Source organism: Candidatus Woesearchaeota archaeon (assembly GCA_016214075.1).
Classification (GTDB): Archaea; Nanobdellota; Nanobdellia; order Woesearchaeales; family DSVV01; genus JACRPI01.
The window spans coordinates 1-56020 of the sequence record JACRPI010000036.1 but is presented as its reverse complement, the minus strand read 5'-3'; the positions used below and the strand labels follow the sequence as shown (position 1 = coordinate 56020).

Genomic DNA, 56020 nt, shown 5'->3' with positions numbered 1-56020 from the left:
AGCAGGGTACTTTTTCCTGCGCCACTTTTTCCAATAATCCCAAAAATTTCGTTTTTGTGGATGGAAAGCGTGAGATCATTGATTACTTTTTTTTCTCCAAACTGCTTGCTGATTTTGTCAAAGATAATTAATGGCTGTTCCATTGCTCTTTCCTAGTGTTCTTGGTATAAAAAGCTTTATATAATCGAGTGACCTGCTTGCTTGTATGGTCATTCAGAAAAAAATTGATTTGGTCAAAGGTGTTGGTGAAGAAATTCTTACTGATGATGAACTGAAAACACTCTTTGAGAAAAAACCACATCCTGTTGCGTATGATGGATTTGAACCGAGCGGAACAAGCATTCATATCGCACAAGGATTATTACGCGCTATTAACATTAACAAAATGACTGCCGCTGGCTGCACATTCAAGATGCTCGTTGCTGATTGGCACGCGTGGGCAAACAACAAAATGGGGGGGGATCTTGAGAAAATTCAGAAAGTAGGTCAATTTTACATTGAAGTGTGGAAAGCATGCGATATGGATATGAAGCATGTGGAATTTGTCTGGGCTTCTGATCTTGCAAAAGACACGAATTATTGGAAAATGGTGATGAACGTCGCGCGCTCGAGCACATTACAACGCATGCTTCGCACTGTGGAAATTATGGGGCGTTCTGAGAAAGACGCGCTTTATGCTTCTCAGATATTTTATCCTTGTATGCAGACTGCTGATATTTTCTACTTAGGCGCTGATATTTGCCAGCTCGGCATGGATCAACGGAAAGTCAATGTTCTTGCTCGCGAGGTTGGTGAGAAGCTTGGATTCTGGAAACCTGTTATTGTTAGTCATCATATGCTCATGGGTCTTGGGGAGCCGCCAAAAGAAGGACTTGAAGGCGCTGAACGCGGCATTGCTCTTAAGATGTCTAAGTCAAAACCAGACACTGCGATTTTTATGCTTGATTCGAAGGAAGATGTGGAACGAAAGATTCGCAAGGCGTATTGTCCTGAAAAGAAAATTGTTGAAAATCCTATGCTCGAATACTGCAAATACATTATTTTTGAAAAAGTTGACTCCATTGCGATCAAACGACCAGAGAAGTTTGGGGGCAATTTGACGATTGGCAGCTATTCTGCATTGGAAGAGATTTATGCTTCTGGCGCGTTGCATCCTATGGATTTGAAGAACGCTGTCGCGGAGAATTTGAATTTGTTGTTAGAACCTGTACGTAAGAAATTGCATGATGACAAAAAAATTATGAAGATGTATGAAGAGATTAAAGGGTTTGAAGTGACGCGGTAGGCATTGTGATTACTCATGACTAATGAAATTAGAATTGCAGTATATATTAATCACAATAATAAGATCCAATCATATGGTCATTTATATGGAAGTCCTTCTTTTACATTTCCTGAGGTTACTGATGAAATCATTACCCTTGGAAGAGCAAAAGCAAATGATGTTTTTATCAACTATCCTTTTGTAAGTAACAACCATGGACATTTACAATTTGAGCATGAAAAAATATTAGGCATATTCTCCACTTCCAAGCGTTCTCTTTTTTATACTGATCATAGTACTAATGGAACATATTATCTGCCTCCAGGTATAGAAGATATTTTTCAGCTACACATAAAAATACAACATAAAAAAGTAAAAATTGATTCAGGTTGTCGTTTAGTAATTAAAGGTCCAGATAATATTGCTCTTATCCTTCTTATTTATTATAATTAATCTTATTTCATTCTTTATTTTTTGTCTATCTCAAATACTCTCACGAAGTTCAAGTAACATTTATATACAAACCTTCATTTTTCAAACTTCATGAAACGTATCGCAATCATTCGAAAAGACCGCTGCAACCCTGAAGGCTGCGGGAACTTTCTCTGCATTAGATACTGCCCTATCAACCGCAAAGGAGAGGATTGCATTCATAAAGCGGAAGATGGCAAAGCAGGGATTAGCGAAGAACTCTGCATTGGGTGCATGATCTGTGTGCACAAATGTCCTTTTGACGCGATTGATATCATTAATCTTCCTGAAGCGTTCAATCAACAACCTATTCATCGCTACGGCGAAAACAAATTTGTCCTTTTTTCTCTTCCTGTCCCTATTCCTGGGAAAATTGTAGGAATCCTTGGGAAGAACGGGATTGGAAAAAGTACCGCACTCAAAATTTTAGCAGGCGTTCATAAACCAAATTTGGGTTTGGATCATGACGCGACGCACGAAGATATTGTCAATTATTTCAAAGGCACAGAAGCGCAGCGCTTTTTTGAACAAGTGAAAGCAGGAGCGATTAAAGTTGCCTATAAACCGCAAGCTGTTGACCTTATTCCAAAATCATTTCAAGGAACTGTTCGGCAATTATTAGACAAAGTTAATGAAACAGGAAAATTGCAGGATGTTGTTACTTCTCTTTCTCTTGGTCACTTTCTTGACACGCCGATTGACAAAGTCTCTGGCGGCGAATTACAGCGCATCGCTATCGCAGCAACGCTTTTGAAAAAAGCGAATCTCTATATCTTTGATGAACCAACGTCGTATCTTGATATCAAACAGCGCCTCAAGGTTGCGGAAATTATTCGATCTCTTGTTGATCCTACTGATCCAGTGAAATCACAAAATTCTGTTCTTGTTATTGAACACGATCTTATTTCTCTGGATTATATGACCGACCTTCTCCACATCATGTATGGAAAAGAAGGAAGTTTTGGGGTGGTGAGTCAGCCGACCTCTTCCAAAGAAGGAATCAACATTTACCTCTCGGGTCATCTTCCTGGCGAAAACGTTCGGTTCCGTGATTCAAAAATTCAATTTGATGTGAAAGCGCCGCTTGATATTACCACTCGCTCTGTTTTAACGTCATGGCCAACACTTACGAAAAAGCAAGGCGGATTTTCTCTGGTTGCTCACGCAGGGGAGTTACATAGACACCTTGTTGTCGGAATTTTAGGAGAGAACGGTATTGGAAAAACCACTTTTGTTAAAATGCTTGCGGGTGTCCTTGCTCCAGACGCTGGACAGGTTGATACCGCAGTGACTGTTTCCTACAAACCACAATATCTTGATAGTACTTCTGATGATCTTGTCCAGCAGGTATTAGCTGAGGCGATCTCCAACTATACGCAGGAAATCATTAAGCCCCTTGATCTCATTCCGTTGTTTTCAAAGCAACTCAATGAACTCAGCGGAGGAGAATTACAGCGTGTTGCGATTGCAGCTGCGCTCAGTAAAAAAGCACATCTTGTCTTGTTGGATGAGCCTTCTGCGTATCTTGACGTTGAACAGCGCCTTGCTGTCTCTAAAGTGATTCGCTATTTTGTGGAGATGAAAGGGGTTTCTGTTCTTGTTGTTGACCACGATCTGCTGTTCCTTGATTATGTCTCTGACAAATTACTCGTGTTTTCTGGCCAGCCTGCTGTCGCAGGAGAAGCAGCTGGACCATTTTCGATGGAACAAGGGATGAATACCTTGCTTTCTCATTTAGGGATTTCTCTTCGACGAGATGAGTTTAGCCATCGACCGCGCATTAACAAAAAAGATTCTTACAAAGATCGAGAACAGAAAGCAGCAGGAAAGCTTTATTATAGTTGAGGTGTTTTTTACTTTACTATGGAGTATCTGAGTCGTTCGAATCGCGTTCTTTTGTCCCTTGCTGTTGTTGCGCTGACGTTGTTTTTGTTTTTGTCTAGTTTTTACCTATTTCTCTATAATCCTCGGTTTTATGATAATCAGTATGTTCACAATGGTGTTTATGATGAACTTGGTTATGAACAGACATGGGAAATGACGCGGCTTCTTTGGGCATACATGAAAGATGGCGCAGCGCTTTCCTCCCAGTATTATTCAGAACGGGATATTCTGCACATGGTGGATGTTCGAAACATTCTTTTGTTTGTCGAAGCGCTGTATTTTGCAGTGTCGCTTACTTTTATTTTGCTGGTGTTTTATTTTTTTACGTTTGTTAAGAAGGATTTCAAATTCTTTCTCTATGATCTCTTCTTTTCTACGTGCATGTTCTGTTTTTTGATTCTTGTGTTCTTTGTCTTCCTTTCTTTCTTCTTTACAGACTCTTTTACGATCTTTCATCGATTTGCTTTTACCAATGATTCTTGGCTCATGGATCCTGCAACTGATCAACTTATTCATTTATTTCCGGAACAATTCTTTTTGACATTCTTCTTGTCTATTTTGGGTGTTACTCTGTTGTTTCTTGTTGTGTTGTTTGGGCTGAGTCTGTATATTAAGAAACGGTATCTTTAGTTATTCTCCTTTTTCTCTTTGTCATGCTCGCTTCTGAATTTCTGTGTCTTTTTTATACTTCGATAAAGGATGAATTGTGTTGTAGGACTTTTCCTTGGTGATTCTTTATCTTATAAAAAAATATAAACACTAAAGAAAACCTTCTCTTATGTCTTATATTCTTTCTATCGATGCTGGTACGACGGGAGTAACAGTACTCCTCATCAATAAGCAAATAGAAGTAATTGCAAAAGCGTACGCGGAATTACAGCAATATTATCCACAGCCTGGTTGGGTAGAACATGATCCTGAAGAGCTTATTCTTAAAACGAAGCAATTGATAAGAAAAATAACTGAACCTATTTCTCCAAAAGAGATTGCTGCTATCGGCATTACGAATCAACGAGAGACTGTTGTTGTTTGGGATAAGAAGACTGGAAAGCCAGTTCATCCGGCAATTGTTTGGCAATGTCGGAGAACAACAGAGCGTTGCCATGCATTGAAGACAGAAGGATATGAAAAAATAATCAAAGAAAAAACAGGGCTTGTGTGTGATCCATACTTTAGCGCAACGAAGATAGAATGGATCTTGAACCATGTTGGCGGAAATATAGAAGATCTTCTCTGCGGGACAATAGATAGTTGGCTTGTCTGGAATTTGACTCGAGAAAAAGTACATGTTACCGATATGAGCAACGCGTCACGAACAATGCTCTTTAATATTCACACAAAACAATGGGATGAGGAATTATTGCGGCTTTTTTCTGTTGATAAAACACTGCTCCCTGTCGTGAAGGAATCATCTGAAATTTATGGACACATGGAAATAGATGGTTTACAAATTCCTTTTGCAGGGATTGCAGGTGACCAACAAGCAGCATTGTTTGGGCAATGTTGTTTTTCTTCTGGACAGCTCAAAAATACCTACGGCACTGGTTGTTTTCTTCTATTAAATACTGGAGAGAAAGCTGTTCTTTCTCAAAATCTTCTAACCACTATTGCATGGACTATTAATCAGAAAACATCTTATGCTCTTGAAGGAAGTGTCTTTATCGCAGGCGCCGCTGTGCAATGGCTGCGGGATGGATTAAAGATTATTACCTCTGCTGAAGAGACCGCAGTGCTTGCGGATTCTTTGAAAGAGAATGATGGAGTTTATTTTGTTCCTGCACTGAGCGGGCTTGGCTGTCCGTATTGGGATCCAGACGCGCGAGGAATGCTTATTGGTTTGACTCGCGGCACTACTCCTGCGCATATAGTACGGGCAACACTCGAAAGCATCGCGTATCAAACAAAAGATATTGTGGAAACAATGCAAAAAGAAGCAGGGATTTCTGTTGTTACTTTGAAAGCAGATGGCGGCGCTGCTGCGAACTCTTTTTTATTACAATTTCAAGCAGATATACTTGATGCACAGGTTGTTGTTCCTAAAAATAGAGAGACTACTGCGCTTGGCGCTGCGTTTTTAGCGGGACTTGCTGTTGGATTTTGGAAGGATCAGAATGAAATACAACAATATTGGCAACAAGAGAAAGAATTTGTTTCTACGATGCCTTTCGAGAAAAGAGAGAAGTTGTACAACAAATGGAAAGATGCAGTTGGAAGAAGTAAGAAATGGAATACTCATTCATGAATTTGAATCAACTGCGTTCTCTCTGGATGCTCGACATTTCGTCTCATGAGTTTGAGATATTGTTCTGCTTTTTTCTTAATGTTCTTTGTTAATTCTTCGTCAAATCCAAAATCATCGATTTCGTTGATGTTGATTTCTGGAAGTTTGGTGAGGGAACCAAGAAACTCTCTTCCTCCAATCTTCGCCTGCGCTTCAATGTCCTGCGCAGGTTTTGTCGCGAATAGTTTAATCGCTTGAAATTTGGAGATGCTATTTGCTCCTGCGCGAAGCAGTACTGAAATTCTCTCTGTACGATCACTCCAAATGCCGCACTGAATATCGAGTGTTGGATATGCAATGCGTATTTGTGCAATCCACCATGCTTGTTCATCAGCAGTTGGAGGTTGTGCATTCGCATACATTGTTCCTTCATGCGGAATAAGTCCATAGATATGAATCTTAGAAATATGATATCGTTCTATGACTTCTCTTATTGTTGCAAGATCTTTTTTTGTCTCTCCTAACCCAATGATAAACGTCATTGCTGTTTTTAGTTTGAGTTCCTGTGCTGCATCAAACATACGAAAATATGGAGCAAGAGGTTTAGAAGGACATGCTTTTTTATGTATCTCTTCATTCACTGTTTCCAGCGATCCAACTATTCCTTCAACATACGGCGCATATTTTTCTAATTGCGTTTTTGCCAACGGACCAACACTAAGCCATACTTTTCCGTAGATTTTGTTGATCTTTTTTAACATATCGAGAACTTTATCTCCTGAAAACGCGTTAATGCCTCCTGTAAAAAAGCCAATTTGCCATCCTACTTTTTTGCACAACCAGACTTCTGCGAGAATACTTGCTTCGTGTCTGATGGATTCCTCTTTGCTTACTTTATCTTTTGGCAACGCGGACATGTAGCAGAACCCACAATCATTGATTCCGCACCACCAACTGAAGAAGATCGCTCTTTCGAAGCAGGTTGTTAATGGGAAGTTTTGCTTGTAGATTATTTCTGCTTTTTGTATTACTTGCTCTGTTTCTTTACTGAGTTCCATATTGGAGAAAAATGCAGGTTGGTTTTTAATGGTTGTGGGGGAAAAGGGCACTATATTTTTAAACAAGACAAATATACTTCTCCTCATGAAACAGAAACTCTTTTGCTTGTTGCTTGTTCTTCTCTTATTTGTTCTTTCTTGTGGTTCTGAAATTACGGAAAGTATAGAAGAAAAGGAAGTTCCCGTTGTTCAAGAAACTGTTGAAGAACCTCTTTGGGTAAATGATGAACCAGAAAATGATATTGCGGAGCAAGCAGAACAATTTGCGGAGACTGTTGTCTATTATATGAACAAAGAAGATTGCAATGCATTATACAAATATATGTCTGATGATCATAAAAAACAAGTTGATGAACAGACTTTTCTCAATGTCTGTAGATACTGGGTTTATTACTCGTCTTTTATGGTAATAAAGTTCGAACAAATTGATGACGAGACTTTTATTGCCTATGTTGCGAATATGTATACCACTGATTTTGATACGATGATGGTTTATTATGATAGTGAAGGATTTTCTTATGAATATTTTAATAGAATTTTGGAATTTAGAGATGTAAAAACATTTTGCAGTGATTATCTAGTCTGGGATGATTCTGAGAAATGCATAGAACAGTTTGCTCTTTCTAACGAAGATGAGACGTTCTGTACTTATTTAGGTTCTGAAACAAAAGTAGAATATTGTAAAGAGAAAGTAAGAAGGTTGAAGGATTAAAAAAGCCCCCGATGGGAGTTGCACCCACGACCTTCGGTTTACGAAACCGACGCAATGGCTACTATGCTACGGGGGCAATACAATTATAATTTCTCTAACATCAACTTCTTCTCTTTCAACAATTTCTGACAATTCGAACAAACAGTATGCTTTTTTCCTTTCGCGTCTTTCACTACAGTACCAATAATCTTCTGCAAAAAGTGCTGTTGAATTGTTCCTTTACAGACTTCACATTTCATACAAGAAAAGAAACTCCATTTGTTTATATGTTTTACTTGATCTTACGCTTGGTCTAAAAATTATCAAAAGTTGCAAAAAATAACAACAACGATGGCGGCCTACGGACAAAATTCTACTAATTTTGTCCTACGCGACACCCCGAAGGGGTCAACCCCCGTCGCGTCGGCGCCATGTTGTTATTTTTCGCCTTAACAAACGCACAAAGTCGAACGTTCCTGTGAGACTTTGTGCGTTAGGACGCGAGCATTTGTCGAGCGTCTGTTTCTCTTAGAATTATTGTATTATACTTCTTTCAAATTAAATATTTCCTTTATGTAACATTATTCGTATCTCAACGCATCAATCGGTTTCATTCGCGCAGCACGATACGCAGGAATCGCGCCAGCTGCTGCGCCTAACACAAACGAAAGCACCAATGTTAAGACAATCATCGAAACATCAATCGTCACTTTAAACAAATTATAGCCTGCGACATACGCGCCAAGTTGCACCCCATACGACAGCAGGGTTCCGACCAGCGTTCCGATAGCGCCTCCCGCAAACCCCATCATCCCTGCTTCTATAATAAAAAAGATAACAATCGTTTTATTCGGCGCGCCAATCGCTTTCATCACGCCAATCTCCTGTGTTCTCTCGAGAACAGCGGTAAACATCGAGTTCATAATGCCAATCGCGCCAACAACAAGGGAAATTGACGCAATACTCGCAAGCACAAGTTGAATAACCCCAATCATCGCGCCAATCTGCTTCAATAATTGCTCAGGGGTAAACACATCAAACTGCTCATCTTCCAATGTTTTCAACAATTCCTGTTCAATTTTCGCTCCAACTTCTTCAGCGTTCATTCCTTTTGTGGTTTGGACGACAAATACATTGACAACATCTTTTTTGTTAAACAATACTTCTGCGTCTTCACGACCCATGTAGATTCTGTCATCCGCGTCTGTGCCTGATTCTTCTAAAATCCCAATCACTTTGAATTTCTGGTCATTAATTAACACAGAATTTTTCGCTCCAATATCTTTGTCAAACAGATCATACGCAATATCATAACCAATAATAATGCTGCCTCGCTCTCCTGGAACAAAAAATCTCCCTTCTTCTATTTGCAAATCTGTATCGACAAACGCGCGCTCACTGAGCGACGTATCGTAACTATTCACCATCACTGTTTCTTCTTCTCTGTTTGATTTTACAGTTCCATAATCAATGAGAACTGGATTTGCATAATCCACTCCTTTGACATTTTCAATTTTTTCTTGTAAACCTATAGAAAATCCCATTGATCCTGTTGGAGGACCATGTAATCCTCCAGGAACAACACGAATCGAAGAGATTCCCATTTTTTCAAACTGATCCTGCACTGCAGTATTCATTCCTTTACTTAACGTCACTAAACTGACAATCGCAGCAATCCCTATGATGATGCCAAGCACTGTCAGCCATGACCGTACTTTTCTTTCTGTAATATTATTCCAAACATATTGATAATATTCCCGCTGTGTGACCATCTTATTTCCTCAACACATCCACTACTTGTTTCTTCATCGCTTCTCGCGCAGGCAATGCTCCTGCGGCAATTCCAAAAAGGACTGCAAAAAGTAAACTAAAGAGCATGATTTTCCAATTAAATTCCACCGCAAGCATTTGGAATCCCGCAGCAGCAGCACCAAACTGTGTCATCTTCGCAATCATGAATCCCAACGCGATTCCAATTACTCCTCCGACAAATCCAAGAAACCCCGCTTCTGCGAGGAATAAAAAAAGAATGTACCTATTTTTCGCGCCAATCGCTTTCATGATGCCAATGTCTTTTTTCCTCTCTAAAACAGAAGTATAAGTGGAGTTCATAATGCCAATACCTCCGACAATTAATGAGATTCCTGCAATTGCCCCAAGAATCACATTGATGATTTTAAGGATGGTAGAAAATTGTTGGAGTAATTGGTCTGGTGTTACTATCTCAAACAAATCATTTCCTCGTTTTCGTTCTAATGCCCTTGTTGCTTTTGCCGCTGCTTCGTTCAGATCAACGCCTTCTTTTACGACGAGTTCAATAATCGAGACTTGATCTCCCTTCCCAAACATTTCCTGCGCAGTATCCAGCGGAAGCTCCACAACACTGTCATCTTCAGGGTTTCCAATCGGTGCAAATATGCCCACAACTTTGAATCGTTTGTCATTGATAATAATATTTTCGTTGACATGAATCTCTTTATCAAATATTTCGTGCGCTGTTTTATAGCCTAAAATGGCGCTATACTTTTCTCCGCTGACAAATACTCTTCCGGACTCTATTTCGAAATTAATATCATCCCAGCGTTCTTCTAACTGTTCTGTTGTTGTTGCCCATACTGTTAATACTTTTTTCTTGTTCGCGTATTCTACAGTGACTTTTTCCTGCAGATAGGGAGTTACCCAAAGAAACTCACTCATACTTTCCAATGTTTTGACATCTTCTTCTGTTAATCCTCCCTGCAAACTTGTAATGCTTGATCCAGAAGAGGTGACATAGATTCTGTTTGTTCCTATTTCTTCAAACTCTTTTCGTATTCCTTGATCTAATCCATTTCCTATCGAAACTAATGAGAATATTGTCGTTATCGCAATGACAATACCTAAAACAGTAAGTCCATTTCGCAATCTTCGTTTCCAGACATTTGTCCATGCAATGACAATTAAATCTTGATACAACGCAAGCGTTGTTTCTTCTGTCCTCATTTTGTTTTTGGACTGGTTTGCGCTTTTTTATGCCGCTTCCAGAGATACCATCCAAGCACTCCAGCTCCAAGAAGTATCAATACTGTTGTAAATCCTGTTCCATTTTCTGTTAGGCCGTACTTTCTCGCCTCCCAAGAGGTGAACATTTTTGTGGTCAGCGTTATCTGTTCGTCATAATTTTTATTGAACGCGTCTTTATAGACCAAGCGAAACTGTAATGGCAAATCTTCCACATAGTCCTTTGCATATATTTTGAATTGCGCAGTTTCATAATCGTCGCTTTCAAGATTTCCGAGGTATACAGTGTCACTGGAAAGAATCGTATAATATTCCCCTTCTTCCAGGGTGAGTGTCGCATAGTTGAGATTCGCGACGCCGATGTTTGAAAGACTTACCACAATATTTCCAGCAACATCTTCTTCGTAGACTTCACTTTCTTCAATATTCAATACATATTCTGGTTCTGCGTCGACAACGATTGAGATGTAGGTATTTTTTTCATACTTATTATTTCTTTGGTCTGTATATTTGAGCGTGACTGGAATTTTGTACACTTTCACTGCAGCATCTGGCGCGACAATCAAACTAAAATTTGCCTCTTTGCTTTCTTCTCCCTTAATATTTCGTATAATCACTTCGTTACTTGTTTTCAATGGTGCAATCTCTGTTGTATTTTGTAGGTTTAATGTGATTGTCATGTCTTCAATGTATGTGTTTCCATTGTTTGTGATTATAATAGAAATATCTGCACTCTCTCCTGGCGCGACGCGCTCAGGTGTTGTTCTTGTTTCTTCAATCACGACACCTGCCGCTTTTCCACCCACCTGAACGCTAAACGGATCTAGTGTTATCCAATTTCCTCTACTCACACCGCCTTCTGTTTTGTATCGTAACGTGACTTCATATTCTCCTTCTGCTGCATTTGGATCGACAATCAATTTGTATTTGAGGGTTGTTTCTCCTGTGTCAATTTTATCCGCATTATAGACTGAGATGTCTCCGAGTGATTTAATTTCATCTTCTCCATTCGCAAGGAGCAATGGATACTCTCCTTCTATCTCGAACTCTACTGTCTTTGCTGTGCTTGCGCCATCATTCTTTATGCTGAAGCGTAACTCTACAATCTCTCCTGGATCCACAGGATCAGGATCCTGATAACTCAATGTTGCGTTTATGTGCGGGCTGTCGAGAATGTCTGCAGTTGCAGTTTGCATGATGATTATACTCATGATCATCATTGTTATAATGAGTATTCCTTTTTTTATTGTGTTCATCGTGCTTACTCCTTTTTTGTTTCTTTAATAATTTTTCCGTCTTTTATCAATAAAATCCGTTTTGTCTGCTCTGCGACTTTTTCATCGTGCGTGACAATGATAATTGTTTTTCCTTTTTCATTTAATTCTTTCAAAAATTCAATAATCAAGGCACCTGTCTTTGAATCTAGATTTCCTGTCGGCTCATCCGCAATTAATACTTCAGGATCATTTGCAAGCGCTCTTGCAATCGCAACTCTCTGTTGTTGTCCGCCACTGAGTTCTCCAGGACGATGTTCTTTTCTATCACTGAGTTCTACAAGCTCCAATAACTCTGCTGCGCGCTCTTTCTGAATGTCTCTTTCTGTTCCCTGAAAAATCATCGGCAACATAATATTTTTTTCTGCTGTTAATGTGTGGATGAGATTAAACTGTTGGAAAATAAAGCCAATCTTTTTTCCTCTTAAGAGGCTGAGTTCAGATTCTTCAAACTCCCTAATGTCATGTCCATCTAAATACACTTCTCCTTTTGTTGGCATGTCTAGGCAGCCAATGATATTCATGCACGTTGATTTTCCTGATCCTGAAGGGCCTTGAATCGCGACAAACTCTCCTTTGTTGATCGTGAGCGATATTCCTCGCAGCGCATCGACTCGTGTTTTTCCGATGTAATATGTTTTCCAGACGTTTTTTACTTCAATGATCGGTTTTTCTTTCATTGTTGTTTTGTGTTGTCTTTATGTCTTATATGCTTTTTGTTCTTCTTTCTCATTTTGATTATCTCATAATTTCTATTCATAAAATAATTTCCAATACCCCCATTGCACTTTGGTGCAATGGGTCCCCCTGACATTTCTTACTTTTCTTGGTGCGTGTTTTTTTACTCCTTGCTTTACTGCTGCTTAAATCGCCTGACAGTCCTTGAGACTCCCCATGTCTTTCTTAATTATAGCAAATGGATTATTTTTAGAATTGATTCTAGAAAAACATTGATTATCAATATCACTTCCTATAACAAAACATATAAATCACTTTATACTTTGCAGTACGATGATCAAAAAGAAAGACGAAGGATTTTGGAACAAAAAGAATATCATGAGCCTTATCATTGTGTTCCTCATGATCTCGAGCGTTCTCGCAATCTGGCAGGGAACGCAAAGCTCTTCTGATACTATTGAAGCATACAACGATCACGATATCACCTTTACTGATGAAGGATTTTTCATAGAATCAGATTATGGAGATATTCATGGCTATAATTATCCTTCTTCTCTCGAAGCACTTTCTTTTGATCGTGCACTTGTTTCTTATCTTAGTTCTTCCTCTCAAGCTGTTATTCTCTTTGACCCCGAAGATAGTGCACTTGAGTACATTGAAATCCTTCGCAGCGATCTTGCTGTTGATGACTTTCCTGCTTTTGGACAAGAAACATCTTTCGCACTTACGACAAATTCTTCTCTTTATTCCTATCTTGTTTTAGACTGCGTTTCTACTCCCCTTCCAACACTCTTCATTCATACGGCAAATGTCACTTCTCCACGAATTTACCAAGAAGCGGGTTGTGTTGTTCTTGAAGCAGCACGATGGGAAGACTTGTTTAAACTTAAAGATCGCGTTGTGTATACGCTTGCGGGCATCATGGATGCTTCTTAGATTCATAAGCTTAAAAAAGGGCTAATTATTCCTGATTTTCCATGGACGATAAAAAAGAGAAAACAGAGCATTCTGATCTTGGAGAAGATCTCGCGATGTATCAAATTCGAGACGCAACAACATCTTCTGAAACTCCTGCTTCTCATGCGCATTCGCAGCATCAAAAGACCGCAGGCGCTCCTTCACACTCAGATGAGTCTTCAACATCGACCTCCGCATTCTTTATTGGTCTTGGCATCTTCATTCTTGTGCTTCTTACAATTTTTCTTATTCCACGATTTTTTGATCAAGATCCACAGACTTTAACAGAGCTTCATCAGGAAACTGTTGAAGAAGAACTTGATGAAGACGATCGCTATACATATAATGGTTATAGCTTTGTGTATTACGACGGATTATGGTATACACAAATTTACAATTCTTTCTCAGAAGATTTGTATGATGTTCCTTTGCATTATGGTCCAAAGAATTTGACTGACATTATTATTACAGGAGATGTCAACCCATTTTTTAACGCGGTTCTCATGAGCAATCTTTCGAACACAAGCCTTCGTTACTATCTTACTTTTAATCCTACTGATGAAAATCTTGGCTATGTCGCACTCGCGTCAGGAGAACTTTCTCAAAACTTAGTCACTACTTTTAACATTGCACCAGTTTCTGCGTGCACAGTTGAAGACGCACAATGCGCTTCTGTTCCTATTGTGACTTGTGATTCTACCACTGAACCGGTGATTTATATCAAATCAGGAACACCAACTCTTATTTACGCAAACGGTAATTGCATCACGATTCAAGGGGAACAGGCAGAACTTGTCCGCGCAGTCGATAGATTTTTGTATAAGCTCTACAATATTATGATTTAATCATGGTAGAACATTATTTTACTCCCCAACCACAATCTCGGCTGAAAAAAACACGCGTTACTTCTTCCTATCATGGACAGGCGCTTGCATTTATTTGTGTTTCTGGTGTTTTTTCCTCAGAGAAACTGGACAGCGCGACACTCCTTCTTTTAGAACATGTAAAAATACAAAGAAGCTGGGACGTTCTTGACTTAGGATGCGGGATTGGTGTTTTAGGTATTTCCATCAAAAAAGCATTTCCTTCTTGTACTGTTGTTTTAACCGATGTAAATCAACGCGCATTGAAAACTGCCGCGGAGAACGCGCGCGCGAATGATACTCTTGTTGAGATTATGGAAAGTGATTTATTTTCTGCTCTTGCTGATCGACAATTTGACACTATTATTACCAATCCTCCTCATCACGCAGGACGAGCGTTGGTGTATCAGCTCATTGAACAGGCAGTTGGGCACGTGCGTTCTGGTGGTTTTCTGCAGCTTGTCGCACTGCACAATAAAGGAGGCGCAATGCTGGAAAAGAAAATGAAAGAAGTCTTTGGCAATGTGGAGACACTTGTCAAGAAAGGTGGATTTCGCGTGTATTGCAGCAGGAAGGAATAATCTTTTTAATGTTGTCTTGTTTCTCTTCTTCTTATGAAACCAGGATTTGATTATATTGGCGTTGGCTGCGGCGCATTTATTGTTAATGAAAAGAATGAAGTGCTTCTTATGAAACGTGGTTCTCAATGCAAAAATAATTGCGGTGTTTGGTCTATTCCAGGCGGTGCTCTTGATTACAATGAGAAATTTCATGATGGTGTCAAGCGAGAGATTTTTGAAGAACTTGGTATCCATATTGAAATTATTGATTTGCTCTGCTTGACTGACGATATCATGCATGATGAAAAACAGCATTGGGTTACTCCACAATATCTGAGTAAAATTGTTGGAGGATCGTTAGCGATTAAAGAACCTACTAAATGTGAGGCTGTTCAGTGGTTTGCTTTAGACACCCTTCCTTCTCCCCTCACATTACCAACACAAGACGCTCTTGCAGCATTTCTCCACCTTTCAAAATAAGAAACTATATAAAATTCCAATTCTTAAATTTATGTATGGAATCATACTTTCTCATGTGGGTAGCAGTTCTCATCATTGGTACTATTGTCTGTTATTTTGTGGTCAAAAATGTCCTGAAAGTGGTGGTTACTTTTCTCTTCATTCTCGCGCTTTTTGTCGCGATCACGATCAGCTTAACCTATTCTGATATACAGGAACTCAAACAAGAACTTGGGGAGGAACAGATTTTGTATCTTATTCATGAGGATGATACATTGTTCTTTCCTATTGTTATGGTCAACATGACTGCAAAACATTCTTTAAAACAATCTGTTCTTGAAGAAAGTCAAATCGCTGCATTCGTGAAACAAAAAAATTATCGCGCAATTTTGGATAATGGCGCATACTACAAAGTTGTTGCTATCAATACCTCTGCATATGACGCTCAGGATGCTGCTCTTTTACAAACAATGCGCGATACCAATCAGCTTTTTTCTGTTCGTTCTGATGCATTTGAAGAACTTCACGAAGATAAAAATATGCTGCTCTTCCTTTTCCAAGGATACAAAGCAGGCGACGTTATGGTCTATCCGAAAACAATGGCATTCCGCATGATGAGTATTATTCCAGAAGATTGGGTTGCTTCTATCGCTGATGAAGAAGAATAATTTTTAAGATTAATGATGGCCTCCGTGGCCGCCGCCATGTCCATGGCTTTCTTCATACTCTTTTTTCTTCTTCAGAAGCAATGCTCCTGCAACAATACACGCGCCAATTATTAACGCAGCAGGAATGTAGGTCACTTGCGTAATTACAGGATATTTATGGCACTGAAAATCACTGCCACAATAACTGTCATTACTGCAATCTCCGTCTTTGCTGCATTCTCTTGTGGTAATGCTTACTATCTTTGAGAAAATGATGAATAGTGCAATGACGACCACGAACGCGACTACAAAGGGCATCGCTGCTTTTTTGTTCTTGATAAGTCTCTTCATTATTTGAGAAGGTAATGAAAATTCGTTTTTAAAGGTTTGTTCGTTATAGTCACTACGTTGCAAAAAATAACAACAACACTGGCACAGACGGTCTTGTGTCGCTTTGCTCCACAAGCCCTACTCCGCGAACGAGAACCACTCACTTCGTAAGTGAACCTCGTTCGCTCCGTCTGGCCATGTTGTTATTTTTTGCTCTGAGAAACGCACAAAGCCAAACTTTTCTCTTGGACCTTGTGCGTTAAGACGTGAGCATTTGTCGAGCGTCTTTTTCTCTCATGAACAATAATTATAACAATTAAAATATATTTTTAGAAATCATTTCTTCATATTTTTCTTACAAACGTCAAGAAACCGCTATGTCCAATACTCTGACTTTTTGGGCGGACTTTTCTGCCGAGAACATCCCATTCTGTTTCCGCAATTTCACAGGTCTTCAGATAAAGGAAGCCTGGCGTATTTCTCACTTTATCGACAAAATCCATCACTTGTGGTACGCAAGGGCTATATGAAACAAGATAGCCCCCATATTTTAGCGCAGCAAGCGCATGATCCACAGCAAGCCATGGTTCTGGAAGATCTAAGAGGACCATATCCACATTCTTTTCTTCAATGCCATCATAGATGCTCTTCTTTTTGAGCGCGGCATTTTTAAGTCCAAGAAACGCGAGATTTTCTTCTACAATCTTGATATAATCTTCTCGTATTTCGTAGGTATAGATTTGCCCATTGGTACAGAGATGCGCGAAAAACCCTGTCGCGCCGCCGCTTCCCCCGCCTGCTTCGACAATGGTCCAGTCATTTCCCACTCCCACTTCTGCCGCAATAAAGCCGAGGTCTTTCAGCGGGATAATCTGCGCATTTCTCTTAATTTTCCAGTATTTGTCCAAGAACGATGCTTCAAGCACTGTTAATGTCGTGTCTTTATTCGTCTTGAGCTGCGCTCCTGCTTTTGCTTTTATGATCGCATCTTTGCTGACAAAGCCATCTTTTGTATGGAGATCATTGCCTTTGAAGAGATATTTTATTCCTTCTGGGTCTACGAGTATTTTGTCTTTCATTCTCCTAAAATAATGGGTACTTGAATATATAGGTTTGGTTGTTTTGATTTTTCTACTTTATGTTTTATCCTTATTCTCGTTTTTCTATTTTTTTGTGTACGTCATAATCTAATAATAGATTGCGTTGTCATACAAGGACTTTACTGAGCGAACATTCAATAAATTAGTGCGCGTTTCGTTTTACAGAGCTAACTATATTCCTACTCTTTTTCATTATTTTTCTTCTGTATTCTTCATTTCTCTCTTTCACCAAAATCTCTTACAAAACTTATATAAATACCTACTATTTACTCCCTATTTATGGATATACGAAATGTACAGAAAACAGGGAATATGCATTATGTGTACCTCCCGACGTCCTGGTGCAGAAAACATAAACTGAGCTCGAAAAGCAAGGTTTCTACTGCTGTCAATGAAGATGGCACCCTCACGCTTTCTCCTGAACTTCAGGAAGGGAAGAAAAAAGAACTTACCTTTCGTGTCAAAGAAGACAATCTTGATGTTTTGCACAAGCTTATTATCGCAAGCTATCTCACTCCTGCGTCTGGCTTTACTATCTATCTTGATAAACAAATAGATTATACAAAGCTTTTACAGCAGAAAAAATTGATCAGTCTTGAACTTGTGGAACTCAATAAAGATTCTATCACTTGTGAAGGTTCTGTTGTGATTGAAGAATTAGGCTCGCTTCTCAAAACCATGCTTCGCAAGATCAAAAACATGCTTACTGTCATGATGAAAAATTATAACAAGGAGCTTGTTATGCGCTATGAGGAGGAAATCGACAGAAGCCAGCTTCTCCTCGATAAATCTATCGTTGAAGCATTTAGCTTTCATCATTCTTCTCAACTTCGGACGATTGAGTTGTATTATATTTCCCATATGTCCAAAGAGCTTGAACGGCTTGTTGATATTTTGAGTGTCATGGATCCTGTTGATGTTTCCTTCCTGAAATTAATCTTAGATGTTGTCGATGTTCTCAAAGACGTTCTTGGCAATGTCGGAGATGCTTCTTTTACTCTTAGTGTTCAGGCAGCAATCACCTTCATTAAAAAAGTCGATACCATCGAAACAGTCAAAGTCAAAGATATCAGCACTTATGAAAAAAAGCGCGCAAAAGAACTCCTTACGTCAGTCTCTGAAGTACTGGTGGATTGGGCGCTCTTTTATGAACTTGAAAAACAGGAGGCGAAGTCGTAATTGCATCTTTCGTAAAAACTATTTAGTTCCTATAGACTCTATAGTACATATTTAAGAGATGAGGGCATTTGCCTCTATAAAGGTGATTTTTTTGGAAAAAGTACTTCATGACATTCGGGAAGCAGAAACACACGCTGATCATATAATCGCAGAAGCAAAAGAAAAAGCAATGCATATGCTCGCAAAAGGGAAAGCAGACGCAGACGCGTTTGTAGTCCAGCGAAAGCATGAAGTCCTTGAACAAAAGGCAGAATCGCTTACTCATCGAAAAAAAGAACTTGAAAAAGAACAGCAGAAATTCCTCAAGAAAGCAGAGAAACATGCAAATGACGCTGCAGCAACTGCAGCTTCGCAGAAGAAAAAAGCACACTCTTTTCTTTCTCAAGAATTTAAGGTTTTGCTCAAAGCATAAGGTGTTTTCATGTTACAATCAGCACGCGTTACAAAGATTCGGATTATCGGTCCACAGACCCAGCTCTCTATTCTTATTCGCACGCTTTATTCTTTAAAACTTGTTCATCTTCTTGATCATAAAAAGACAGAAGAGCTTGACATTGGAGCTCCGCTTAGGAATTCTGAACACATTTCTGGACTTTTGGTTCGTGCACGTTCATTGCTCGCGTCTTTTGATCCCCTTCTTGTTTCTGCTGCACAGACAGCATTAAAAAAGAAAACTGCTCTTTCTCTTGTAGACTTAGAATCTGATCTTGCAACACTTCTCAGTGACCATGATACTTTACAGCAGCAACAGCAAACCCTCGCTTCTGCAGTTGCAGAAAAAAAAGCAGTCGCTCAGCAGCTTCGTCTTTTAGACGCGTTGCATCTTGACGCTGCAAGCCTTGCTCCATTCAAATCATTATCTTCTTTTATTGGTTCTGTTTCTTCTTCAGAAGGAGTAGAAGCCGCACTTTTGCAAGTGACTAAAAAAATACAAATTACTCTTGCACAGCTTGATGGTATTTCTTATGTTGCAGTTTTTGCAGATTCACGCCATGGTTCTGGTGTTTCTTCTGTTCTTCAGATACATGGATTTAAGCCACTTCCTTTTGCTGATCTCTCTTCGTATCATGGTTCTCTTGGTGAACATGCAAAAAAACTTCAGGTTTCTCTTCACCTTCTTGAAAAAGATGTAGAACACATTGAGACACAACTTTATGCATTTCAGAAACAGCATGTTTCAGAACTGCTTTCCTTTGTCTTTTATTTACAACAAGAATCTGAGCAAGCACAAGCGCCGTTGCGCTTCGCAGAGACAGCACGCTCATTTGTTGTTGAAGGATGGGTTAGCGGAAAAGAATTCCAACAACTCAAACACGCGCTTGAAAAAGAGACCAATCATAAGATCTATCTTGAAACGCTTGAGGTAACAAAAACAGACAAAGTGCCTATTATTCTCAAAAACATGTTTTTTGTCAAACCGTTTGAATTTTTCCTGCACCTCTACACATTGCCGAGCTACAAAGAACTTGATCCAAGCTTTTTCCTTTTTTTCACGTTCCCCTTCTTTTTTGGCCTTATGCTTGGAGATGTTGGCTATGGTCTTGTGACTCTTTTACTTTTCGCACTGCTTTGGTGGAAGATGCCTACTGCACGAAGCATTCTTACTGTTATGATGCTCTCTGCGATTATTAGCATCTTTTTTGGCTTTGTCTTTGGAGAATATTTTGGCTTTGAACATGTTTCAGAACAGACAGGAGAACAATTGCTTCAGTATGGCATTCCGCTTCATTCAGAAGTTCTCCATGATGGAGAAATAGTGTATTCATTCCCTCGGCTTTTGAATAGATTGCATGGAGAAACGACGCTTTTAGGAGCGACGCTTCCCACTGTCCTTGTGCTTGGCGCGATCCTTGGCTTTATTCACGTGAACATTGGGTTGTTCCTCGGGTTTATCAATGAACTGGTCTCACACGGATTTGCGCACGCGTTTTACGCGAAAATCAGCTGGTATATTTTAGAACTTGGCGCAGCTGTTCTTGTGTTGAGCAGTCTTGGTCTTGTTCCTCTTCATTGGAGTATTGGTCTTGCACTCGTTGTTCTTGCAGCAGTGCTTCTTTTCATTGGCGAAGGAATTCAAGGACTTGTTGAAATTCCTGCGATTCTCACGAATATTCTTTCCTATTTACGACTTGGCGCTGTAGGTTTAAGCTCTGTTGGTCTCGCAGTCGTTATTAATGAAAATCTCGCGCTTCCTTTTATGGAAAGAGGTGGGGTTTATTTTGTGCTCGCACTTGTTATTTTAGTGGCAGGGCACTCTATTAACATCGCGCTTGGCGTTATTGGTCCATTTTTACACTCATTGCGACTCCATTATGTGGAGTTTTTTTCCAAATTTTACAAAGGGGGAGGAATCCCTTTTGTCGCGTTTGGACAGGAAAAAAATAGATGAATAAAAAATAACATGCTACGGAGGTAGAATCGTATGGCAGCAGAAGTAAGTATTGGTGTTGGATTGGTATCTATTGGTGCAGCTCTTGCATTTGGTCTTAGCGCTATGGCAAGCGGTATTGCGGAAAAATCCATTGGAACTGCAGCAGTTGGCGCACTTGCAGAAAAAGAAGAGTTATTTGGAAAAGGATTAATCCTTACTGTTATTCCAGAAACGCTCGTTATCTTTGGCCTTGTTGTTGCAATTCTCATCATGGGAATGGCAGCATAAATTTGGAATAGTATAGCTGACGCACGAAATAATCGTAATTTTTTTAAGGTGATTTCGTGTGTCAGCTAATAAGCGAACGAACATGTAAAATTACGAAAATTTGGTTCGTTCGCTATAAAACAGACGCGCTTTGGCGCTTTGTTTTTCATTCCTTTTTTCAAGGTTTTTTATATTCATTATCATTCAAGTAATTCATAGCAAAAACACAGGTGTTCATTATGGGTTTAGACCACGTAAAAAAAGAAATCATTGATCATGCAGAAGAAGAGGCACAGCACATTGTTGGTGCAGCAAAAGAACAAGTTAAAAAAGATACTGATGCGAGCCACGGCATTGCTGATGCTTTTGAGGCAGAAGTAGACGCAGCGCTTAAAAAAGAACTTGACGCACTGGACAAACGCTACTACGCAAGTATGCAGCTGCTTTCCAAAAAAGTTCTTCTTCAAAAAAAGAAAGAACTTTTGGAAGAACTCTTTCAAGAATTTAGCGCGAGTCTCGCAAAAATGCCTAAAGCAGAGAAGACAAAAATCCTTCAAACGCTTGTTGATCGCGCAAAAAAACAATGCGCGATTGGCAAAATCTATTGCGCCGCTCAAGATGTTTCCATTGTCAAGAGCTTTTTCTCCGCTGTTGAACAAAAACCTCTTGTTGGTGGCATTGTCGCGGAAAGTAAAGATGGCAATTACCGTTTTGATTACAGCTTTGACACTATCCTCAGTCAACTTCAGGAAAGAAAACTTCAAGAGGTTTACGCGTTGCTTTTTAGCAACTGAAGATGAGCGCATTTCAAAGAATAAACAAATAATAATGTGATACTATGTTTAAAGAACACTACCCCGAAAGCATTCACGTTTCCTTTTATCCATACACCTACGTTCGTGTGATGGCAATGAAAGGAAAGCTCTATCGAAAACAAGATTATGATAAATTGCTTAAGATGCAAGGAAGCGATATCGCCGCATATTTGGAAAATTCTGATTACAAAGAAGACATTCTCGCATTGGGTAAGACTTATTCAGGGTATACCCTTGTTGAGCGGGGGTTGTATTCAAACCTTATTCGCAATATGCAGAAACTTTTACGCATCTGCAGTCCAGAGATGAATTATCTTCTTCGCGCGTATCTTTTCCGTCATGACATTTACAATTTGAAAACCATACTTCGCGGCAAAGCTGCAGGACAGAAACATGCGGACGTTGAAGCATTGCTTCTTCCTCTCGGGACATTTTCTGACAAAAAACTTTCTCAGTTGCTTTCTTCTGAAAGTATGTCTTCTGTCTTAATCAAGGCAGGATTTACTGACCGAGAATCTGCTGACTCGCTTGCGTATTATGAAAAAGAAAAGTCTTTGCTCGCGCTTGAGAATTTCCTCGATAAATCGTATTATACATTCCTTTTTAGTTTCCTCACAAAGCTTGCAGGAGAACACCAACTGTTCAAAGAACTTCTTCAGGCAGAAATTGATGTCTTGAATGTTAAACTTTTGCTTCGCCTCAAAAAACAAGGACTTGGACAGCAGGAAATTACTTCCTTCTTTTTTTCAGGAGGAGCACTCTTTTCTATTTCCAAACTTCATGCTCTTGCAGTAAAAGATTTTGCAGGTATTATTCAGGCGTTCTCTCAGACTTCTCTTCGCTCGCTTGTTTCTTTTCATCAGGCTGCACTTAACCAGCAGGATCTCAAAGGTTTTGAAAAAAGTCTTGATGTTTGGCATTTACAGAAAGCAACACTCTTGCTTCATCAATTTCCTTTAAGCGTTGATACACTCCTTGGTTATATGTTTGCCAAAGAAATTGAAATGCGTAATCTTCGTGTGCTCGTCAAAGGAAAACAATTTGGATTAACAGAGCAGTTCCTCGAAGAGCAACTCGTACTCGACAAAAAATAAACACAGGTGGACATTCATGAATAAAATTATTGCACTCGGACCGTCAGAATTTGTCTTAGGATTCCGACTTGCGGGTGTTGAAACCCGTGAAACGCAATCTGCAAAAGAAGATTTTGAAGCACTTTTTGCAGATAGTGCCCTCGGGATTATTATCACTGATGAAACAACCATGCAGCAGCTTCCTCTTTTTTTTCGCGAGGCAGTTGAAGCTCGGGTCAAACCAGTGACTGTTGTTGTCTCTGCTGACGCAACAAGCAATGAAACGCTTCGCAAGAAAATCAAAAAATCCATTGGCGTTGATCTCTGGAGCAAATAATACATTCAAAACGAAAACAAACGAATAAGGTGAGTCTATAATGGCAAAAAATGAAAAAACAAAAACAAAAACAACTGAAAAAGCAGTCTCCAAAGGAGTTCTCTTTCGCATCGCTGGGCCTGTTGTTGTTGCAAAAAATCTTGCAGCACGCATGTACGACGTTGTTCGCGTTGGCAATGAAAAACTCATGGGAGAAGTTATTCAGATTGACGGTGACAAAGTAATTATTCAGGTTTACGAAGATACCACTGGCCTTACTCCTGGCGAACCTGTCATTAACACGGGAAAACCACTTTCTGTCGCGCTTGGTCCAGGGTTATTGACGAGCATTTATGATGGTATTCAGCGACCGCTTCCTCTTCTTGAAGAAAAAATGGGCAGCTACATTCAACGTGGTGTTGACGCGCCAGGACTTCCTTTTGAAAAAAAATGGAAATTTAGTGCAACAGCGTCTGTTGGCAGTATGGTTAATGGTGGCGATGTTCTAGGTACTGTTGAAGAAACAGAAGGATTAATCCATAAGATTATGGTTCCTCCAAATTTGAAAGGAAAACTTGTCGCACTCAAATCAGGAACGTACACTGTTGAAGAAGGTATCGGGAAACTCGACAATGGCGCAGAATTGAAATTAATGCACTATTGGCCTGTGCGATCCGCGCGACGATTAAGGAAAAAATTATCTCCAAGCACCCCACTCATTACTGGACAGCGTATTTTCGATACCTTGTTCCCTCTTGCAAAAGGGGGAGTTGCCGCAATTCCAGGACCATTTGGCGCAGGAAAAACTGTTTCCCAACAACAGCTCGCGAAATGGTGTGACGCAGAAATTATTGTTTACATTGGCTGCGGTGAACGAGGCAACGAAATGACAGAAGTTCTTACTGAATTTCCACACATGAAGGATCCAAAAACTGGAAAACCTCTTATGAACAGAACTGTGTTGATTGCGAATACTTCGAACATGCCGGTCGCTGCACGAGAAGCAAGCGTTTACACAGGTATTACTATCGCAGAATATTACCGTGACATGGGCTACGATGTTGCACTCATGGCGGATTCTACCAGTCGATGGGCAGAGGCGATGCGAGAAATTTCTTCACGACTTGAGGAGATGCCAGGAGAAGAGGGATATCCAGCATATCTCAGCACTCGACTTGCGGAATTTTACGAACGCGCGGGTATTGGTATTCCTCTTGGAACAGACAAGACAGGAAGTATTTCAGTTATTGGCGCAGTCAGTCCTCCAGGTGGAGACTTCTCTGAACCAGTTACCCAGAACACGTTGCGTGTTGTGAAAACATTTTGGGCACTTGACGCAAAACTCGCACAACGACGACACTTCCCTTCTATTAATTGGTTGACTTCGTACAGTTTGTATCATGAAGCACTTGCTCCATGGTATAGAGAACATGTTTCTGAAGACTGGCCTGATGTTATCAAGCAATTGATGATTATTCTCCAACAAGAAGAAAAACTTCTCGAGATTGTTCAGCTTGTTGGAAGCGACGCGCTTCCAGACAAAGAGCAGCTTATTCTTGAAGTTGCTCGTTTGATCCGAGAATTTATTCTTCAGCAGAACGCGTTCCACGATATTGACACGTATTGTACTATTGAGAAATCGTATCGTCTCATGACATTGATTTTGAAGTACAACACAATCGCGCAAGCGACGCTTGCTCGTGGCATTCACGTCAAAACAATTCTTGGATTAACCGCGAAAGATAAAATCGCAGAAGCGAAATTTACCAAAGAATGGAAGCAACATCTTGATACTGTTGAAAAAGAGATTGAAAAAGAATTCGCGCAATTGCGTGAATAAACAGGTGAAAATCATGAAAGAGTATAAAACAATTAATAGAATTGCGGGACCACTTGTTTTTGTTGAAAAAACAGAACCTGTTGGATATGGAGAGATTGTCACCTTACGCCTCTCTGATGGCTCATTAAAAAATGGTCAAGTCCTTGACACGAGCAATGACCTTGTTGTTGTTCAGGTGTTTGAAGGAACATCTGGCATTGACAAACAATCTAGCGTGACATTTTTAGGACAATCGCTGAAAGTTAATGTTTCAGAGGAAATGCTTGGTCGCATTCTTAACGGCGCAGGAAAACCAATTGATGGTGGTCCTGGCATTATTCCAGAAAAAAAGCTGGACATTATTGGCGCTGCAATCAATCCGTATAGCAGAGAACAGCCAAGCGACTTTATTCAAACAGGAGTTAGCACTATTGACGCAACAAACACGCTTGTTCGTGGACAAAAACTTCCTATCTTTTCAGGAAGTGGATTGCCCCATAGCGAAATCGCATTGCAAATCGCACGTCAGGCAAAGGTTGTCGGACAAAAAGAAAACTTCGTTGTTGTGTTTGCAGCAATGGGTATCACCAATGAAGAAGCACAATACTTCATGAAAGGATTTGAAGAAACTGGCGCTCTCGATAGAAGCGTTGTGTTTTTGAATCTTGCAGACGATCCCGCTGTTGAACGACTTGTTACTCCACGAATGGCATTGACGACTGCAGAATATCTCGCCTTTGAAAAAGACATGCACGTTCTTGTTATCTTAACAGACATGACGAACTACTGCGAGAGCTTGCGAGAAATCGGCGCTGCTCGTGAAGAAGTTCCAGGACGACGAGGATATCCAGGATACATGTACACAGACCTTGCAACGATTTACGAACGCGCAGGCATGATCAAAGGGAAAAAAGGATCTGTCACGCAGATTCCTATCTTGACTATGGTTGGAGATGACATTACACATCCAATTCCAGATTTGACAGGATACATTACAGAAGGACAGATTGTTCTTTCTCGAGAACTCCATCGAAAAGGGGTGTATCCTCCAGTGGACGTTCTCCCGAGTTTATCTCGATTGATGAACCTTGGAGTAGGAGAAGGAAAGACTCGCGATGATCATAAAGGAGTTTCTGATCAGTTGTACGCATGTTACGCAGAAGGACGAGACCTTCGCGGACTTGTCGCAATTGTTGGTGAAGAAGCATTAAGCCAGCGTGATCTTCGTTTGTTGAAATTCGCAGCAGCGTTTGAAGATCAATTTGTCCGACAACGCCGTGATGAAGATCGAAGTATTTCAGAGACACTTGACTTAGGGTGGCACCTCTTTGGCGCTATTCCTTCGAATGAGTTAACACGACTTAGCGGAAAGCTCAAAGAAAAGTTTTACAAAGCAAAAAAAGAATAAATTGATGTGAAAGTATGGCAGAGAACATTAAACCAACCCGAAGCGAGCTGATGAAGCTTAAGAATCGCATTAAACTCGCGAAATCTGGTTACAATCTTTTGAAGAAAAAAAGAGATGGTCTTATTTTAGAGTTTTTTGAAATCTTGAAGCGCGCGAAAACTGTTCGACAGGAATTGACAGAAGAGTATAAGAAAGCGCTTTACACGGTGAATATTGCGCGAACCATTGAGGGCGATGTTCAAGTGAGTTCTCTCGCGCTTGCTGTTCGTGACGCACCTTCAATCACTATGCATTCTCGCAACATTATGGGTGTTGTTGTTCCGAAAATAACTACTTCGCACAAGGAAAAAGGCGCTGATAGAGGGTATGGAACTATCGCAAGCTCTGCTGTTATTGATGAGGCTTCTGTCTCTTTTGAAAAAGTTGTTCGCAAAATCATTGAAGCCGCTGAAGTTGAAACAGGGATTAAGAAGTTGTTGACTGAAATCGAAAAAACCAAACGTCGTGTTAACGCTTTAGAGTTTGAAATTATTCCACGACTTGATGTGCAGCGAAAGTTCATTCAAATGCGCCTTGATGAAATGGATCGAGAGAATGTGTTTAGGATGAAGAGGATTAAGAAGTAAGAAATTAAAATAGGGGTTTTCTATACTGTGTACCCGCCGTCTACTACGATCGTTTGTCCTGTAATTCCATCATTTCTTATTAAAAAGATAACCGCATCTGCGATTTCTACAGGTCTAACAAGTCTTCCCATTGGTGTATTAGTGATGATGGTATCAATAAAGGTTTGAGATAGGCTATTTCTTAATAATGGCGTTTCTGTGTATCCTGGTGCTACAGCATTCACTTCAATTTTTCCTTTTAGCTTTTTTGCGAATGCTCTCGTATATGCTCCAACCTCTGCTTTGACTCCACTTGCTAAAATTGAATTTGAATCTGCATCAAGTTCATAAATGGAAGAAATATTTATGATCTTTCCACTTTCCATCATTTCTGAAGCTAAAGAAGTGCATAAAAAATAGCCGTACCCATTGACTTTGTGAATTGCAGAATAACTTTCATAATCTGACTTATCTGGAAGATAAATCCCTGCATTGTTTATGAGAATATCTAATCTCCCTTGTTGTTTTTTAATAATCTTAAATATTTTTCTAACTTCTTCTTCTGAAGAAACATCGCCATGAAGATATAATGCCTTTAATCCATGTTGCTCAAGTTCTGTTTGGAGCTTAATTCCTTCATCTTTGGAATTATGAGAATTAAAATAGACAAGAGCGCCAAGGCTACATAGTTTTTCTCCAACAGTTCTACCAATTCCTCTTGTCGAACCAGTAACGAATGCAACTTTACCTTTTATTTCCATGATAAAGAAGAAAATTAAGCAGCTCTTTCTAATTCAAAATTTTTTTCTCTTACTCCTCTTATTTTTCCATCAGGAAGAATAGTGATGTATCCTTGTTCTCTTATAATAATATCGTGATTAGATCCAAGGACTGGAACATATTTTGCGAAGTCCTCTACGAATATATTTCCAACTCTTTCTTCGAGCTCCTTTTTTCTCTGTTCAATTGCTTCTTGTACATCATTTCTTTCTCTTGCGTTTGCTCTTCCTATCCATTGGATTGGTCGTATCAATACTTTGGAATTTGTTTGATATGCAATGTCTGCAATGCCAGAAAGTTCATCAAGAGAATCTTCTGATACAGTTGCACTGATTTCAACAGCAACATCCAATTCGCAAACATAATCAATTGCTTCTCTTGCCATATTCCAAGAACCAACACCACGCTTTTGATTATGAAAAGAAGGAGTTGCACTGTCAAGACTAATCTGAACTCGTTCTAAAGAAGGAATAAGTCCTTTGTATACGTGATCTCGTAGGTGAAACCCATTCGTGAGAATACTTGTTCTTAATCCAGATGCAAGTGCATAACGAACAATATCTGGTGCGTCTTTTCGTGCAGTAACTTCGCCACCAGTAAAAAGAACACTTTCTGCACCATACATTTTACTCATATCAATAACACGTTGCCATTTGGATTGATCTAACTCCCCAGACATTCGTGTTCCTGATTCATTAAAACAATAATTACATCGAAGATTACATGCTCTCGTTAACTCCGCGTTTAAATGAACTATTCTTTTAGGAGTATATGTTTCTGTTTGAAGCACCATAGTGATAAGTATGATTATAATAAATATAAAATCTTCTTCTCAAAAATCCACAAAAACGATAAATATATATAGAAAAATATCATTTCTATGAGAAAATGACAGATCTTAATCTCAAAGATAGGAAAATACTTTACGAGTTGGAAAAAAATGCACGGCAATCTGATGCAGAAATAGCGAAACATGTTGGTTTGAGTAGAGATTCTGTCCGCTATCGAATAAACAGGATGTGCACTGAAGGTCATATTCACTATTTTATGACTCTTTTGAATTCAATGAAATTAGGTTATGACTGGTATCGAACATTCTTCAAGCTCCGAAATATATCTGTGGCAAAAGAAGAGGAGATTATAGCATACTTGAAAGAAAAAGTAAGCTGGATAACGAAAGTTGAAGGAATTTGGGATATTAACACAGGTATTTTTGTCAAAAATGTCTATGAGTATAGGGATTTTATCGATGCTTTTCTTCTTAAATTTAGTTTTTATATTGAAAAATATGATGTTTCCATTGTTACAAGAATGTGGATATATCACAAAGAATTCCTCCTTCAGAAAAAAAGCGGCACCATCAAGCCATTACTCATGGGATTTGATGAACATAAAACATATGGATTTAAAATCATTGATGAAATGGATTATAAAATTCTCAAAACTATTCTTAAAGATGCCCGAATGAAGTCTATAGACATAGCCAGAAAAATAGGAACTACAGAAATTGTCGTACGCTATAGGATAAAGAAACTTATAGAAAAAGGAATAATTATTGGCTTTAAACCATTTTTGAACATTCATAAGTTAGGATATCTCTATTTTAAGCTTCATCTCACCTTACAAAATATAACGCCAGAAAAAAAGAGAAGAATCTTCTCTTACATCCATCAGCACCCAAACACTGTCCATACAACAGAACTTGTCGGTGGTGCTGATCTTGAGACAGAATTTCAAGTGAAAAGCAATGATGAATTTTATGCCCATATTCAAGAGTTGAGACTCAAATTTAGTGATATTATTCGAGATTATCAATTTATGCAATATACACAAGAGTATAAATTCACGTATCTTCCGGAAGTATTTGCTTCTTCTTAATTTCATCTTTAGCACAGGACATTTTTCTTTGTCGTGTGCTCTTATTCTCAGTAAAGTTGTTCCACAGCCCACACTGGACACGCTGCTGTGAGGTATATAAGTTTACATCATTCTTGGATTCATTATGGATAAAAAAATACATGTGTTGGGTAAGGATATCACTCTTTCTTTACAAAAAGAAGATTATATCTCCATTACAGATATTGCAAGATACAAAGATGCTGATAGAACTGATTATATTATACAAAATTGGCTTAGAAATAGAAATACTATTGAGTTTCTTGGTCTTTGGGAATCCATAAACAATCCTTGTTTTAATCCCATCGAATTCGATGGGTTTAGAAAGCAAGCAGGACTCAATAGCTTTATCCTTACTGCAAAACAATGGATAGACAAAACAAAAGCAACAGGAATACTCTCTAAATCCGGAAGATATGGTGGCACGTATGCGCATAAAGATATTGCCTTTGAGTTTGCATCATGGATTTCTGTTGAATTCAAGCTTTATCTTATTAAAGAATTTCAACGTCTCAAAGAAGAAGAGAACGAAAGAAAACAATTAGGCTGGGACATTAAACGGAATCTTGCAAAAATAAACTATCGAATCCACACCGATGCTATTCAGAAACATCTTGTCCCAGAAACAATCTCTCGAAGCGAAGAAAACCTTATTTACGCGACAGAAGCTGATATACTTAATCTCGCACTTTTTGGTTTTACAGCCAAAGAATGGAGAGAGAAAAATCCTGCTCTTGATGGGAATATTCGAGATTACGCTGACGTCTCTCAACTCGTTTGCTTGTCTAACTTGGAAAACTTGAACGCATTATTCATCAAAGAAGGACTAGAAAAAGCAAAACGCCTGGAAAAATTAAACACAATCGCGATAGAACAAATGATTCTTTTAACAGAAAGAACTGTGAAAAGATTAGATAAACCAAGGCAGTAGCCTTTAGAATTCATCCAACCTTTTGATATTCTGATGATAGACTAATGTACTATTTCCGCCTGCACCAACAACTCTCTTTAAGGAAACAAACCCTCCAAACCCAAGTGTTTGCACTTTTCGCACAAATGTTTTGTAGGATTGCGTTCCTCCTGTATCTTCGTATTTCTTGAAGAGATCGCCAATTTTCATACCGCTGTTTGCTTTGATGAGTTCAAGCACTGCTCTGCAGTCTTCATCTAATTCCAGCGGTTCTTTATTATATCCTTCTGCGCCTTTGTCCAGTACATTGGTGACATGAGTTGCAGTAATGATTCGCGAACTTACTTCTTCTGCAGCTTCTGCGCTCTGGCGCATCAAGTGCAAACCCGCACGAATATCTTTTTGCTGAATGGTGTGTTGTAAAATGACTTCAAATGCGTCCTCTTGCAGAACTCCTGGTTTGAACGCAAATCCTTTTCGCTGTTCGAGAATGTCTTTTATTTCTTGCGCATTATATTCTTTGAACTCTACCAATTCTGGTCTGAGTCTTGAACGAATCCGTTCGTCCAATCCTGTAAACCATTCTTTGTAATTGGAGATGAGAATTACTGTTTTTTTGAACACATTTTCTAAAAGCGTGTAAAGAAAATCAAAGTCTTCTAGTTTATCCACTTCATCAAAACAAAACGCGACACAGTTTTTGTTAAAGGTGTTTTCGAGATCTTTGAAAATTTCATGCGTTTTTTTATTTTGATAGAACTTGTAGTTCACTGCTTCGCAGAGGGCGATCGCGATTTTGTAGGTGCTGTTATTTTGCCAGCAGTTGACATAGACGGGAAGAATTTCTTCATGCTGCTCTTCAAGTTCTCTGAAGACATGGAGCACTGCGAGTGTTTTTCCAATTCCTGGCTTGCCATGGAGCATGATGTTCTTTCCTGTTCGCTCGCTGAATAATGGTCTGATTGAGTTTGCGATGGTAAATTGCTCATTCTCTCGATGGAGGAGAAGTTTTGGTTGAAATGAAAAGTCTAACGCAAGCTCGTTAAGGAAAATACTCTCTCCTGATTTTAGCATTGTATCAAATAAACCCATGGAAAAAAGAAGATTTTTGTGCTTTATATGCGTTTTCTTTATGTTTTTACCTGGACTCTACTCAATACATAATAACTCAGAGTAAACTAAATAAAGGTATCATGTATACTTAATTATATGAAAAAGTATTTACAAAGCAACATCATTATATGGTCAATAACCCTGCTAAGCTCACTTATTTTGTTGTTCTTACCATTGAAACTATTATTTTATCTTTTAATATTTCTTATGATCTCTTGGGGACTAGCTTCAGGCAATGCATTTGTTAAAGCAATTAAAAGTAAAAATCGTTTAGAGATGAAGTTTGTTTTTAGCCCACTCTCCTCATTGATTCCTACTTTTTTATATATTTTTTTAGGTTCAGCTAAATTGAGTCTTATATTGTGGATCACAATTCTCGTAGCTGTCGTTGAAATAATCTCTTCTCTTTACTATGTTTTATATAAAAAGTTAGATTGAGTATTATCCAAGCCCTACATTATCCTAGCGCCGCAATTCGCGCAGAACCTATGATGCGGTTGTTTTGGCGCGCCACAGCTATGACAATATCTTCCTTGATTATGCTGTGGATGCACTGCTCTGTGCTGCACTTGCGCTCGTTGCGGGTGCGTATATTGTATTTGTTGACTTTGCCGATGTTGAGGGTGCGCTTGTCCTTGATGCTGTACTCTTTGCTGCTGTGCTGGATGCGCAGTTTGATGGTGCTGAATTTGCTGTGCTGCTTGTTGCGGTCTTTGCGCTGCTTTTTGCTGTATATACGGATTTTGCGCTTTGTTCAAATCAATAGGACCTTCTTCTTCATCTTTCGGAAATATCTTTGCTTTCAAATTATCATACGATAATTTACCAAGACCATAGAGCGTCATAAGACCACCAAGCGCGATAAATATCTTTAGCGTGTCATAGAAAAATATAGAAACTGCCATGACGATAAAACCAACGCCGATAAAGACCCATCCATTAATGTCTCCTATTGATTTCTTTGCCATTGCAGTTTATTCTAGAAATACAGATATATAAGTCTTTCCCGCTTTTACTTCTTCTCAAGAACTCGTTTTCCATTCATATAGGGCACAAGCACATCAGGAATCTTTACTGAGCCGTCTTTCTGCTGGAAGTTTTCTAGAATCGCAACTATTGCTCTGCTTGTCGCGACGCAGGTTGAATTTAATGTATGTGGAGGGTAGTTTTCTTCTTTTCCTCGCACGCGCATGCCTAATCGTCGTGCCTGATAATCCGTGCAGTTGCTTGCGGAAACTACTTCTCTGTATGCATTTTGCACGGGATACCATACTTCAATATCATATTTTTTTGCCGCAACTGTTCCAATATCTCCTGTACAGATGTTGACGATATGGAAATGGAATCCTAATGATTGGAAAAACTCTTTTGCATTCTCTAGAAGTTCTTCATGCAATTTCCAGCTTTCTTCTGGCTGGCAGATCACTATTTGCTCAATTTTGTTAAACTGATGGACTCGGAAGATTCCTTTCTGATCTTTTCCATGCGCTCCTGCTTCTTTTCGGAAACACGCGCTTATACCGACATGCTTCATCGGTAATTGTGTTGGTTCAAAGATTTCATTCTGGAACATGCCAATCATCGGATGCTCTGACGTTGCAATAAGATAGAGATCTTCCCCTTGAATTTTATACATCACATGCTCAAAATCCGCAATGTCTGTTACTCCTTCATAGACATCCCGATGCATCATAAATGGAGGATAGAGAAGGAGAAATCCTTTCTTGTCCATAAAATCCATTGCATATCGCTGAATTGCCATATCTAAAAGAACAAGGTCTCCTTTGAGGAAGTACTGTCTTGCTCCTGCGATTTTCGCTCCTCGTTCGAGATCTGCCCAGTTGTTTTCTGTCAGCAAATCTACATGGCTTTTCAGCGGGAATGCACTTGTTTGTTTTTTTCCAAATTCTCCTACTACGACATTCTTTGTGTCGTCTGCGCCGACGGGAACAGATTCATGTAGGAGATTTGGCAAACGTTTAAGATAATAATCTACTTCGTCTTTGATATGTTGTTGTTCTACTTCTTTTGTCTCGATTTGGAGCGGGATTTTTGCTGCTTCTGCCAACAGGGCAGCTGCATCTCCTCCTGCTTTCTTGATCTTTCCTACTTCTCTTGAAATCTCATTTCTCTTTGCTCGCAGCGCTTCTGTTTGTTTAAGACTTTCTAAGTAGGCTGCGTCTAATCCAATTACTTTTTCTAAGAAGACTGCTCTTTCTTTGTCATTTCTTTTTTCAAGGTCTGCCCGTACGACTTCAGGATTTTTTCGGATTAGTTGAATGTTGAGCATAGATGTTTAGAAAAGTTCAGGATATATAAAGATTTAGGAATACTTGGCGTTCGTTCTGTAGTTGCCTCTTCTCTTTCTTATGTCACATTTCGTTTCTTCTCTTTACCATTAAAAAATAAAAAAGATTGGGGATTCAAAAGCAGCGGAGTGAATCATGAAGTGTGATGATGTAAAGGTACATGACTGTGTAGGAAATTCTGGCAAAGGTTAATATAGAAGCATTTCTCAAATAGAATTATGACGCTTGTTCACAAGAAACCATTTCTGGAGCATCAAAAGAAATATCTTGCACTCATCAAGAAAGGGCGCGCATTCATTTATCCGACAGATACTATTTATGGCATTGGCTGTGACGCGACCAACACTCGCGCAGTCAAACATATTCGCATCTTGAAACAGCGGGAACACAAACCTTTTTCTGTTATTGCGCCTTCCAAACAATGGATTTTGAAAAATTGTGTTGTTAACGCTCGAGCGAAGAAGTGGTTGGGCAGATTGCCAGGGAAGTATACATTTATTTTGCATCTTAAAAATAAAAAAGCAGTTTCTCGTTCTGTCCATCTTGGAGATTATACAATTGGTGTACGCATTCCAAAACATTGGTTTGCGTCTGTTGTTGCTGCGTATGGAAAACCAATTGTCACGACGAGCGTGAATAGTAGTGGTGCGCCTTTTATGACTTCTTTTCATGATATTCCTTCGCAGATGCAGAAAAAGGTTGGATTTATTTTATACGAAGGAGTCAAGAAAGCACATCCTTCAACACTTGTTGATTTTGTTTCTGATCAGAATGGGAAAATTGTAAAAAGAAAGAAATAAAATTAAAGAAGAAAAAATTATTTTCTAATGTCCTGCGTGACCGCTACCGCCATGGCTTGCTCCGTGTTCTCCGTGGCTTTTTTTATGCGTCTCTACATAATCTTCAAGCATTCTATCTATTTCTGAATCATAGAAACCTTTGAAATTTGCAATTAATTGGTTTTTATTGCCTTGCTTTGCAAGCTCAGATTTCTTGTAGAAACGTCCAACATGGTTTCCATGTGCTTTTAATACTCCTTGGTAAAATTCTGGTTCTTGATCATGGGGTAATTCTTTGTTTAGTTTGTATTCTATCTTTCCAGTAATTTTTTGATGTGTTTCATTTCTGTGAATTATTCCAAACAATTCATACAAATTTCCTTCTCTAATTGTTTGATCTACCTTTCCTGCTAATTGTCCTTCTTGATTTAATCTTTCTAAGAGGCCTCGTACTTCATTATACACATAATGTCTGTCCTCTCCGTTTTCGCTGACCGGAATTCCGGTTTCTTTTCTATACTTAATTAACGCATCTACTAATGCTTCTTCTGCATCAAAGCGATTATCAAATTGCTTTCCTTTTAATGTTCCAAGACTAGAAATATATGCATCATTATGTACTTGCGTTACTTTTCGATGTTCTTCAGGATCAAATATTTCTTCAACTATTCGATCATACATTTCTTGATGTTCTTTGCCTACATCTTCATGTCTTTTTCTTTTAGTTCCATGTTTAGCGCCATGACCACCATGATCTCCATGCGCTGCTGGATGCCCACCTGACATATAATCACCTATTCTCGTTTCTAAATTCGTTCCTAAACTTCCTACCATTTTTCTCACGTTTGTTTTTTATATATCTTTCTATATGATATCTTTCTTCTATGACAATATTCTCTTATTTACTCCTATAAAGCAGTAGTTTCATTTAAAGTTTGTGTGTATTTTGGGACAAAAAAGTCATAGTTCTTATTAAAACAAATCACAAACTATAAAAGAGAGAGAAACCATAAAAATACAATGAACACAAAAGGGGCATTTGTCCTTAATCCTATTGATATGATTGCTGGCGTCGTCTTAGTTCTTGCCGGAGTTGCAACTATAGCAGGAAGTGTTAATCTTGGAAGTGTTTTAGCTGGTATTGGATTATTAATTGAAGCAATAAAAATACTTATGCAACAGGGGATCTAAAATGACGCTGATAAATCAAATTGTTGGTGGAGGAATAATTATTCTTAACATTATTCCATTTCTTTTGAAAAAACCAAAATATCTTCTTATTACCTCTATCGTTTCTCTTCTTATGCTGTTTATTTTAATAAATCTCAAGTAAGCTCTCCAAATCTTTATATATCACTCATCATTTTTCTTCTGCTCATGACCTTATCCACACTTCAAAAAGTCTTTCTCACGGAGAAAGAGCTCTTTCCCGCTATCCTTGGGCAGCAACATGTCAAAGAAGAACTGAAATCCGCGCTTCTTATGGGTAGAAACATCGTGATTCTTGGTCCGCCTGGTATTGGAAAAACCACGCTTGCGAAAAATGTTGCGGATGTTCTGCCTGATCTTGAAGTGAACGATTGCCTCTATCATTGTCTCCCAAAACAGCCACTCTGTCCAGCATGTCAGGAAGGCAAAAAAGTAAAGACAAAAATCGTTAAAGGAAGCGAACGCTTTATTCGCATCCAGGGAAGCCCTGACCTTACTGTTGAAGATCTTTTCGGCGATATTGATCCCCTTAAAGCATTGGAATTTGGGCCCATGAGTTTGCAGGCATTTACGCCAGGCAAAATTTTCAAAGCAAACAATGGTGTTTTGTTTTTTGATGAACTCAATAGGTGTCCTGAGAAATTACAAAACGCATTATTACAAGTGCTTCAAGAAAGAATTGTCACTATTGGAACATATGATATTGATTTCCCTGCGCAATTTATTTTTATCGCAACCATGAACCCGCAGGATACTAATACAGAACGGCTTAGTGATGTTTTGCTCGATCGCATGGATATGCTCACGATGACGTATCCAGAAACCGCTATCCTTGAGGAACAGATTGTTCTTGAAAAAGCGCACAAACTGATTGTCACATTTCCAACACCCCTTCTCAACTATCTTGTCCTTTTCGTTCGCGAGCTTCGCGACAATAAAAATCTTGAAAAAGTGCCGAGCGTTCGCGCAACCATTGGTATTTATGAACGCGCACAAAGCACTGCTCTTTTGCATCATCGCCAGGAGGTTTCTTTTGATGATGTGAAAAGCGTTATTCCTTCTGTTCTGAGTCATCGGATTAAATTAAAACCAAGCATTCGCTATCTTCAAACAACTGAAACTTTTCTTGAAAAAGAACTAGAAGAATTTACTGATCATGGTTTGGGAAAACAGGCATTAGAGCAGCGTTCTTTTGATGAAGAAAAGAATGATTCTCCCTGACAGAAAACAAGAAAAAAATACTGTTAAAGATTTTGATGAAGCAGAAGAACTTGGCGGCAAGCTTGCGTTTCAAAACGTTGAAGATAAGCTCATGCATTCTGTCATGGAAAATGACCAATCCATTATTGACAAAGCAAAAATAATTAAGGATTCTATGAATCAATCGCTTTTTTCTTTTACACCAGATCTCATGTTTGAAAAGCTGGTCAAGAATTATAAAACCGCAAAACAAATTTATGGGGAGAAACTTATTCGTCAGATGACTGGTTATGACGAGAAATATGTGGAGCAGAATGTTCGCATTCCAGAATTCCAACGACAACTGAAACAAAATATTCAAGAACAATTTGAAGAAATGCAAGAACAAGGTTTTGTGGATAAAAAAGGCATGTTTACTGAGAAAGGGGTTGAACTTGCTGCATTGCAATTGTATGTTGAAGAGATTGATCACTTGGAAGCGTATGGATTATTAGGGGAAAAACCTCTTGAGAAGCAGGCGCATTATGGCGCACCGCTCGATGTTCATGATTTTCACAAAGGTGACCGTTACAAAGACATTGCGCTTCGTCGGACCATTAAGACTGCGCTTCGACGAAAACATGCAACTCTTTCTGTGGAAGATCTGAAAATATTTACTCGTCAGGAAAAAGGAAAAGTTTCTTTGATTTATGGACTTGATTCTTCTGGCAGTATGAAAGGCGCAAAAATCGCCACCTGCAAAAAAGCTGGCGTCGCGCTTGCTTTCAAAGCATTACAGGAAAAAGACGAGGTTGGTCTTATTGTTTTTGGACAAACGATTCAGGCATCTGTTGCGCCCTGTTTTGATTTTGGATTGCTGCTCAAGGAAATGGTTCAAATCATGCCTTCAAAGGAGACTGATCTTGCAGGATGCATCATGCATTCGCTGACATTATTCCCTCCACATAATGGGACAAAGCATTTGCTTCTTTTGACTGACGCTGTGCCCACTGTTGGCTCTGATCCCATGCAGGCGACATTTGACGCTGTGGAGAAGGCTGTCGCTGGCGGGATTACTGTTTCGCTTATTGGGATTCAGCTTGATGCAGCTGGAAAACAATTTGCAGAGAAACTTGTCGCGCTTGGGAATGGGCGATTTTATCTTGTGGAAAATTTAGAAGATTTGGATAAAATTGTCTTGATGGATTATTATGGGTGTTAAGATCTTATGAGATGAACGAGTTGTCCCTCTCGCAAAAATGCGGGTTCTCTTTTTTGCAGTGCTTCTCGTTGTGCTGGCGTTATAAGGACAAGCATATCTTGCATGCCTAAAAGAACTATTTCTCTTCCTGTTGTTTGTAACGCTTCTCTTACTATTTCATGATTTTTTCCAAAACAAATTCTATTTTGCGCATCTATTTCGAATGCCTGCGTACTACAATAAATATTCTCTTGTATTCTTTCTGGTTCAGGTCTTCTTCCTAGTTCTTCTCTTCTTCTGATATCTCCCATCATCATGTCAAGATTGGTATATAATGTTGTGTACTCTCTCTTTTGTCCGTCTTCAGAATATTGCCAATGTCTTGTTTGTATCTTTTTTGCTTCATCTGCTGGATCCAAAAGAAGTTTTGCATCAAGCAATGTGCTTTTATAAATAATATCAGGAACAGTTGGATCTTCTTGTTTTATTTTATCAATAAACTCTCTTATTCTTTTTCTTTGCGACGTTTGTTCTCGACTTACATACAGCCACTGTCCGCGATATTGAACGCCATATTCACTTATTTGCACGTCAGGATCTGCAATTATCGTTGCACGGACTTTTTGTTCAAGCCCACGCGCGATGTCTACAGGTATTGCTATTCTTCCTCTTGGATCTACTTTGAGTGTGTATGTTCCTGTAAAATTATATTGTGTTGCAAGGGGGATGGTCATTTTTATTTTGCTCTTGCTTCTGTTTGAAATGGAAATCCTTTGTATACTTCATATCTTTTCATATCAAGTCTTTCTAATGGAGAATTCACTGCATTACAAATTGCGCCATATAATTTTTGTATATCTCTACGCCATCCTTTTATCCTTACTTCCTGGCGTGCTTCATGGATAATATGGCTTCTCTCTCCACCTACTGCATCATCTGCGTAATTTCTTAGCGCTTCAACTCCGAAATCAATTCTTATATTATTTCTTTCTAATGGTCTTTTTGGAACACCATACGTAAAAATTCTTCTTCCTTGGTCATCAACAATAAACTCATTGACATAGCCCCACGTTTTCCCTTCTTTTCGTAATCGCTTTCCGAAGAGTGCTCTATAATTCTCTTCTCCATAAAACTTTCCATTTTTTGTCCGCTCGATAAGTTCTTTCACTTCACTCTCTGTTCTTACAACATTCATGACGCCGAGAACATCGCTTACTCGGCAGCGCATTAGAACATACTCAAGAGGATCAACTCCTTCTCGTCCTATATGAAGTTCTTCTTGCTCTGCAAATGGGGTTCGCAAGCCATGCGCATGCATTGCTCCAAAATTTTCGATAATTCTTTCTGCAGTTTTTCTGTCATCCTTATTTCCATTCTCTAATTCTTTTAATCCTTCTGCTATCTTTTTATCTCGTTCCTTTCTATTTTCATGACCATCAAGATATGCCTGCATAATTCTCCATTCTTGTATTCCTTCACAGACATATCGCGCAAACTTTCTTCCCATACGTGTAGGGTCTTTGATTCTACTTACTTGGAACACGATTGGATATGAAGGTATATCCGTAATTCTCAGTGTTCCATGTCTCATTCCTAAGTAAACGGATCTGTTTAAGGTTATCCCTGTTTCTCTCCTATCAAAATCAATAATTTTTCTTAATGCTTCTACTGTTTCTGGTGGTAGATTGCTTGCCCTGATAAATCTTTGAGCATGACTTGTAAATCCTTCATGAAATGCTCCATATGTGGTAAACATATGTGTATCGATAGGTTTTACTGCTTCTGCTTTTCGCATTTCTCTGTCGAAAAATGCTTGAGTTGCATACAAGTCCTCAAGTCCTTCTTCAATCCACGCATTTACATTTCTTAGAATTTCTTCTTCTGCAGCTCTTCGTTCAGTTTCTGCTTCTCTTCTATTTTTTCTTCCTCCTTTATCAAGAAAAACATCATCTATAGAAATCACTCTTCCATTTTCTAAATATCCTCGAACAATCGGTTCCACAAGGTTATAAAGCATCCAACTGATCTCTGTTGGGCCTTCAAGTAAATCATCGACAGTGTTTGCAACCATTTGGAGTACCTTAAATTTTATATAATATTCTCTTAAAGAAGCCTTTTTTCGTTTAAAAACCTTATGCCATTTTTTCTGTTTTTATTGTGTTGTTCTCTTAAATGTGTCAGGAAGTGGCTGTTTTTTCTTCACAGGTTATATAAACCAGTTCTGCTGTTTTTGTTGCATGAAAGTCCTTGTTTTCGCTGACATGCATGGCAGTGACGCCGCATTCAAGAAGATAGAAACTAAAGCAAAGTCCGCTGGCTTGCTTGTCTGTTTAGGAGATTTTACTATTTTTGGACAACGGCAACAGAAAATATTGAAGAAACTCGATGATCTCGGGACTCTTTGTCTCGTGATTCATGGCAATCATGAATCTTCTTCCGACGTTGCTGCTGACTGCCAGAAACTGAAGTTAAAGAACGTTCTTTTTGTGCACAAAAAAGTATTGCGCGTTGGGCACTTGATCTTTATGGGCTATGGCGGCGATGGATTTAGTTTGCGGGACAAAGATTTTGAGAACATTTACGCTCCTCGGTTTGTTCAAGGTTTGAAGAAATATAAAGATGTTATTATGAAGGAAGGAAAAAAAGATCCGAAGACCATCTTGTTATTGCATGGGCCGCCATATGGTTCAAAAGTCGATACAATAGGTGATCAACATTGCGGCAATAAAAGTTTTCGTGACTTTTATTTGAAACACAAAATTGATTATGTGTTTTCTGGGCACATTCATGAATCTGCTGGCGCAGTGGAGCATATTAAGAACACAACCTTATTGAATCCAGGACCGTTTGGGGTTTTGCTCGAGATGTAGTTATACTTTCACTTTAATCGCACTCAATGGAATAAACTTTTCTTCTTGAGAAACTTCTTCTTGCTCACTGTATTCTGTGACTAACTTATCTAATTCAGGATTTGCAGGGATTTCCGCTTCTTTCGCAAACTGTGCAATATATTCTTGCTTGAGTTTTTCAAAATCAATAAATCTAGGAGCTGAATCTTCTTTTGTCATCAAAACTACTCTTGACGCTTCTTGCTCCGCGCTGATTTTGTACTGGCAAAACTGTGCGATCTTTTCCGCAAACGCCTTGACTTCTTCATGATACGGCATATTCTGCATTTCTAATCGTTCTCTACTCGCGCCGACAAACATATACGCTTTCACTTCAATAAAATCAGGATTTGCTCTTGTGAACAGTTCTGCGTATTTTTCTGGTTCAATGTCGTTGAGTCCTTTGACGACTGTTAATCGCAATGTTGTGCGTGTTTTTCCTTTTAGGCTTTGCATAATATCCAAACTTTTCAGTAATCTTTGCCAGCTGTCTTTATGCATAGATCGTGTGATTTTATTTTGCAATTCTTCATTTGCCGCGTCTAACGAAATGTAGAGTTGGGTTGGAAGCTCAAGATTTTCTAGGACTTGCGGAAGCATGCCATTGGTGACGAGATAACTGCTCCATCCTCTTCTCTTAATGTCGCGGATGAGCTCGGAGAGATGTGGATAGTATGTCGCTTCGCCGTTTAACGAAATCGCGACGTGCATTGGCTCTTTTGATTCACTCATGCGCTCTTGATTTGTTTTTGGATTTCCTTTGAAGCCGGTGAGGAGTTTTCGTTGCGCTCTGATTGCAGATTCCATAACATCTTTTGGCTTGTCTATTTTGCCGAAGCTGGAGTTGTTCCGATCTCTCCAGCAATAGACACAATCCATATCACAGAAATTAATCGCAGGAGACATCTGGATGCAGCGGTGGGAGTTGATACCATAGAAAACTCCTTTGTAGCACATGCCTTCATCTTGGAGCGCTTTCTTTGTCCAGCCACAGATTTTGACCGCAGAGTGTTCTCCGACAAAGAGGTACTGCTGCTTTTCCATGAGTTTTTTGTAGGCTGGATTCATGATCAAGAAGTAATCAGGGCTGTTTTAAAAGGTTTTGGAGAATATTTTATTGTTTTGCTTGAATTATTTTCTCTTCTTTTTCTTCTTCATTAAAATGTCATTTCCTGATCACAAAGGTATTTTAACTCAGAACGAATATTATCATAATTCTTTGTCTTGATAATAAGAAGAATGAGATGAATCTCCCGCGTTTTCATTTTTTGCACCACTTCGCTTAGAAATCGAGTAAACACTCTTTCATCATTATATATCAGCATCGATGTTATTGAGTCAACAAACAACACTGTTTTCTTTGGAACGATTATTTTATTTAACAAGATTGAAATTTCTGTTAAACTCTGGATGCTGTTCATGTGTGTTACGAATTTTGTATCTTTCACATTCAGATGCTGACTTCTGCAAATCATGTCAATGATGTGGATATTGTTCATTTCAATCTTTTTTTCTTCATACATACTTATTAAATCTTTACACGGTCTTCCTCCGGAAAGTGTTATCACTTTAAAGCCTCTGTCTGTGAGATTTTTGATCAGAATCAACTGTGCTTCGAGTGAATTTTCAGGAGGAACCTGAAGTAAGAGAGAAGTTATTTTATCTTTTCTCGGAAAAGCATCAATAGTTTGCTCAAAATTTTTAAGGGCTTTCATGGTACTTCTTTCACTCAAAATTCTTCATGAGTCAAAGAATGTTAGAACTTTATTCTATAAAAACTTTTGTGCCCCCCCCCAGTGAAGAATAGCACTGAACAAATTTTTCTCTTTTTGTCCTTTTTCAGGGGGTCAGTCCAAAGTCTTATTTTAAGGTATTCAAAACCTTTATCACATAACCTTCTTCTTCATTTCTGCATTTTTCACTGTTATATTTACTCTCTTCATCCTCGTCTCTGGTAATTTTGCATGAAGAATCCATCTGTACGTCATCTTTTTGGCAGATGGAGGAAACGTGTCAAAATTCTTTTTCGCAACTTTGTTTTTGTTAAGTGCTTTCTTTAATTCATCTGGCATGTCTGGATTTTTTGGAATGCCTGCATCATGCGTTGGTCGCTGCAAGCCAAGTTTGTAGAATTTGAGCCCTTCTTCTGTCATCAGTCCTCTTTTTATGAGGTCTTTCGCATAGCTCAATGTGTTGTTACTCCATTTGCTTTTTTCATTTCGTCTTGCGAAATATCTGAGATACGTATTTTCATCCAATCGCTTGATTGTGGTGTCAATCCAACCAAAACAAATCGCTTCTTCCATTAATTCCCTGTGCGTTGGTGCAGGCTTTCCTGTATGCCTCTTATGGAGAATAGTCGCTACTTTCTTTTCTTTTGTGTGGTTTTCTTCTAACCATTTTCGAAAGTCGTTGCGGTGGAAGGCAGTTATTGACTTGTGTTCGTTGGTTTGTTTCATTGTACACTTATTCCTATTTTTTCACCAATCAAAATATGGCAATAATTCTTTTAGTCTCATTGTCTTCTTTTTGTTTAAAATATCCTATTTTACTCCCAACCTAAACATTTATTGTGAAATTTGGGTTTACTTCGGACCAAAGGTCCGTAGTATTACGAGCATAGCTCGAAATAATACCCCACAGCTTGCTGTGACCCAATTTCACAATTCCACAGACGCATCGAATCGCGAGCGGGCAATACCCCGCAGCTTGCTGCGATTGGGATGCCCTGCGAGCGGTGCGTCTGTGTTATCTTCGCAAAATCTTCTCTATCGTCTTTCCCTTTGCTAACTCATCAATAAGCTTATCCAAATAGCGGATCTCTTGCATAGTTGGATCTTTGATATCTTCTATTCTAACGCCGCAAATCACGCCTTTAATCAAAGCTCTCGAAGGATTCAGTTGAGGAGCTTGCACAATGAATATCTCAAAGTCTGTCTTTTTTTCTATATGCGCTTCTAACTCTTTCTGGTTATATCCTGTCAACCAACGAATTATTTCATCGACTTCTGTTTTCGTGCGTCCTTTTTTTTCTGCCTTAGTAACATAACAAGCGTAAACGTTTGCGAAGCTCATTGTATAAACGCGAGGTTTTGTTATTTTTGCATTATTCATATGATTCTGTTATTGATAAAAGATTTTTAAACTTTTCTCATCGCATTAAAGAAAATCTTCCTTCTATAATTTAAAATTGAATTTTTTATTGTGTATAACAACGGAATTTAACGAAGTTATTCTGCACTCGACAAACTCATTTGTCCAGTGCTTTTATTCTCGGTAAACGACACTAGAATTCTCCACTCGACACGCTGCTGTGAGGTATATAAGGAACTTTGGTTATAGATATCTTTACACCACAGGCATTGAGTTGAAAGACATGTGTAGCAATACACCAGCTCTGCACTGCTGAAATAAAAACCGAAAGGAAGGTGGAACTATGGAAACAAAAAAAGGACCAGTAAAGAAATTTAGAGCAGGCGCAGTCAGCGCAACTGTCTGGAACACTCCAGGCAAAGAGTTTGAAGGAAAGGAACCAACAACCTACAGCACTATTTCTTTGGAAAGAAGCTACAAAGATAAAGATGGCTCTTGGAAAACAACGAGCTCTCTTCGCTTAAATGACTTGCCAAAAGTCGCGGTCGTTGTCAACAAAGCGTATGAATTCCTTGTGCTCAACAAAGAAGGCGCTGAAGAAGGAGAAGCTGCTTAAATCTTTTTTTATTTTTTATTTTTTTATTTCACAGTAGATGAAAGAACATATAAATTTGGAGGAGATACCTATGCGTAAACAAGAACAAGTATTTGAGGAAACAATGGAAGAACGATTCGATGAAGAACAATTTCGACAAGAAAAGCAAGACATTGAAGACGCCGCGCCTATCAAAAAAACAGGCAAGCAGATCACTATCAATGATCTTCCTGGCATTGGGCCAGCAACTGCTGAAAAATTAACAGCAGTCGGCTTTGGCACTGTGATGGCTATTGCTGTTGCGACGCCTGGAGAAATTGTCGAAGCAACAGGCATTTCTGAAGCAGGCGCGCGAAAAATTATCAACGCCGCACGCGACAATCTGGACATGGGCTTTGAAAGTGGGGATCAGGTTATGCTCAAACGAGAGCGTGTCCTTAAGATTTCCACAGGGCATAAAGGATTTGACGCAATGATGGCTGGTGGCTTTGAAACGGGCGCAATCACTGAAGTCTACGCGGAATTTGGCGCAGGAAAAACGCAAATTGGGCATATGCTCGCGGTCAATGCGCTCGCAGTTGAAGGAGAAGAAAATCCAGCAGTGTTTTACATTGACACAGAAAACACCTTTAGACCAGAACGAATCAAACAGCTCGCTGCTGCAAAGGGCATGGATGTTGACGCTGTGCTCAAAAAAATCAAAGTAGGTCGCGCATACAACTCTGACCATCAGATGCTCCTCGTTGATAAGATTGAAGAAATGATTACGCAGCAACATTTGAACGTCAAACTTATTGTTGTGGATTCACTTACTGCGCACTTTCGAGCGGAATTTGTTGGACGAGGAACGCTTGCTGATCGACAGCAGAAAATCAATAAGCATATGCACGCGCTCTTGAAACTTGCTGACACCTACAACATCTGTGTTTATGTAACGAACCAAGTCATGTCAAAGCCAGATCAGTTCTTTGGAGATCCAACGCAGGCAATTGGTGGACACATTGTGGGACACGCGAGCACGTTCAGGATCTACTTGCGCAAAGGCAAGAAAGGCAGCAGAGTTGCAAAACTTGTGGACAGTCCAAACTTGCCAGAAGCAGAAGTTGCATTCTATGTGACTGAAGGCGGATTGCAGGATGTTTAAGTGCGCTTTATTGCGCTTTTTTTCTTTTTTCGCGAAAGATTTAAATAGTTAATATATTATTACTATGTGTAAATAAATATTAACTCATGTGGCGCAACAAAAGCGTGCTTCCTTTGTGAGGGAGTACTATGCATGCTGGCACAAAAGCAATCCTTACCTTTTTGGTCAACAAAAGGTATATTGGAGGAAAACATTTTCCTTTGGATAAATTGTATACTTCAAGAACAAAGTATCTTTCCAAGAACGAACAGAAAGAATGTAAAGTGGAGTTATACAATCTTATTCGTCTTGGGTATATTATTCAATTAAAAAAACGAACTGGGAAAGGATCTGAGTGGCATGTTAGCTTAAATCCACACACTATTCAAGAAATATATGAGATGATTACATGAAAGGCGTATTTTGTGATGTGTACGGAGATACTATCGAAAATCAGGTTTTGGAGTATCTTCTTGAGAATCAGGATTTAGACGTTGCTGTTGGAGATATGGCATATGAACTTACCATTAGCAGACCAAAAGCATATCAAGTCATTGCTCTTTTTGAAGGAAAAAGATACGTTCAGAAATCACGGATTATTGGGAATACACAACTCTATAAATTGAATAAAGCTGATAAACATGTCCAGCTTTTTCTTCGTGACTTTAAAGAATGTTTGCGATTGGTTGTTGAAGAACATCAGACAAGTACTTTAATTCGTAGTGCTCGTGTTGGAGTTGCTTCGGTGAAACGAGTGAGGAGATAATATTCTATTATTTTCGGATTCTTTCTATTTAGTACCTATTTCAAATAGCTTAATTCTCTAGTTCTTCTTCACATATAGAGAGTAAGTTTTTTGCTTCTCGAATATCTAAATTTCCATTGTTTATCTCTATTTTTCCTGAATCTCTCCAATAATGTATGATTGGAACTATTTCTGGTGTGTCTCTTCTAAAAATGCTTATTCGTTCATACTCTCTTGCAGCATTTTCATATCCACTACAACTATAATCCCTCTGTTGATATCTAAAAATAGGAGAAATAACTAATTCCGTATCTCTTGGTGTACATGAACTAAGCAGAAGCCCAAGACCTGCTATTTTTATCACATTTCTTACATTATTTATCATATTCTATTGCCTCCTTTGTTATTACTTAGTGGAAACTTCTTAAACATATAAACACTAACTCTCCAAAATTGGAGTGGTTCTTCAGAACATTTAAATAATTAATAATACATCTTCTTATTATGGAGCAGGAAATCTTACAAGAAATGGGTTTTACTCAAGCAGAAGCAAAAATCTATCTCCTCTTATTACGACAGGGAGCAGTTAAAGTAGGATTTATTATAAAAAAAACAGGACTTCAAAGTTCAACAACACATAATACTCTTCATTCTTTGATTGAGAAAGGTCTTGTTACTTTTATATTCCAAGGAAAGATAAAAATATACCAAGCAGTTAGCCCAAAGCAACTTCTTGAACAATATCGTGAAAAGGAAAAAAAGCTTGAGGATATCCTGCCCCATCTGGAGTCCTTACAACGTTTTGCTGAGGAAAAGAAAGGTGCAGAAGTATATGAAGGAACAAAAGGAATTATAAGCATGCTGAGCGCGTTGATAGAAGATACAAAGCCTGGTGATGTTTATTATTTCTTTGCAATGGATGTTTCAGGCATGAACAGAGAAATCCAAACGTTCTTTATACGATATGACGCTAAGCGAAAAGCAAAAAAACTTGTGATAAAAGGACTTGCTAGAAAGGAACTCCGTTCTCTCTTTCAAAATAGAAAAAATCTTAAAATGAAATATCTTGATTTCCCTATTCCTTCTAATGTGAGTATTTGTAATAATAAAATGGCATTTATCACGTGGGGTGAAAAACCTACCGGTATTCTCATCCAATCCAAACAGCTTGTCGATAGTGAAAAAGCATTTTTTCATGAACTTTGGAAACAGGCAATTTAATACAAATTTTTTCTTCGAAAAACATATAAAGTAGGAAACTGCTATTTTTCCCATGGTCAATGAGCTCAAAAATCAAATAGAGGCATTATTATTTGCCTGCGGAAGAAAGATGACACTTGACGAATTAAAACTCCATCTTCCTGCTTCATCTGCCGCAATTAAAGAAGCAACTGCAGAGCTTCAAAAAGAATATACTGACCGCGAAAGCCCAGTCATGATTGTCCAAGAAGGGGATTCGTGGAAATTGACTACCAGAGAAAAATACCTTTCTATTGTTCGCAAAATCAATCCAAACACTGAACTTACGAAAACAATGATGGAAACGCTCGCAGTGATCGCGTGGAAACAGCCGATCACCCAAAGTGAAGTAATCGCGATTCGCACGAATAAAGCGTATGAACACATCGGTGAACTTGAAAAAATGGGTTTTCTTATCAAAGAAAAGTATGGTAGAACATTCATGCTCAAATTAACACAGAAATTTTTTGACTATTTTGACCTTCGCGACGCACAAGCCGCACGAGAAATGTTCGCGCATGTCAAGGAATCAGAAGAAACACAGCGTAAACTGGAAGAAGCGCGCGCAGCAGCAGACGCAGGCGCAGCTGAATCAAATCTCCTTGAAGTTATTTCTCCAGAAAAAAGTCCAGAAGATCTTGTTCCTGAAGTTGCAGAGCAAGCACAACAGAATGCAGGTGAAGTCCATCAGGAAGCAGTTGAGCAGGGTGTAGAGGAACAGGAACTTGATTCTGCAGTTGACCGCGAAGAAATGGTCGATGACGATGAAGTCAAACCAGAAGAAGCTTCTTTTGTCGCAAGCTATGAAAAAGACGCAGAAAAGACGCAAGAAAAAGATCCGCAACATAAACATAAGAAAAAACATTCACTGGAATAATTATGCCTCAAACATTTCTTCTTCAATGCCCGAACTGTAAGAATCGGATGAAATATCTTCCTTTGAAAGAAGGAACGCTTTTTGGCAAAAAGAAAAAATGCGTTTATTGTGGTAAGAATTTCAACGTTCGAGAACAGATTGTCCAATAGTAGTTTTACTCTTCTTTCAGAATTTCTTGCTCTTCTTCAAGTTTGTTTATAACACTTTTTTCCTGCTGTTGTGTCGCTTCTTCAATTTTCACTAAATAAGAAATGTCTCCAAACTGATCTTGCGCGCATTCTTCACAATAATAGTCATTCGTGCTTTTGATAGCGAATTTCGCTTCTTCTTCACAGATAAGACATTTTTTTACAGGCATTTTCTCCTTTTACGTCTTGATCTTTTTAAATTTTGTTGTATTTTCTTCTCTTTCTCGTCAGAAATAGGTTAATCTTTCTTTAATTGCTGTTGAAACCACGGAATTGTCTTCTTTAGTCCTTCATCCAAAGAAATCTGTGGCTGCCACTTGAGCAGGGTCTTTGCTTTTGTAATATCCGGACATCGCTGCTTTGGATCATCCTGCGGCAATGGTTGGAACGTGATTGTACTTCTACTTCCTGTAGACGCAATTATTTTCTTTGCAGCATCAATCATAGTGAACTCTTCAGGATTTCCTATATTCACTGGTTCGTTTATTGTTGAGATCAGGAGCGCGTAAATTCCTGCGATGAGGTCATCCACATAACTGAAACTTCTTGTTTGTGTTCCATCACCAAACACTGTTAATGGTTTTCCTTCGAGGGCTTGGCTGATAAATGCAGGAATAACTCTCCCATCATTTATTCGCATTCGTGGTCCATATGTATTGAAAATTCGCACTATTTTTGTATCCATCTTGTATTTTCTATGATATGCCATGACTAACGCTTCTGCATAGCGCTTTGCTTCATCATAACAACTTCGTGGTCCAGTGGAACTCACATTCCCCCAATATGTTTCTGGTTGTGGTGTTATTGCTGGATTCCCATACACTTCTGATGTTGATGCCTGCAAAAAGACTGCGTTCTTTTCCTTCGCGAGATCCAACGCATGCTGGGTTCCATATGCACCAACAAACAATGTTTCTATTGGAATCTTCTGATAATCAATAGGCGACGCTGGACTTGCAAAATTCAAAACGTAGTGGATTGGTTCATCAATTATTATTGGTTTTGTACAGTCGTGATTTATGAATTTGAAGTTTGAATTATTTTTCAGATGCGCAATATTTTCTGTATTGCCAGTAATACAATTGTCAACTGCTATAACATGGTGTCCTTTTTCAAGGAGAAATGTACACAAATGGCTTCCCAGAAATCCTGCTCCTCCTGTGACAAGGCATGTTTTCATTGTGTGCCTCGTTGTTCTTTAAACCATTGCGCTGTTTTTTGAATGCCTTCTTTAAGATTAACAGTTGCTTTCCAGCCTAAAACATTCTCCGCAGCACGACACTGTAATGCGCCACGAAATACTTCTCCCTGCTTTTTTTCTGCAAATACTGGCTTTTCATTGGTCGTCAAAACTTCCTGGACAATCGTGTGCAGTTCAAGCACTGAAACTTCTTTTTCTGTTCCGAGATTTAGGATTTTATTTTCTCCTGCTGTGAGCGCCTTGCTGTTTGCAGCAACAACATCTGCAACATAAACATAATCCCGTGTTTGTTGCCCATCACCAAATATTATTGCTCTTTTTCCGTTGAGCATATTGTCAATAAATATTGCAATGACTCCTGCTTCTCCTAGAGGGTTTTGTCTTGGACCATAGACATTTGCATATCGAAGAATGACATACGGCATTCCATACAAGCGATGGAAGAGCTGCACATACTGTTCTCCAATGTGCTTTGCGAGTCCATACGGAGACAGTGGTGTTGGATGTGTTTCCTCTGGTGTTGGCAGCACTGGCGCGTCGCCATACATTGCTCCTCCAGAGGAGATGAATATAAATTTTTTTACCTTTGCTTCTACTGCGCAAGAAAGGACATTAATTAATCCAAGGACATTTGTCTGCGCGTCATACATAGGATCTTCAATGGATTTTCGCACATTCATCTGCGCTGCATGATGATTCACGACATCAGGTTTTTCTTTTTCAAAAATAGTTTTTAATTCTAGCGAGGTGATATCGCATTTGTAAAATGTTGCTTTAAGGTTGATATTTTTTTCATCACCTGCTACTAAAGAGTCAACGATAACAACTGTGTGGCCTTCTTCTATATACTTATCAACGACCTGACTTCCAATAAACCCTGCACCGCCTGTGACGAGAATTTTCATTGTGGTTCCTCGCTGTTTCCTCTTCCTACTCCCACATATTTGAAGCCCATTCTTTTTACTTCTTCTTGATCGTAGATATTTCTTCCATCCACAATTGCTGGATTTTTCATTGTTTCTTTTATTTTACTGAGATCGAGATAGCGAAATTCATCCCATTCTGTGACGATGACCAAACATTCTGCATTTTTTACTGCATCGTACGCTGATTCTGTGTACTCTATTGTTGGAAAATATTTTTTCATTACATTCATTGCAATTGGATCGTATGCGTTGATTTTTGCTCCTGCATTGAGTAACTGCTGTATAATTGTTACAGATGGCGCATCTCGGATATCATCTGTTTTTGGTTTAAATGATAATCCCAACACTGCAATTGTTTTTCCTTTGGTATCTCCAATGAGTGTTTGTATTTTTGGAAGGAGTGATTGTTTTTGTTTGTTATTGACTTCATGCACTGCTTGCAGTAATGGAAAGTCGATTCCAGCTTCTTGTGCTGTATGCGTTAATGCTTGTACATCTTTTGGAAAACAACTTCCTCCATACCCTACTCCTGCTTGTAGGAATCTGGACCCTATTCTTTGGTCAAGACCAATACCTTTTGCAATCTCTTTGACATCTCCTCCTACTTTTTCGCAGAGCTGCGCGATTTGGTTCATGAAGGATATTTTTGTCGCGAGGAATGCGTTTGCCGCATACTTGATAATCTCTGAACTTTTTATGTCTGTAATGAATATTGGTTTTCCTGTTCGTTCTAATCCTTTGTAGAGTCTCGTCATAATTTCTTTTGCTCTGTCTGACTCTACTCCTATTACAATTCGATCAGGATTCATGAAATCATGAATTGCTTCTCCTTCTCGTAGGAATTCTGGATTTGAAACAAGATCAAATGGATGCTTTTCTTTTTGTTCTTGCATGATGATTGCACGAACTTGGTCTGCAGTTCCTACTGGCACTGTGCTTTTATCTACAATTACTTTGTAGCTCTTCATGTGTTTTCCAATGGTTGCCGCAACTTGGAAAACATAAGTCAGATTTGCTTTTCCATTTTCATCAGAAGGAGTTCCTACTGTAATGAAAATAACATCTGATTGCTGGATTGCTGCTGCTGCGTCTGTGGTGAAAGAAAGGCGTTTTTCTTGTACGTTCTTTGTTACTAATTCCTGCAATCCGGGTTCGTAGATAGGAAGAATGTTTTTCTGGAGGTTTGCGATTCGCTGTTGATCAATGTCCACGCAGGTGACCATGTTTCCCAAATTTGCGAGGCAGGTTCCTGTGACAAGACCAACATATCCTGACCCAAAAATAGCTATGTTCATGAGACGGAGAGGCTTTGGAGCATTTAAATAGGTTGTGCTCTTGGATTCTATAAGTTGTCTGGTTCTTTTCTACTCGGTTTTCTTTGATTTTACAAAACCTTTATAAATAAACCAGTTATCCACATATTCGTGAACGGCCATAGTGGTGTGGCTCTACCTGTTCCCATTTCGAACACAGCCGTCAAGAACACCCACGTTCCATGTTGTACTGCACTGTTGTGTGGGAACCATGGATAGCTGTTCCTTCTTTTTCATTATTCTCGATTGCTTTTTCAGTTGCTCTGTTTTTCCTGATTCGCCTTACTGCTTTTGAATTCCCCTGTATTTTTTGTTTTACATAAATAAAAAGAGATGAATTGTGTCAATTCTTTCGCCTTAGTCTGAGCAAAGCTCAGTCAACTTTGATCAGAGATCAAAGAATTGGAAGCGAGATCGGGTACGACCATTTCGAATCTTCGATTCGTAATGAATTGCAACACGTTCCAATCACTCACTTCGTTCGGTCGTACGCTTAACGTAACTCATCTACTTGCTTTGTAGGACTTTGCGGGTGCGTGTTTTTACTTGTGCCGTTGTTGTTGGCTTTCCATCATAAACAAATCTTTATCATCATGCACAAGTTTTTTATAGCGACGAGGTGCTCTTTCCATTCATGTATAAACGTATTATCCGTGGAATAAGCCTTTCTTTTGTTTTCATTATTCTTGGAAGTTTTCTTGCATATTTATTCAGGAAAATTCTTACCTCTTATCTCTCTGTTGCTGATTATGGACTTTTTTTCAGCGTTATTTCTTTTTACAGTTTTTTCATGCTCTTTATTGATTTAGGGTTAGAACCTGCTGCAACAAAACTCATTGTCCAATACCGCTTGCGAGGGCAGGAAGATAAGATTAGTTCCCTCTCCTTTTCAGTTTTTTGTTTTCAGTTTTCTCTCTCTCTTATTCTTTATCTCATTGTTTATTTTCTTAAAGACTTTTTAGCAGTTTCTTATTTTCATAACCCTATTGCAGCATCTGCACTTCAATTCCTGGGGATATGGTTTCTCACTGCACCATTTATTATTTTTATTGCAACACTTCTCCTTGGTTATTCTAGAACAACTTGGTATACTGCTCTCGATTTTTTCCGCATGCTTTTTCTCATTTTGATTTCGGTGTTTCTTTTTTCCCAGGGAAAAGAAATTTATGCTCCACTTTTTGCCTATCTTGCGATTAATATTCTTCTCTTTCTTTTGTACATCCCTTATGTACTTTCTTTTATTCCCTCTCTTTTCAAAAAACTTCAATTTAATGGCATTATCTTGAAAGATGTTTTTTATTATGGTTTTTTTATTGCTTTCACTAATTTTGGTTGGATTCTTATCTCACAAACAGATACGCTTGTACTCACTTATTTTCGTTCTTTAACAGAAGTTGGTTTGTATAATATTGCTTTACCTCTTTCTCTTCTTCTTCTTTTTCTTATGCGACCAATATCCATTGTGTTTGTTCCTATTGTCACAGAACTTATTACTGAAAAAAAACATAAAGAGCTTCAGGAAGCAATTACACTTGCTTATCAGTATACTTTTGTCTTTCTTCTTCCTTTTGTTCTTGCTTTTTTTGCATTTTCTGAGTACATTCTCTCTTTTTTATTCAGCTCTTCATATATCGACGCAAAATATGCATTAATTGTTTTATCTTTTGGAACATTATTCTATGCATTTTCTCAATTTAACAGTGTTATATTCACGGGTTTAGGAAAGGCACGGTATATGGCTAGTGTCGCTGCGTCTATTGCTCTCCTCAACCTTGTTCTTAATGTTCTTCTTGTTCCCTCTTTAGGAATTTTAGGTGCAGCACTTTCCACTTCACTCTCTTACATCTTTTTGTTCCTTATTTCCTGCTTTTATTTACGGCGATTTCTTCCTTTTGCATTTCCTTTCTCATCATGGATATATTCCTTACTCCTTTCTGGAGTCATTATTGCTCTTATCTTTTTATTGAAATTCCTTCTCCCATGGAACAACCTTTTTGAAGCAGTTCTTTGTGGATTTATTCTTATTTTTCTCTACTTTCCAGCTCTTTACTGTTTTCGTATTGTTGATTTTAAAAAACTCTATCATCTTTTCATGGAAAATGCTTTCAAATCATGATTACACAGAAAATGTTCCAAAATTAATGTAATTTCCTATAACTTTATTAAACAAAACGTTGTCCTGCACTGTTATGAATCCTCTTCAATCACTAATCAATACCAAAAACAACATTTGCACGATATGGAAAAATGAGCGTTCTTTCCAAGAGAAAGTAACTGTTCTTTTTGCGTTCATGACATTATTCATCAAATACACCTTTCTTGTAGTTATTTTGAAGAGAAAAATCCAAAAAGAAAAGTTGTTTGGGCAATTGATTTATTGTCTGGACTATGAAGTTCTTTTCTGGCTCTTTTATGAAATTTTTGTCAAGAAAGAATATCATTTTACCACAAAAAAAGAAGCGCCGTACATTATTGATTGTGGAAGTAACATTGGGATGAGCATTCTTTTCTTCAAAAAACAGTATCCTCACGCGAAAATTTTTGGTTTTGAGCCTGATACAGCAGCATTTACTATCCTTCAAAAAAATGTTCAGGAGAACAATTGGGATTCTGTGACTGTTCATAATCTTGCTCTCAGTAATGTGAAAGGAACCACGTCTTTCTATAGCGATGCAGAAGGAAAAGGAAACCTTGCAATGAGCATCATTAAGCGAACAGAAGACAACAAAATGCATGTCAAAGAAATTCCTGTTGCCACGGACAAACTTTCTTCTTATATTACTGCACCTGTTGATTTTCTCAAACTTGATGTCGAAGGCGCTGAAATTCTTGTCCTTGAAGATCTTGACGAAACTGGAAAGATTTCTTTGATTCACGAGATGTTCATTGAGTATCATTATAGTGAAAAGAATCCAAAGAATAAACTCTCCACTATTCTTGCTCTTCTAGAAAAAAACAGTTTGAACTATCATATTCAAGCTGATTTAGAACTTCCTTTTCAAAAGGGACATTGTCATCTCTTCGTCATCTGCATTTTTGCTCTCCATCTTATGAGATCAAGAAGCTTGTTCTGTCCTAAATGGAGATCAATCTCTGCTGCTTCAGCAGGAGTTTTCCCTTTGAGTTGTTGATGTGGATTAACAAAG

General features: G+C 38.7%; 65 protein-coding genes, 1 tRNA gene and 1 rRNA gene (1 of these 67 cut by a window edge). 40 read left to right on the top strand and 27 right to left on the bottom strand.

All coding sequences use genetic code 11. The features are described 5' to 3' along the window. Window positions 1–143, bottom strand: the 5' end (the start) of a protein-coding gene (locus tag HZC31_06990) for an ABC transporter ATP-binding protein (GenBank protein MBI5003104.1). 595 nt of this gene lie to the left of the window's left edge; only the first 143 of its 738 coding nucleotides appear in the window; it begins with the start codon at window positions 141–143; the stop codon falls past the left edge of the window. Window positions 144–205: 62 nt separating this feature from the next. Between HZC31_06990 and HZC31_06985 the strand changes: the two genes are divergently transcribed. The 5 genes from HZC31_06985 to glpK all read left to right on the top strand — a co-directional run bounded on the left by HZC31_06985 (window position 206) and on the right by glpK (window position 5861). Next, window positions 206–1285, top strand: coding sequence for a tyrosine--tRNA ligase (locus tag HZC31_06985; GenBank protein ID MBI5003103.1), 1080 nt, complete (start codon window positions 206–208; stop codon window positions 1283–1285). Between the two features lie 15 nt (window positions 1286–1300). After that, entirely contained in the window at window positions 1301–1717 is a 417-nt protein-coding gene (locus tag HZC31_06980; protein MBI5003102.1) for an FHA domain-containing protein, read from the top strand. Window positions 1718–1807: 90 nt separating this feature from the next. Further along, window positions 1808–3580, top strand: a complete 1773-nt coding sequence (locus HZC31_06975; GenBank protein MBI5003101.1) for a ribosome biogenesis/translation initiation ATPase RLI — start codon at window positions 1808–1810, stop codon at window positions 3578–3580. A gap of 18 nt (window positions 3581–3598) precedes the next feature. Next, window positions 3599–4249 (top strand): DUF1461 domain-containing protein, encoded by a 651-nt coding sequence (locus HZC31_06970; GenBank protein MBI5003100.1) that lies wholly within the window; start codon window positions 3599–3601, stop codon window positions 4247–4249. 148 nt (window positions 4250–4397) lie between these two features. After that, complete coding sequence (gene glpK, locus HZC31_06965; GenBank protein ID MBI5003099.1) at window positions 4398–5861, top strand: glycerol kinase GlpK; 1464 nt, start codon at window positions 4398–4400, stop codon at window positions 5859–5861. Here glpK and HZC31_06960 read toward each other — a convergent pair. Then, a complete protein-coding gene (locus HZC31_06960) occupies window positions 5852–6898 on the bottom strand; it encodes a radical SAM protein (GenBank protein MBI5003098.1) in 1047 nt (348 codons plus the stop codon). The two genes, glpK and HZC31_06960, sit on opposite strands and share 10 nt — an antisense overlap. Before the next feature lie 85 nt (window positions 6899–6983). On the opposite strand from HZC31_06960, the gene HZC31_06955 reads away from it, so the two are divergent. Further along, window positions 6984–7610 carry a hypothetical protein gene (locus tag HZC31_06955; GenBank protein MBI5003097.1) on the top strand — a complete coding sequence of 209 codons (627 nt, stop codon included), beginning with the start codon at window positions 6984–6986 and terminating at the stop codon, window positions 7608–7610. A gap of 3 nt (window positions 7611–7613) precedes the next feature. On the opposite strand, the gene HZC31_06950 is transcribed toward HZC31_06955, so the two are convergent. From HZC31_06950 to HZC31_06925, 6 genes are all read right to left on the bottom strand, one after another. After that, window positions 7614–7686, bottom strand: a tRNA-Thr gene (locus tag HZC31_06950). 7 nt (window positions 7687–7693) lie between these two features. Then, window positions 7694–7849 carry a hypothetical protein gene (locus tag HZC31_06945; protein MBI5003096.1) on the bottom strand — a complete coding sequence of 52 codons (156 nt, stop codon included), beginning with the start codon at window positions 7847–7849 and terminating at the stop codon, window positions 7694–7696. A gap of 321 nt (window positions 7850–8170) precedes the next feature. Then, window positions 8171–9361, bottom strand: coding sequence for an ABC transporter permease (locus HZC31_06940; GenBank protein MBI5003095.1), 1191 nt, complete (start codon window positions 9359–9361; stop codon window positions 8171–8173). 1 nt (window position 9362) lies between these two features. Next, complete coding sequence (locus HZC31_06935; GenBank protein MBI5003094.1) at window positions 9363–10571, bottom strand: ABC transporter permease; 1209 nt, start codon at window positions 10569–10571, stop codon at window positions 9363–9365. Then, window positions 10568–11845: a hypothetical protein gene (locus tag HZC31_06930; protein MBI5003093.1), complete on the bottom strand. Its 1278-nt coding sequence runs from the start codon at window positions 11843–11845 to the stop codon at window positions 10568–10570. Before HZC31_06930 ends, HZC31_06935 begins: the two co-directional genes overlap by 4 nt. Before the next feature lie 5 nt (window positions 11846–11850). Further along, a complete protein-coding gene (locus HZC31_06925) occupies window positions 11851–12528 on the bottom strand; it encodes an ABC transporter ATP-binding protein (protein ID MBI5003092.1) in 678 nt (225 codons plus the stop codon). A gap of 346 nt (window positions 12529–12874) precedes the next feature. On the opposite strand from HZC31_06925, the gene HZC31_06920 reads away from it, so the two are divergent. From HZC31_06920 to HZC31_06900, 5 genes are read left to right on the top strand one after another with little or no spacing between them, the layout of a single operon-like run. Next, window positions 12875–13477: a hypothetical protein gene (locus HZC31_06920; GenBank protein MBI5003091.1), complete on the top strand. Its 603-nt coding sequence runs from the start codon at window positions 12875–12877 to the stop codon at window positions 13475–13477. A 41-nt stretch (window positions 13478–13518) separates the two neighbouring features. After that, on the top strand, window positions 13519–14343 hold the full coding sequence (locus HZC31_06915; protein ID MBI5003090.1) for a hypothetical protein: 825 nt from the start codon (window positions 13519–13521) through the stop codon (window positions 14341–14343). 2 nt (window positions 14344–14345) lie between these two features. After that, window positions 14346–14942, top strand: coding sequence for a class I SAM-dependent methyltransferase (locus HZC31_06910; protein ID MBI5003089.1), 597 nt, complete (start codon window positions 14346–14348; stop codon window positions 14940–14942). A gap of 33 nt (window positions 14943–14975) precedes the next feature. After that, the gene (locus tag HZC31_06905; GenBank protein ID MBI5003088.1) at window positions 14976–15401 is read left to right on the top strand and encodes an NUDIX domain-containing protein; all 426 of its coding nucleotides are present in this window, start codon (window positions 14976–14978) and stop codon (window positions 15399–15401) included. A 35-nt stretch (window positions 15402–15436) separates the two neighbouring features. Next, window positions 15437–16048, top strand: coding sequence for a hypothetical protein (locus tag HZC31_06900; GenBank protein ID MBI5003087.1), 612 nt, complete (start codon window positions 15437–15439; stop codon window positions 16046–16048). A 9-nt stretch (window positions 16049–16057) separates the two neighbouring features. Here HZC31_06900 and HZC31_06895 read toward each other — a convergent pair whose 3' ends face one another. Then, a complete protein-coding gene (locus HZC31_06895; GenBank protein ID MBI5003086.1) occupies window positions 16058–16378 on the bottom strand; it encodes a hypothetical protein in 321 nt (106 codons plus the stop codon). 323 nt (window positions 16379–16701) lie between these two features. Continuing rightward, window positions 16702–17436: a methyltransferase domain-containing protein gene (locus HZC31_06890; GenBank protein MBI5003085.1), complete on the bottom strand. Its 735-nt coding sequence runs from the start codon at window positions 17434–17436 to the stop codon at window positions 16702–16704. A gap of 300 nt (window positions 17437–17736) precedes the next feature. Between HZC31_06890 and HZC31_06885 the strand changes: the two genes are divergently transcribed. The 10 genes from HZC31_06885 (at window position 17737) to HZC31_06840 (ending at window position 27331) form a co-directional block, all read left to right on the top strand. Then, window positions 17737–18636: a PhoU domain-containing protein gene (locus tag HZC31_06885; GenBank protein ID MBI5003084.1), complete on the top strand. Its 900-nt coding sequence runs from the start codon at window positions 17737–17739 to the stop codon at window positions 18634–18636. A gap of 91 nt (window positions 18637–18727) precedes the next feature. Further along, entirely contained in the window at window positions 18728–19048 is a 321-nt protein-coding gene (locus HZC31_06880; protein ID MBI5003083.1) for a hypothetical protein, read from the top strand. A 9-nt stretch (window positions 19049–19057) separates the two neighbouring features. After that, window positions 19058–21025: a hypothetical protein gene (locus tag HZC31_06875; GenBank protein ID MBI5003082.1), complete on the top strand. Its 1968-nt coding sequence runs from the start codon at window positions 19058–19060 to the stop codon at window positions 21023–21025. A gap of 33 nt (window positions 21026–21058) precedes the next feature. Beyond that, window positions 21059–21295 (top strand): V-type ATP synthase subunit K, encoded by a 237-nt coding sequence (locus HZC31_06870; protein MBI5003081.1) that lies wholly within the window; start codon window positions 21059–21061, stop codon window positions 21293–21295. A gap of 218 nt (window positions 21296–21513) precedes the next feature. Further along, on the top strand, window positions 21514–22068 hold the full coding sequence (locus HZC31_06865; GenBank protein MBI5003080.1) for a hypothetical protein: 555 nt from the start codon (window positions 21514–21516) through the stop codon (window positions 22066–22068). Window positions 22069–22112: 44 nt separating this feature from the next. Then, on the top strand, window positions 22113–23183 hold the full coding sequence (ahaC, locus tag HZC31_06860; GenBank protein ID MBI5003079.1) for an ATP synthase A1 subunit C: 1071 nt from the start codon (window positions 22113–22115) through the stop codon (window positions 23181–23183). A 16-nt stretch (window positions 23184–23199) separates the two neighbouring features. Then, window positions 23200–23499 (top strand): hypothetical protein, encoded by a 300-nt coding sequence (locus HZC31_06855; protein MBI5003078.1) that lies wholly within the window; start codon window positions 23200–23202, stop codon window positions 23497–23499. A 40-nt stretch (window positions 23500–23539) separates the two neighbouring features. Further along, window positions 23540–25318 (top strand): V-type ATP synthase subunit A, encoded by a 1779-nt coding sequence (locus HZC31_06850; GenBank protein ID MBI5003077.1) that lies wholly within the window; start codon window positions 23540–23542, stop codon window positions 25316–25318. Window positions 25319–25331: 13 nt separating this feature from the next. Beyond that, window positions 25332–26705: a V-type ATP synthase subunit B gene (locus tag HZC31_06845; GenBank protein ID MBI5003076.1), complete on the top strand. Its 1374-nt coding sequence runs from the start codon at window positions 25332–25334 to the stop codon at window positions 26703–26705. Window positions 26706–26719: 14 nt separating this feature from the next. After that, window positions 26720–27331, top strand: a complete 612-nt coding sequence (locus tag HZC31_06840) for a V-type ATP synthase subunit D (protein ID MBI5003075.1) — start codon at window positions 26720–26722, stop codon at window positions 27329–27331. Between the two features lie 20 nt (window positions 27332–27351). Here HZC31_06840 and HZC31_06835 read toward each other — a convergent pair whose 3' ends face one another. After that, window positions 27352–28071, bottom strand: coding sequence for an SDR family oxidoreductase (locus HZC31_06835; GenBank protein ID MBI5003074.1), 720 nt, complete (start codon window positions 28069–28071; stop codon window positions 27352–27354). Between the two features lie 14 nt (window positions 28072–28085). Further along, complete coding sequence (locus tag HZC31_06830; protein ID MBI5003073.1) at window positions 28086–28883, bottom strand: radical SAM protein; 798 nt, start codon at window positions 28881–28883, stop codon at window positions 28086–28088. 95 nt (window positions 28884–28978) lie between these two features. Between HZC31_06830 and HZC31_06825 the strand changes: the two genes are divergently transcribed. Both HZC31_06825 and HZC31_06820 read left to right on the top strand, forming a co-directional pair. Next, on the top strand, window positions 28979–29968 hold the full coding sequence (locus HZC31_06825) for an Lrp/AsnC family transcriptional regulator (protein MBI5003072.1): 990 nt from the start codon (window positions 28979–28981) through the stop codon (window positions 29966–29968). Window positions 29969–30092: 124 nt separating this feature from the next. Further along, on the top strand, window positions 30093–30917 hold the full coding sequence (locus HZC31_06820) for a KilA-N domain-containing protein (GenBank protein MBI5003071.1): 825 nt from the start codon (window positions 30093–30095) through the stop codon (window positions 30915–30917). A 3-nt stretch (window positions 30918–30920) separates the two neighbouring features. Here HZC31_06820 and HZC31_06815 read toward each other — a convergent pair whose 3' ends face one another. Beyond that, a complete protein-coding gene (locus tag HZC31_06815) occupies window positions 30921–31988 on the bottom strand; it encodes an AAA family ATPase (protein ID MBI5003070.1) in 1068 nt (355 codons plus the stop codon). 117 nt (window positions 31989–32105) lie between these two features. Here HZC31_06815 and HZC31_06810 point away from each other — a divergent pair, with 117 nt between their 5' ends. After that, on the top strand, window positions 32106–32447 hold the full coding sequence (locus HZC31_06810; GenBank protein ID MBI5003069.1) for a hypothetical protein: 342 nt from the start codon (window positions 32106–32108) through the stop codon (window positions 32445–32447). A 14-nt stretch (window positions 32448–32461) separates the two neighbouring features. Here the strand turns inward: HZC31_06810 and HZC31_06805 are convergent, their stop codons facing one another. Continuing rightward, window positions 32462–32977 carry a hypothetical protein gene (locus tag HZC31_06805; GenBank protein ID MBI5003068.1) on the bottom strand — a complete coding sequence of 172 codons (516 nt, stop codon included), beginning with the start codon at window positions 32975–32977 and terminating at the stop codon, window positions 32462–32464. Between the two features lie 44 nt (window positions 32978–33021). Next, entirely contained in the window at window positions 33022–34299 is a 1278-nt protein-coding gene (gene serS / locus HZC31_06800) for a serine--tRNA ligase (protein MBI5003067.1), read from the bottom strand. A 237-nt stretch (window positions 34300–34536) separates the two neighbouring features. Here serS and HZC31_06795 point away from each other — a divergent pair, with 237 nt between their 5' ends. Further along, entirely contained in the window at window positions 34537–35118 is a 582-nt protein-coding gene (locus tag HZC31_06795; protein MBI5003066.1) for a threonylcarbamoyl-AMP synthase, read from the top strand. Between the two features lie 24 nt (window positions 35119–35142). On the opposite strand, the gene HZC31_06790 is transcribed toward HZC31_06795, so the two are convergent. Beyond that, entirely contained in the window at window positions 35143–35931 is a 789-nt protein-coding gene (locus HZC31_06790) for a hypothetical protein (protein ID MBI5003065.1), read from the bottom strand. Between the two features lie 186 nt (window positions 35932–36117). On the opposite strand from HZC31_06790, the gene HZC31_06785 reads away from it, so the two are divergent. From HZC31_06785 to HZC31_06770, 4 genes are read left to right on the top strand one after another with little or no spacing between them, the layout of a single operon-like run. Continuing rightward, a complete protein-coding gene (locus HZC31_06785) occupies window positions 36118–36288 on the top strand; it encodes a hypothetical protein (protein ID MBI5003064.1) in 171 nt (56 codons plus the stop codon). Between the two features lies 1 nt (window position 36289). Next, window positions 36290–36430 (top strand): hypothetical protein, encoded by a 141-nt coding sequence (locus HZC31_06780; protein ID MBI5003063.1) that lies wholly within the window; start codon window positions 36290–36292, stop codon window positions 36428–36430. A gap of 44 nt (window positions 36431–36474) precedes the next feature. After that, window positions 36475–37527, top strand: a complete 1053-nt coding sequence (locus HZC31_06775) for an ATP-binding protein (GenBank protein MBI5003062.1) — start codon at window positions 36475–36477, stop codon at window positions 37525–37527. Next, window positions 37514–38707: a VWA domain-containing protein gene (locus HZC31_06770; protein ID MBI5003061.1), complete on the top strand. Its 1194-nt coding sequence runs from the start codon at window positions 37514–37516 to the stop codon at window positions 38705–38707. Before HZC31_06775 ends, HZC31_06770 begins: the two co-directional genes overlap by 14 nt. Here the strand turns inward: HZC31_06770 and HZC31_06765 are convergent. Both HZC31_06765 and HZC31_06760 read right to left on the bottom strand, forming a co-directional pair. After that, entirely contained in the window at window positions 38704–39420 is a 717-nt protein-coding gene (locus HZC31_06765; protein ID MBI5003060.1) for a hypothetical protein, read from the bottom strand. The two genes, HZC31_06770 and HZC31_06765, sit on opposite strands and share 4 nt — an antisense overlap. 2 nt (window positions 39421–39422) lie before the next feature. After that, window positions 39423–40757: a hypothetical protein gene (locus HZC31_06760; protein ID MBI5003059.1), complete on the bottom strand. Its 1335-nt coding sequence runs from the start codon at window positions 40755–40757 to the stop codon at window positions 39423–39425. A gap of 166 nt (window positions 40758–40923) precedes the next feature. Here HZC31_06760 and HZC31_06755 point away from each other — a divergent pair, with 166 nt between their 5' ends. Further along, window positions 40924–41556, top strand: coding sequence for a metallophosphoesterase (locus tag HZC31_06755; GenBank protein MBI5003058.1), 633 nt, complete (start codon window positions 40924–40926; stop codon window positions 41554–41556). On the opposite strand, the gene HZC31_06750 is transcribed toward HZC31_06755, so the two are convergent. From HZC31_06750 to HZC31_06735, 4 genes are all read right to left on the bottom strand, one after another. After that, window positions 41557–42642 carry a 4-demethylwyosine synthase TYW1 gene (locus HZC31_06750; protein MBI5003057.1) on the bottom strand — a complete coding sequence of 362 codons (1086 nt, stop codon included), beginning with the start codon at window positions 42640–42642 and terminating at the stop codon, window positions 41557–41559. A gap of 89 nt (window positions 42643–42731) precedes the next feature. Further along, complete coding sequence (locus tag HZC31_06745) at window positions 42732–43289, bottom strand: hypothetical protein (GenBank protein ID MBI5003056.1); 558 nt, start codon at window positions 43287–43289, stop codon at window positions 42732–42734. A gap of 171 nt (window positions 43290–43460) precedes the next feature. Further along, on the bottom strand, window positions 43461–44033 hold the full coding sequence (locus HZC31_06740) for a YdeI/OmpD-associated family protein (protein ID MBI5003055.1): 573 nt from the start codon (window positions 44031–44033) through the stop codon (window positions 43461–43463). 289 nt (window positions 44034–44322) lie between these two features. Next, complete coding sequence (locus HZC31_06735) at window positions 44323–44673, bottom strand: DUF2200 domain-containing protein (GenBank protein ID MBI5003054.1); 351 nt, start codon at window positions 44671–44673, stop codon at window positions 44323–44325. Window positions 44674–45010: 337 nt separating this feature from the next. Here HZC31_06735 and HZC31_06730 point away from each other — a divergent pair, with 337 nt between their 5' ends. The 4 genes from HZC31_06730 (at window position 45011) to HZC31_06715 (ending at window position 47151) form a co-directional block, all read left to right on the top strand. Beyond that, on the top strand, window positions 45011–45283 hold the full coding sequence (locus HZC31_06730; GenBank protein ID MBI5003053.1) for a hypothetical protein: 273 nt from the start codon (window positions 45011–45013) through the stop codon (window positions 45281–45283). 70 nt (window positions 45284–45353) lie between these two features. Next, entirely contained in the window at window positions 45354–46406 is a 1053-nt protein-coding gene (gene radA / locus HZC31_06725; protein MBI5003052.1) for a DNA repair and recombination protein RadA, read from the top strand. 128 nt (window positions 46407–46534) lie between these two features. Next, window positions 46535–46798 (top strand): hypothetical protein, encoded by a 264-nt coding sequence (locus HZC31_06720; protein ID MBI5003051.1) that lies wholly within the window; start codon window positions 46535–46537, stop codon window positions 46796–46798. Then, window positions 46795–47151, top strand: coding sequence for a hypothetical protein (locus HZC31_06715; GenBank protein ID MBI5003050.1), 357 nt, complete (start codon window positions 46795–46797; stop codon window positions 47149–47151). The genes HZC31_06720 and HZC31_06715 overlap by 4 nt, the downstream gene beginning before the upstream one ends. 49 nt (window positions 47152–47200) lie before the next feature. Here HZC31_06715 and HZC31_06710 read toward each other — a convergent pair whose 3' ends face one another. Beyond that, window positions 47201–47515, bottom strand: a complete 315-nt coding sequence (locus HZC31_06710; protein MBI5003049.1) for a hypothetical protein — start codon at window positions 47513–47515, stop codon at window positions 47201–47203. Window positions 47516–47634: 119 nt separating this feature from the next. On the opposite strand from HZC31_06710, the gene HZC31_06705 reads away from it, so the two are divergent. The 3 genes from HZC31_06705 to HZC31_06695 are packed head-to-tail and all read left to right on the top strand — an operon-like array spanning window position 47635 to window position 49395. Beyond that, window positions 47635–48351: a hypothetical protein gene (locus HZC31_06705; GenBank protein MBI5003048.1), complete on the top strand. Its 717-nt coding sequence runs from the start codon at window positions 47635–47637 to the stop codon at window positions 48349–48351. Between the two features lie 52 nt (window positions 48352–48403). Next, on the top strand, window positions 48404–49246 hold the full coding sequence (scpB, locus tag HZC31_06700) for an SMC-Scp complex subunit ScpB (protein ID MBI5003047.1): 843 nt from the start codon (window positions 48404–48406) through the stop codon (window positions 49244–49246). Window positions 49247–49248: 2 nt separating this feature from the next. Further along, the gene (locus HZC31_06695) at window positions 49249–49395 is read left to right on the top strand and encodes a hypothetical protein (protein MBI5003046.1); all 147 of its coding nucleotides are present in this window, start codon (window positions 49249–49251) and stop codon (window positions 49393–49395) included. 5 nt (window positions 49396–49400) lie between these two features. Here the strand turns inward: HZC31_06695 and HZC31_06690 are convergent, their stop codons facing one another. The 4 genes from HZC31_06690 to HZC31_06675 all read right to left on the bottom strand — a co-directional run bounded on the left by HZC31_06690 (window position 49401) and on the right by HZC31_06675 (window position 52856). Further along, window positions 49401–49604 (bottom strand): hypothetical protein, encoded by a 204-nt coding sequence (locus tag HZC31_06690; protein MBI5003045.1) that lies wholly within the window; start codon window positions 49602–49604, stop codon window positions 49401–49403. Between the two features lie 68 nt (window positions 49605–49672). After that, window positions 49673–50614, bottom strand: a complete 942-nt coding sequence (locus HZC31_06685; GenBank protein ID MBI5003044.1) for an SDR family oxidoreductase — start codon at window positions 50612–50614, stop codon at window positions 49673–49675. Further along, window positions 50611–51540 carry an NAD-dependent epimerase/dehydratase family protein gene (locus HZC31_06680; protein MBI5003043.1) on the bottom strand — a complete coding sequence of 310 codons (930 nt, stop codon included), beginning with the start codon at window positions 51538–51540 and terminating at the stop codon, window positions 50611–50613. Before HZC31_06680 ends, HZC31_06685 begins: the two co-directional genes overlap by 4 nt. Further along, the gene (locus HZC31_06675) at window positions 51537–52856 is read right to left on the bottom strand and encodes a UDP-glucose/GDP-mannose dehydrogenase family protein (GenBank protein ID MBI5003042.1); all 1320 of its coding nucleotides are present in this window, start codon (window positions 52854–52856) and stop codon (window positions 51537–51539) included. Before HZC31_06675 ends, HZC31_06680 begins: the two co-directional genes overlap by 4 nt. A gap of 129 nt (window positions 52857–52985) precedes the next feature. Here HZC31_06675 and rrf point away from each other — a divergent pair. The 3 genes from rrf to HZC31_06660 all read left to right on the top strand — a co-directional run bounded on the left by rrf (window position 52986) and on the right by HZC31_06660 (window position 56005). Then, a 5S ribosomal RNA gene (rrf, locus tag HZC31_06670) occupies window positions 52986–53102 on the top strand. A 406-nt stretch (window positions 53103–53508) separates the two neighbouring features. Further along, entirely contained in the window at window positions 53509–54990 is a 1482-nt protein-coding gene (locus HZC31_06665) for a polysaccharide biosynthesis C-terminal domain-containing protein (protein ID MBI5003041.1), read from the top strand. 73 nt (window positions 54991–55063) lie between these two features. After that, the gene (locus tag HZC31_06660; protein MBI5003040.1) at window positions 55064–56005 is read left to right on the top strand and encodes an FkbM family methyltransferase; all 942 of its coding nucleotides are present in this window, start codon (window positions 55064–55066) and stop codon (window positions 56003–56005) included. The last annotated feature ends 15 nt before the right edge of the window (window positions 56006–56020 follow it).

What these genes read in the sequence shown, in the direction of transcription:
- HZC31_06770 (MBI5003061.1), top strand. Translation starts at nt 37,514, where the DNA reads ATGATTCTCCCTGACAGAAAACAAGAAAAAAATACTGTTAAAGATTTT.
- HZC31_06680 (MBI5003043.1), bottom strand. Translation starts at nt 51,540, where the DNA reads ATGAAAATTCTCGTCACAGGCGGTGCAGGGTTTATTGGAAGTCAGGTC.
- HZC31_06980 (MBI5003102.1), top strand. Translation starts at nt 1,301, where the DNA reads ATGACTAATGAAATTAGAATTGCAGTATATATTAATCACAATAATAAG.
- HZC31_06745 (MBI5003056.1), bottom strand. Translation starts at nt 43,289, where the DNA reads ATGAAAGCCCTTAAAAATTTTGAGCAAACTATTGATGCTTTTCCGAGA.
- HZC31_06705 (MBI5003048.1), top strand. Translation starts at nt 47,635, where the DNA reads ATGGAGCAGGAAATCTTACAAGAAATGGGTTTTACTCAAGCAGAAGCA.
- HZC31_06720 (MBI5003051.1), top strand. Translation starts at nt 46,535, where the DNA reads ATGCATGCTGGCACAAAAGCAATCCTTACCTTTTTGGTCAACAAAAGG.
- HZC31_06810 (MBI5003069.1), top strand. Translation starts at nt 32,106, where the DNA reads ATGAAAAAGTATTTACAAAGCAACATCATTATATGGTCAATAACCCTG.
- HZC31_06730 (MBI5003053.1), top strand. Translation starts at nt 45,011, where the DNA reads ATGGAAACAAAAAAAGGACCAGTAAAGAAATTTAGAGCAGGCGCAGTC.
- HZC31_06780 (MBI5003063.1), top strand. Translation starts at nt 36,290, where the DNA reads ATGACGCTGATAAATCAAATTGTTGGTGGAGGAATAATTATTCTTAAC.
- HZC31_06750 (MBI5003057.1), bottom strand. Translation starts at nt 42,642, where the DNA reads ATGAATCCAGCCTACAAAAAACTCATGGAAAAGCAGCAGTACCTCTTT.
- HZC31_06835 (MBI5003074.1), bottom strand. Translation starts at nt 28,071, where the DNA reads ATGGAAATAAAAGGTAAAGTTGCATTCGTTACTGGTTCGACAAGAGGA.
- HZC31_06840 (MBI5003075.1), top strand. Translation starts at nt 26,720, where the DNA reads ATGGCAGAGAACATTAAACCAACCCGAAGCGAGCTGATGAAGCTTAAG.
- HZC31_06910 (MBI5003089.1), top strand. Translation starts at nt 14,346, where the DNA reads ATGGTAGAACATTATTTTACTCCCCAACCACAATCTCGGCTGAAAAAA.
- HZC31_06885 (MBI5003084.1), top strand. Translation starts at nt 17,737, where the DNA reads ATGGATATACGAAATGTACAGAAAACAGGGAATATGCATTATGTGTAC.
- HZC31_06970 (MBI5003100.1), top strand. Translation starts at nt 3,599, where the DNA reads ATGGAGTATCTGAGTCGTTCGAATCGCGTTCTTTTGTCCCTTGCTGTT.
- HZC31_06930 (MBI5003093.1), bottom strand. Translation starts at nt 11,845, where the DNA reads ATGAACACAATAAAAAAAGGAATACTCATTATAACAATGATGATCATG.
- HZC31_06895 (MBI5003086.1), bottom strand. Translation starts at nt 16,378, where the DNA reads ATGAAGAGACTTATCAAGAACAAAAAAGCAGCGATGCCCTTTGTAGTC.
- HZC31_06900 (MBI5003087.1), top strand. Translation starts at nt 15,437, where the DNA reads ATGGAATCATACTTTCTCATGTGGGTAGCAGTTCTCATCATTGGTACT.
- HZC31_06955 (MBI5003097.1), top strand. Translation starts at nt 6,984, where the DNA reads ATGAAACAGAAACTCTTTTGCTTGTTGCTTGTTCTTCTCTTATTTGTT.
- HZC31_06790 (MBI5003065.1), bottom strand. Translation starts at nt 35,931, where the DNA reads ATGGTAGGAAGTTTAGGAACGAATTTAGAAACGAGAATAGGTGATTAT.
- HZC31_06945 (MBI5003096.1), bottom strand. Translation starts at nt 7,849, where the DNA reads ATGAAATGTGAAGTCTGTAAAGGAACAATTCAACAGCACTTTTTGCAG.
- ahaC (MBI5003079.1), top strand. Translation starts at nt 22,113, where the DNA reads ATGTTTAAAGAACACTACCCCGAAAGCATTCACGTTTCCTTTTATCCA.
- HZC31_06805 (MBI5003068.1), bottom strand. Translation starts at nt 32,977, where the DNA reads ATGGCAAAGAAATCAATAGGAGACATTAATGGATGGGTCTTTATCGGC.
- HZC31_06820 (MBI5003071.1), top strand. Translation starts at nt 30,093, where the DNA reads ATGGATAAAAAAATACATGTGTTGGGTAAGGATATCACTCTTTCTTTA.
- glpK (MBI5003099.1), top strand. Translation starts at nt 4,398, where the DNA reads ATGTCTTATATTCTTTCTATCGATGCTGGTACGACGGGAGTAACAGTA.
- HZC31_06665 (MBI5003041.1), top strand. Translation starts at nt 53,509, where the DNA reads ATGTATAAACGTATTATCCGTGGAATAAGCCTTTCTTTTGTTTTCATT.
- HZC31_06985 (MBI5003103.1), top strand. Translation starts at nt 206, where the DNA reads ATGGTCATTCAGAAAAAAATTGATTTGGTCAAAGGTGTTGGTGAAGAA.
- HZC31_06940 (MBI5003095.1), bottom strand. Translation starts at nt 9,361, where the DNA reads ATGGTCACACAGCGGGAATATTATCAATATGTTTGGAATAATATTACA.
- HZC31_06765 (MBI5003060.1), bottom strand. Translation starts at nt 39,420, where the DNA reads ATGACCATCCCCCTTGCAACACAATATAATTTTACAGGAACATACACA.
- HZC31_06960 (MBI5003098.1), bottom strand. Translation starts at nt 6,898, where the DNA reads ATGGAACTCAGTAAAGAAACAGAGCAAGTAATACAAAAAGCAGAAATA.
- radA (MBI5003052.1), top strand. Translation starts at nt 45,354, where the DNA reads ATGCGTAAACAAGAACAAGTATTTGAGGAAACAATGGAAGAACGATTC.
- HZC31_06775 (MBI5003062.1), top strand. Translation starts at nt 36,475, where the DNA reads ATGACCTTATCCACACTTCAAAAAGTCTTTCTCACGGAGAAAGAGCTC.
- HZC31_06675 (MBI5003042.1), bottom strand. Translation starts at nt 52,856, where the DNA reads ATGAACATAGCTATTTTTGGGTCAGGATATGTTGGTCTTGTCACAGGA.
- HZC31_06890 (MBI5003085.1), bottom strand. Translation starts at nt 17,436, where the DNA reads ATGAAAGACAAAATACTCGTAGACCCAGAAGGAATAAAATATCTCTTC.
- HZC31_06760 (MBI5003059.1), bottom strand. Translation starts at nt 40,757, where the DNA reads ATGGTTGCAAACACTGTCGATGATTTACTTGAAGGCCCAACAGAGATC.
- scpB (MBI5003047.1), top strand. Translation starts at nt 48,404, where the DNA reads ATGGTCAATGAGCTCAAAAATCAAATAGAGGCATTATTATTTGCCTGC.
- HZC31_06915 (MBI5003090.1), top strand. Translation starts at nt 13,519, where the DNA reads ATGGACGATAAAAAAGAGAAAACAGAGCATTCTGATCTTGGAGAAGAT.
- HZC31_06795 (MBI5003066.1), top strand. Translation starts at nt 34,537, where the DNA reads ATGACGCTTGTTCACAAGAAACCATTTCTGGAGCATCAAAAGAAATAT.
- HZC31_06920 (MBI5003091.1), top strand. Translation starts at nt 12,875, where the DNA reads ATGATCAAAAAGAAAGACGAAGGATTTTGGAACAAAAAGAATATCATG.
- HZC31_06755 (MBI5003058.1), top strand. Translation starts at nt 40,924, where the DNA reads ATGAAAGTCCTTGTTTTCGCTGACATGCATGGCAGTGACGCCGCATTC.
- HZC31_06660 (MBI5003040.1), top strand. Translation starts at nt 55,064, where the DNA reads ATGAATCCTCTTCAATCACTAATCAATACCAAAAACAACATTTGCACG.
- HZC31_06815 (MBI5003070.1), bottom strand. Translation starts at nt 31,988, where the DNA reads ATGGGTTTATTTGATACAATGCTAAAATCAGGAGAGAGTATTTTCCTT.
- HZC31_06830 (MBI5003073.1), bottom strand. Translation starts at nt 28,883, where the DNA reads ATGGTGCTTCAAACAGAAACATATACTCCTAAAAGAATAGTTCATTTA.
- HZC31_06825 (MBI5003072.1), top strand. Translation starts at nt 28,979, where the DNA reads ATGACAGATCTTAATCTCAAAGATAGGAAAATACTTTACGAGTTGGAA.
- HZC31_06865 (MBI5003080.1), top strand. Translation starts at nt 21,514, where the DNA reads ATGGGTTTAGACCACGTAAAAAAAGAAATCATTGATCATGCAGAAGAA.
- HZC31_06855 (MBI5003078.1), top strand. Translation starts at nt 23,200, where the DNA reads ATGAATAAAATTATTGCACTCGGACCGTCAGAATTTGTCTTAGGATTC.
- HZC31_06875 (MBI5003082.1), top strand. Translation starts at nt 19,058, where the DNA reads ATGTTACAATCAGCACGCGTTACAAAGATTCGGATTATCGGTCCACAG.
- HZC31_06975 (MBI5003101.1), top strand. Translation starts at nt 1,808, where the DNA reads ATGAAACGTATCGCAATCATTCGAAAAGACCGCTGCAACCCTGAAGGC.
- HZC31_06850 (MBI5003077.1), top strand. Translation starts at nt 23,540, where the DNA reads ATGGCAAAAAATGAAAAAACAAAAACAAAAACAACTGAAAAAGCAGTC.
- HZC31_06690 (MBI5003045.1), bottom strand. Translation starts at nt 49,604, where the DNA reads ATGCCTGTAAAAAAATGTCTTATCTGTGAAGAAGAAGCGAAATTCGCT.
- HZC31_06685 (MBI5003044.1), bottom strand. Translation starts at nt 50,614, where the DNA reads ATGAAAACATGCCTTGTCACAGGAGGAGCAGGATTTCTGGGAAGCCAT.
- serS (MBI5003067.1), bottom strand. Translation starts at nt 34,299, where the DNA reads ATGCTCAACATTCAACTAATCCGAAAAAATCCTGAAGTCGTACGGGCA.
- HZC31_06785 (MBI5003064.1), top strand. Translation starts at nt 36,118, where the DNA reads ATGAACACAAAAGGGGCATTTGTCCTTAATCCTATTGATATGATTGCT.
- HZC31_06870 (MBI5003081.1), top strand. Translation starts at nt 21,059, where the DNA reads ATGGCAGCAGAAGTAAGTATTGGTGTTGGATTGGTATCTATTGGTGCA.
- HZC31_06710 (MBI5003049.1), bottom strand. Translation starts at nt 47,515, where the DNA reads ATGATAAATAATGTAAGAAATGTGATAAAAATAGCAGGTCTTGGGCTT.
- HZC31_06740 (MBI5003055.1), bottom strand. Translation starts at nt 44,033, where the DNA reads ATGAAACAAACCAACGAACACAAGTCAATAACTGCCTTCCACCGCAAC.
- HZC31_06905 (MBI5003088.1), top strand. Translation starts at nt 14,976, where the DNA reads ATGAAACCAGGATTTGATTATATTGGCGTTGGCTGCGGCGCATTTATT.
- HZC31_06715 (MBI5003050.1), top strand. Translation starts at nt 46,795, where the DNA reads ATGAAAGGCGTATTTTGTGATGTGTACGGAGATACTATCGAAAATCAG.
- HZC31_06935 (MBI5003094.1), bottom strand. Translation starts at nt 10,571, where the DNA reads ATGAGGACAGAAGAAACAACGCTTGCGTTGTATCAAGATTTAATTGTC.
- HZC31_06845 (MBI5003076.1), top strand. Translation starts at nt 25,332, where the DNA reads ATGAAAGAGTATAAAACAATTAATAGAATTGCGGGACCACTTGTTTTT.
- HZC31_06695 (MBI5003046.1), top strand. Translation starts at nt 49,249, where the DNA reads ATGCCTCAAACATTTCTTCTTCAATGCCCGAACTGTAAGAATCGGATG.